General features: G+C 66.8%; 53 protein-coding genes (1 of these 53 cut by a window edge). 22 read left to right on the top strand and 31 right to left on the bottom strand.

All coding sequences use genetic code 11. The features are described 5' to 3' along the window. The 3 genes from tilS to glmM all read left to right on the top strand — a co-directional run. Positions 1-986: the 3' portion of a tRNA lysidine(34) synthetase TilS gene (gene tilS / locus AB4Z10_RS23845; RefSeq protein ID WP_441472891.1), read on the top strand. Its footprint begins 73 nt before the window's first position; the window shows 986 of its 1,059 coding nt (coding positions 74-1,059); its start codon lies off the left edge, out of view; it ends in the stop codon at positions 984-986. 109 nt (positions 987-1,095) lie between these two features. Next, positions 1,096-3,021: an ATP-dependent zinc metalloprotease FtsH gene (ftsH, locus tag AB4Z10_RS23840; RefSeq protein ID WP_441472890.1), complete on the top strand. Its 1,926-nt coding sequence runs from the start codon at positions 1,096-1,098 to the stop codon at positions 3,019-3,021. 162 nt (positions 3,022-3,183) lie between these two features. After that, on the top strand, positions 3,184-4,527 hold the full coding sequence (gene glmM / locus AB4Z10_RS23835; RefSeq protein WP_441472889.1) for a phosphoglucosamine mutase: 1,344 nt from the start codon (positions 3,184-3,186) through the stop codon (positions 4,525-4,527). Between the two features lie 234 nt (positions 4,528-4,761). On the opposite strand, the gene AB4Z10_RS23830 is transcribed toward glmM, so the two are convergent. Continuing rightward, positions 4,762-5,529 carry an SDR family NAD(P)-dependent oxidoreductase gene (locus AB4Z10_RS23830; protein WP_441472888.1) on the bottom strand — a complete coding sequence of 256 codons (768 nt, stop codon included), beginning with the start codon at positions 5,527-5,529 and terminating at the stop codon, positions 4,762-4,764. Between the two features lie 262 nt (positions 5,530-5,791). Here AB4Z10_RS23830 and AB4Z10_RS23825 point away from each other — a divergent pair, with 262 nt between their 5' ends. Next, positions 5,792-6,829 carry an L-idonate 5-dehydrogenase gene (locus tag AB4Z10_RS23825; protein ID WP_441472887.1) on the top strand — a complete coding sequence of 346 codons (1,038 nt, stop codon included), beginning with the start codon at positions 5,792-5,794 and terminating at the stop codon, positions 6,827-6,829. Between the two features lie 122 nt (positions 6,830-6,951). Here the strand turns inward: AB4Z10_RS23825 and AB4Z10_RS23820 are convergent, their stop codons facing one another. The 4 genes from AB4Z10_RS23820 to AB4Z10_RS23805 all read right to left on the bottom strand — a co-directional run bounded on the left by AB4Z10_RS23820 (position 6,952) and on the right by AB4Z10_RS23805 (position 11,285). After that, positions 6,952-7,911 (bottom strand): alpha-D-ribose 1-methylphosphonate 5-triphosphate diphosphatase, encoded by a 960-nt coding sequence (locus tag AB4Z10_RS23820; protein WP_441472886.1) that lies wholly within the window; start codon positions 7,909-7,911, stop codon positions 6,952-6,954. Between the two features lie 85 nt (positions 7,912-7,996). Beyond that, positions 7,997-9,670 carry a formate--tetrahydrofolate ligase gene (locus AB4Z10_RS23815; RefSeq protein ID WP_441472885.1) on the bottom strand — a complete coding sequence of 558 codons (1,674 nt, stop codon included), beginning with the start codon at positions 9,668-9,670 and terminating at the stop codon, positions 7,997-7,999. A gap of 160 nt (positions 9,671-9,830) precedes the next feature. Continuing rightward, positions 9,831-10,517: a glutathione S-transferase family protein gene (locus AB4Z10_RS23810; RefSeq protein ID WP_441472884.1), complete on the bottom strand. Its 687-nt coding sequence runs from the start codon at positions 10,515-10,517 to the stop codon at positions 9,831-9,833. A gap of 18 nt (positions 10,518-10,535) precedes the next feature. Next, entirely contained in the window at positions 10,536-11,285 is a 750-nt protein-coding gene (locus AB4Z10_RS23805) for a haloacid dehalogenase type II (protein WP_441472883.1), read from the bottom strand. A gap of 115 nt (positions 11,286-11,400) precedes the next feature. On the opposite strand from AB4Z10_RS23805, the gene gpmI reads away from it, so the two are divergent. Then, positions 11,401-12,915, top strand: coding sequence for a 2,3-bisphosphoglycerate-independent phosphoglycerate mutase (gene gpmI, locus AB4Z10_RS23800; RefSeq protein WP_441472882.1), 1,515 nt, complete (start codon positions 11,401-11,403; stop codon positions 12,913-12,915). A gap of 75 nt (positions 12,916-12,990) precedes the next feature. Here the strand turns inward: gpmI and AB4Z10_RS23795 are convergent, their stop codons facing one another. The 8 genes from AB4Z10_RS23795 to AB4Z10_RS23760 form a co-directional block, all read right to left on the bottom strand. Beyond that, positions 12,991-13,845: an outer membrane protein gene (locus tag AB4Z10_RS23795; protein WP_441472881.1), complete on the bottom strand. Its 855-nt coding sequence runs from the start codon at positions 13,843-13,845 to the stop codon at positions 12,991-12,993. A 208-nt stretch (positions 13,846-14,053) separates the two neighbouring features. Next, the gene (locus tag AB4Z10_RS23790; protein ID WP_441472880.1) at positions 14,054-14,290 is read right to left on the bottom strand and encodes a hypothetical protein; all 237 of its coding nucleotides are present in this window, start codon (positions 14,288-14,290) and stop codon (positions 14,054-14,056) included. A gap of 329 nt (positions 14,291-14,619) precedes the next feature. Beyond that, the gene (gene fghA, locus AB4Z10_RS23785) at positions 14,620-15,456 is read right to left on the bottom strand and encodes an S-formylglutathione hydrolase (protein WP_441472879.1); all 837 of its coding nucleotides are present in this window, start codon (positions 15,454-15,456) and stop codon (positions 14,620-14,622) included. Positions 15,457-15,654: 198 nt separating this feature from the next. Continuing rightward, positions 15,655-16,767 carry an S-(hydroxymethyl)glutathione dehydrogenase/class III alcohol dehydrogenase gene (locus AB4Z10_RS23780; RefSeq protein ID WP_441472878.1) on the bottom strand — a complete coding sequence of 371 codons (1,113 nt, stop codon included), beginning with the start codon at positions 16,765-16,767 and terminating at the stop codon, positions 15,655-15,657. Positions 16,768-16,792: 25 nt separating this feature from the next. Continuing rightward, positions 16,793-17,077 carry a metal-sensing transcriptional repressor gene (locus AB4Z10_RS23775; RefSeq protein ID WP_441472877.1) on the bottom strand — a complete coding sequence of 95 codons (285 nt, stop codon included), beginning with the start codon at positions 17,075-17,077 and terminating at the stop codon, positions 16,793-16,795. Positions 17,078-17,215: 138 nt separating this feature from the next. Continuing rightward, positions 17,216-18,115 carry a hypothetical protein gene (locus AB4Z10_RS23770; protein ID WP_441472876.1) on the bottom strand — a complete coding sequence of 300 codons (900 nt, stop codon included), beginning with the start codon at positions 18,113-18,115 and terminating at the stop codon, positions 17,216-17,218. Between the two features lie 158 nt (positions 18,116-18,273). Next, the gene (locus AB4Z10_RS23765; protein ID WP_441472875.1) at positions 18,274-18,834 is read right to left on the bottom strand and encodes an NUDIX hydrolase; all 561 of its coding nucleotides are present in this window, start codon (positions 18,832-18,834) and stop codon (positions 18,274-18,276) included. A 5-nt stretch (positions 18,835-18,839) separates the two neighbouring features. Further along, positions 18,840-19,886, bottom strand: a complete 1,047-nt coding sequence (locus AB4Z10_RS23760) for a DUF3616 domain-containing protein (protein ID WP_441472874.1) — start codon at positions 19,884-19,886, stop codon at positions 18,840-18,842. A 175-nt stretch (positions 19,887-20,061) separates the two neighbouring features. On the opposite strand from AB4Z10_RS23760, the gene AB4Z10_RS23755 reads away from it, so the two are divergent. From AB4Z10_RS23755 to AB4Z10_RS23745, 3 genes are read left to right on the top strand one after another with little or no spacing between them, the layout of a single operon-like run. Beyond that, a complete protein-coding gene (locus AB4Z10_RS23755; protein ID WP_441472873.1) occupies positions 20,062-20,271 on the top strand; it encodes a hypothetical protein in 210 nt (69 codons plus the stop codon). An 8-nt stretch (positions 20,272-20,279) separates the two neighbouring features. Then, positions 20,280-21,224, top strand: coding sequence for a dihydrodipicolinate synthase family protein (locus AB4Z10_RS23750; RefSeq protein WP_441472872.1), 945 nt, complete (start codon positions 20,280-20,282; stop codon positions 21,222-21,224). 48 nt (positions 21,225-21,272) lie between these two features. Further along, on the top strand, positions 21,273-21,434 hold the full coding sequence (locus AB4Z10_RS23745; protein WP_441472871.1) for a hypothetical protein: 162 nt from the start codon (positions 21,273-21,275) through the stop codon (positions 21,432-21,434). A gap of 62 nt (positions 21,435-21,496) precedes the next feature. On the opposite strand, the gene aceB is transcribed toward AB4Z10_RS23745, so the two are convergent. Then, on the bottom strand, positions 21,497-23,104 hold the full coding sequence (aceB, locus tag AB4Z10_RS23740; RefSeq protein ID WP_441472870.1) for a malate synthase A: 1,608 nt from the start codon (positions 23,102-23,104) through the stop codon (positions 21,497-21,499). Positions 23,105-23,358: 254 nt separating this feature from the next. Between aceB and AB4Z10_RS23735 the strand changes: the two genes are divergently transcribed. Further along, complete coding sequence (locus AB4Z10_RS23735; RefSeq protein ID WP_441472869.1) at positions 23,359-24,726, top strand: pilus assembly protein TadG-related protein; 1,368 nt, start codon at positions 23,359-23,361, stop codon at positions 24,724-24,726. On the opposite strand, the gene AB4Z10_RS23730 is transcribed toward AB4Z10_RS23735, so the two are convergent. Genes AB4Z10_RS23730 through ygfZ form a run of 3 tightly spaced genes read right to left on the bottom strand, consistent with a single transcriptional unit; the run spans position 24,701 to position 26,849 of the window. Next, positions 24,701-25,327 (bottom strand): YfbR-like 5'-deoxynucleotidase, encoded by a 627-nt coding sequence (locus tag AB4Z10_RS23730; RefSeq protein WP_441472868.1) that lies wholly within the window; start codon positions 25,325-25,327, stop codon positions 24,701-24,703. The genes AB4Z10_RS23735 and AB4Z10_RS23730 overlap by 26 nt on opposite strands. After that, a complete protein-coding gene (locus tag AB4Z10_RS23725) occupies positions 25,327-25,953 on the bottom strand; it encodes a DNA-3-methyladenine glycosylase I (protein WP_441472867.1) in 627 nt (208 codons plus the stop codon). Before AB4Z10_RS23725 ends, AB4Z10_RS23730 begins: the two co-directional genes overlap by 1 nt. Further along, the gene (gene ygfZ, locus AB4Z10_RS23720) at positions 25,950-26,849 is read right to left on the bottom strand and encodes a CAF17-like 4Fe-4S cluster assembly/insertion protein YgfZ (protein ID WP_441472866.1); all 900 of its coding nucleotides are present in this window, start codon (positions 26,847-26,849) and stop codon (positions 25,950-25,952) included. The genes AB4Z10_RS23725 and ygfZ overlap by 4 nt, the downstream gene beginning before the upstream one ends. 150 nt (positions 26,850-26,999) lie before the next feature. Between ygfZ and AB4Z10_RS23715 the strand changes: the two genes are divergently transcribed. The 4 genes from AB4Z10_RS23715 to AB4Z10_RS23700 all read left to right on the top strand — a co-directional run bounded on the left by AB4Z10_RS23715 (position 27,000) and on the right by AB4Z10_RS23700 (position 30,793). After that, entirely contained in the window at positions 27,000-28,340 is a 1,341-nt protein-coding gene (locus AB4Z10_RS23715; RefSeq protein ID WP_441472865.1) for a dihydroorotase, read from the top strand. Between the two features lie 182 nt (positions 28,341-28,522). Beyond that, positions 28,523-28,945 carry a YciI family protein gene (locus AB4Z10_RS23710; RefSeq protein ID WP_441472864.1) on the top strand — a complete coding sequence of 141 codons (423 nt, stop codon included), beginning with the start codon at positions 28,523-28,525 and terminating at the stop codon, positions 28,943-28,945. Between the two features lie 73 nt (positions 28,946-29,018). Then, positions 29,019-29,444 (top strand): YciI family protein, encoded by a 426-nt coding sequence (locus AB4Z10_RS23705; protein ID WP_441472863.1) that lies wholly within the window; start codon positions 29,019-29,021, stop codon positions 29,442-29,444. Positions 29,445-29,506: 62 nt separating this feature from the next. Continuing rightward, complete coding sequence (locus tag AB4Z10_RS23700; protein WP_441472862.1) at positions 29,507-30,793, top strand: RNA polymerase sigma factor; 1,287 nt, start codon at positions 29,507-29,509, stop codon at positions 30,791-30,793. A gap of 134 nt (positions 30,794-30,927) precedes the next feature. Here AB4Z10_RS23700 and AB4Z10_RS23695 read toward each other — a convergent pair whose 3' ends face one another. From AB4Z10_RS23695 to pdxH, 5 genes are all read right to left on the bottom strand, one after another. Then, positions 30,928-31,197, bottom strand: coding sequence for a hypothetical protein (locus tag AB4Z10_RS23695; protein ID WP_441472861.1), 270 nt, complete (start codon positions 31,195-31,197; stop codon positions 30,928-30,930). A gap of 183 nt (positions 31,198-31,380) precedes the next feature. Then, positions 31,381-31,824 carry a TIGR02301 family protein gene (locus tag AB4Z10_RS23690; protein WP_441472860.1) on the bottom strand — a complete coding sequence of 148 codons (444 nt, stop codon included), beginning with the start codon at positions 31,822-31,824 and terminating at the stop codon, positions 31,381-31,383. Continuing rightward, complete coding sequence (locus AB4Z10_RS23685) at positions 31,821-32,336, bottom strand: NUDIX hydrolase (RefSeq protein ID WP_441472859.1); 516 nt, start codon at positions 32,334-32,336, stop codon at positions 31,821-31,823. The genes AB4Z10_RS23690 and AB4Z10_RS23685 overlap by 4 nt, the downstream gene beginning before the upstream one ends. After that, on the bottom strand, positions 32,317-33,093 hold the full coding sequence (locus tag AB4Z10_RS23680) for an SDR family NAD(P)-dependent oxidoreductase (RefSeq protein ID WP_441472858.1): 777 nt from the start codon (positions 33,091-33,093) through the stop codon (positions 32,317-32,319). The genes AB4Z10_RS23685 and AB4Z10_RS23680 overlap by 20 nt, the downstream gene beginning before the upstream one ends. A 13-nt stretch (positions 33,094-33,106) precedes the next feature. Then, on the bottom strand, positions 33,107-33,721 hold the full coding sequence (gene pdxH / locus AB4Z10_RS23675) for a pyridoxamine 5'-phosphate oxidase (RefSeq protein WP_441472857.1): 615 nt from the start codon (positions 33,719-33,721) through the stop codon (positions 33,107-33,109). Between the two features lie 124 nt (positions 33,722-33,845). Here pdxH and AB4Z10_RS23670 point away from each other — a divergent pair, with 124 nt between their 5' ends. From AB4Z10_RS23670 to fabI, 3 genes are all read left to right on the top strand, one after another. Next, positions 33,846-34,301 (top strand): RT0821/Lpp0805 family surface protein, encoded by a 456-nt coding sequence (locus AB4Z10_RS23670; RefSeq protein WP_441472856.1) that lies wholly within the window; start codon positions 33,846-33,848, stop codon positions 34,299-34,301. 156 nt (positions 34,302-34,457) lie between these two features. Beyond that, positions 34,458-35,402 carry a DnaJ C-terminal domain-containing protein gene (locus AB4Z10_RS23665; protein ID WP_441472855.1) on the top strand — a complete coding sequence of 315 codons (945 nt, stop codon included), beginning with the start codon at positions 34,458-34,460 and terminating at the stop codon, positions 35,400-35,402. Positions 35,403-35,568: 166 nt separating this feature from the next. After that, positions 35,569-36,408 carry an enoyl-ACP reductase FabI gene (gene fabI / locus AB4Z10_RS23660; protein WP_441472854.1) on the top strand — a complete coding sequence of 280 codons (840 nt, stop codon included), beginning with the start codon at positions 35,569-35,571 and terminating at the stop codon, positions 36,406-36,408. A gap of 64 nt (positions 36,409-36,472) precedes the next feature. On the opposite strand, the gene folK is transcribed toward fabI, so the two are convergent. Genes folK through folP form a run of 3 tightly spaced genes read right to left on the bottom strand, consistent with a single transcriptional unit; the run spans position 36,473 to position 38,191 of the window. Then, on the bottom strand, positions 36,473-36,988 hold the full coding sequence (gene folK / locus AB4Z10_RS23655) for a 2-amino-4-hydroxy-6-hydroxymethyldihydropteridine diphosphokinase (protein ID WP_441472853.1): 516 nt from the start codon (positions 36,986-36,988) through the stop codon (positions 36,473-36,475). Further along, positions 36,978-37,352, bottom strand: a complete 375-nt coding sequence (gene folB, locus AB4Z10_RS23650; protein ID WP_441472852.1) for a dihydroneopterin aldolase — start codon at positions 37,350-37,352, stop codon at positions 36,978-36,980. The genes folK and folB overlap by 11 nt, the downstream gene beginning before the upstream one ends. Then, positions 37,349-38,191: a dihydropteroate synthase gene (gene folP / locus AB4Z10_RS23645; protein ID WP_441472851.1), complete on the bottom strand. Its 843-nt coding sequence runs from the start codon at positions 38,189-38,191 to the stop codon at positions 37,349-37,351. Before folP ends, folB begins: the two co-directional genes overlap by 4 nt. A 151-nt stretch (positions 38,192-38,342) precedes the next feature. On the opposite strand from folP, the gene AB4Z10_RS23640 reads away from it, so the two are divergent. Next, entirely contained in the window at positions 38,343-38,939 is a 597-nt protein-coding gene (locus AB4Z10_RS23640) for a histidine phosphatase family protein (protein WP_441472850.1), read from the top strand. Between the two features lie 255 nt (positions 38,940-39,194). Continuing rightward, complete coding sequence (locus tag AB4Z10_RS23635) at positions 39,195-43,205, top strand: Pls/PosA family non-ribosomal peptide synthetase (RefSeq protein ID WP_441472849.1); 4,011 nt, start codon at positions 39,195-39,197, stop codon at positions 43,203-43,205. A gap of 12 nt (positions 43,206-43,217) precedes the next feature. On the opposite strand, the gene AB4Z10_RS23630 is transcribed toward AB4Z10_RS23635, so the two are convergent. Further along, positions 43,218-44,009, bottom strand: coding sequence for a pseudouridine synthase (locus AB4Z10_RS23630; RefSeq protein WP_441472848.1), 792 nt, complete (start codon positions 44,007-44,009; stop codon positions 43,218-43,220). A 400-nt stretch (positions 44,010-44,409) separates the two neighbouring features. Between AB4Z10_RS23630 and aroC the strand changes: the two genes are divergently transcribed. Next, positions 44,410-45,528, top strand: coding sequence for a chorismate synthase (gene aroC, locus AB4Z10_RS23625; protein WP_441472847.1), 1,119 nt, complete (start codon positions 44,410-44,412; stop codon positions 45,526-45,528). A gap of 199 nt (positions 45,529-45,727) precedes the next feature. After that, positions 45,728-47,005, top strand: coding sequence for a 3,4-dihydroxy-2-butanone-4-phosphate synthase (gene ribB, locus AB4Z10_RS23620; protein ID WP_441472846.1), 1,278 nt, complete (start codon positions 45,728-45,730; stop codon positions 47,003-47,005). Between the two features lie 7 nt (positions 47,006-47,012). On the opposite strand, the gene AB4Z10_RS23615 is transcribed toward ribB, so the two are convergent. Then, entirely contained in the window at positions 47,013-47,942 is a 930-nt protein-coding gene (locus tag AB4Z10_RS23615; protein ID WP_441472845.1) for a histone deacetylase family protein, read from the bottom strand. 222 nt (positions 47,943-48,164) lie between these two features. Between AB4Z10_RS23615 and AB4Z10_RS23610 the strand changes: the two genes are divergently transcribed. Then, positions 48,165-48,761: a L,D-transpeptidase gene (locus tag AB4Z10_RS23610; RefSeq protein WP_441472844.1), complete on the top strand. Its 597-nt coding sequence runs from the start codon at positions 48,165-48,167 to the stop codon at positions 48,759-48,761. A gap of 133 nt (positions 48,762-48,894) precedes the next feature. Here the strand turns inward: AB4Z10_RS23610 and AB4Z10_RS23605 are convergent, their stop codons facing one another. The 4 genes from AB4Z10_RS23605 to AB4Z10_RS23590 form a co-directional block, all read right to left on the bottom strand. Then, positions 48,895-49,104: a hypothetical protein gene (locus tag AB4Z10_RS23605; protein ID WP_441472843.1), complete on the bottom strand. Its 210-nt coding sequence runs from the start codon at positions 49,102-49,104 to the stop codon at positions 48,895-48,897. 208 nt (positions 49,105-49,312) lie between these two features. Next, positions 49,313-50,689, bottom strand: a complete 1,377-nt coding sequence (locus AB4Z10_RS23600) for an aspartate aminotransferase family protein (protein ID WP_441472842.1) — start codon at positions 50,687-50,689, stop codon at positions 49,313-49,315. Positions 50,690-50,990: 301 nt separating this feature from the next. Continuing rightward, positions 50,991-52,454, bottom strand: a complete 1,464-nt coding sequence (locus AB4Z10_RS23595; protein WP_441472841.1) for an amidase — start codon at positions 52,452-52,454, stop codon at positions 50,991-50,993. A 7-nt stretch (positions 52,455-52,461) separates the two neighbouring features. After that, positions 52,462-52,926, bottom strand: a complete 465-nt coding sequence (locus tag AB4Z10_RS23590; RefSeq protein ID WP_441472840.1) for a MarR family winged helix-turn-helix transcriptional regulator — start codon at positions 52,924-52,926, stop codon at positions 52,462-52,464. Between the two features lie 135 nt (positions 52,927-53,061). Between AB4Z10_RS23590 and AB4Z10_RS23585 the strand changes: the two genes are divergently transcribed. Then, positions 53,062-54,690: a long-chain-fatty-acid--CoA ligase gene (locus AB4Z10_RS23585; protein WP_441472839.1), complete on the top strand. Its 1,629-nt coding sequence runs from the start codon at positions 53,062-53,064 to the stop codon at positions 54,688-54,690. Positions 54,691-54,898: the final 208 nt, after the last annotated feature.

Here is a 54,898-nt window from a genome sequence, read left to right as displayed (position 1 = left end):
GGCTGACGCAGGAAAGCGTTCTGCTCGTCGCGGTTTCAGGCGGGCCGGACTCGGTCGCATTGCTGGGGCTGCTGGCCGATTGGGCGCGCTCGCCGGGCCGGCCACGGCTCCATGCCGCGACCGTCGACCATGGCTTGAGGCCGGAAGCCTCGGCGGAGGCTGCCGCTGTCGCTGCGCTCTGCGCGCGGCTCGGCGTCGCGCATGCGATCCTGCGCTGGGAAGGCGAGAAGCCTTCAAGGGGCATCCAGGCAGCGGCCCGGCACGCCCGTTACGCGCTGCTGGCGGGAGAGGCGAAGCGGCTCGGCGGTGCCGTTCTGGTGACCGCCCACACGCTCGACGATCAGGCCGAGACGATGCTGATGCGGCTCGCCCATGGCTCCGGCCCATCCGGTCTCGTCGGGATGCGCGCGCGAACCGTGAAGGATGGTGTCGTACTTGTCCGCCCGCTCCTCGGCATTGCGAAGGCACGGCTCGTTGCGACAGCCCGGGCGCGCAGCCTTCCCTTTGTGAGTGATCCGAGCAATGCCGACCTGCGCTTCGAGCGCGTTCGCTGGCGTGAGATCATGCCGGTTCTCGCGGAGGAGGGGCTGACGGCCGAGCGCTTCGGACGGATGGCGGAAAGGATGGCGCGGCTGGAGGCTGCGGCGAGCCAGCGCGCGCAGGCCGTGTTTGCAGCGGTCGGCTTGCCGCGAGAGGCGGGCGAGGACCGGGTGAGGCTCGACTTTTCGGCGCTGATGGCCGAGCCGGACGAGATCGTTCTGCGCGTGGTCGGGCAGGCGCTTGAGGCCGTCATGGCCAGCGGCGACCGCTATGGTCGGCTCGAACGGCTGGAGGATTGCGTGGAGGCGCTGCGTGCTGGGGCGAAGACAGGTTCTGCCATCAGACGGACATTGTCCGGCTGCATGGTGGTGCTTGGCGTGGACGGCGTGCTGGCCCTCGAACGGGAGCCGCCACGTCGACGCGGCGTTCACCCTGCGACATCTTAGTGCCCTTACGTCTTCTGTTTCCCTTGGCAAGGGCGTACGCCGCTCCTAGATTAGCTCGGGAAACCCTTGGCCTTATCCGGTTGGTCCGGCAGGCCCGATCGGACTGGTGATGAATCCGAATTTTCGTAATTTCGCCCTCTGGGTGGTGATTTTTCTTCTGGTCCTGGCGCTGGTGACTCTGTTCCAGAGCCCAAGCCAGCGCGCGAGCACCAACGAAATCCCCTACAGCCAGCTCATCAACGAGGCTGAAGCGGGCCGCGTCGCCAATGTCGTGGTCGCCGGGCAGGAGATCTCCGGCAGCTTCTCCGACGGGCGCAATTTCGTGACCTATGCGCCCTATGGCGACCCCAATCTGCTGAAGACCATGGCGCAGAAGGGTGTGCAGGTGTCGGCCCGCGCGCCGTCCGAGGGCACGCCCTGGTTCATGGCGCTGCTGGTCAACTCGCTGCCCTTCGTCATCTTCATCGGCCTGTGGATCTTCATGTCCCGCCAGATGCAGAATGGCGCCGGCCGGGCGATGGGCTTCGGCAAGTCGAAGGCCAAGCTGCTCACCGAGGCGCATGGCCGCGTCACATTCGAGGATGTCGCGGGCATCGACGAGGCCAAGGAAGACCTGCAGGAGATCGTCGAATTCCTGCGTGATCCGCAGAAGTTCCAGCGGCTGGGCGGGCGCATCCCGCGCGGCGTGCTGCTCGTCGGCCCTCCCGGCACCGGCAAGACGCTGACGGCGCGCGCCGTCGCCGGTGAGGCCAATGTCCCGTTCTTCACCATCTCGGGCTCCGACTTCGTGGAGATGTTCGTCGGCGTCGGCGCGAGCCGCGTCCGCGACATGTTCGAGCAGGCCAAGAAGAACGCGCCCTGCATCATCTTCATCGACGAGATCGACGCTGTCGGCCGTCATCGCGGCGCCGGTCTCGGCGGTGGCAATGACGAGCGCGAGCAGACCCTGAACCAGCTCCTCGTCGAGATGGACGGCTTCGAGCCGAACGAGGGCGTCATCATCATCGCTGCGACCAACCGTCCGGACGTGCTCGACCCGGCGCTGCTGCGCCCCGGCCGTTTCGACCGGCAGATCGTCGTGCCGAACCCGGATGTCGCCGGCCGCGAGAAGATCCTCAAGGTTCACGTCCGCAAGGTGCCGATGGCGCCGGATGTCGACCTCAAGATCCTCGCCCGCGGCACGCCCGGCTTCTCCGGCGCCGACCTGATGAACCTCGTCAACGAAGCCGCGCTGCTGGCGGCCCGCCGCGGCAAGCGCATGGTCACCCATGCCGAGTTCGAGGATGCCAAGGACAAGGTCATGATGGGCGCCGAGCGCAAGTCGATGGCCATGTCCGAGGAAGAGAAGAAGCTGACCGCCTATCACGAGGCCGGCCATGCCATCGTCGGCCTCTATGTCCCGGCCGGTATCCCCGTGCACAAGGCGACAATCATCCCGCGCGGTCGCGCGCTCGGCATGGTCAAGTTCCTGCCGGAGGGCGACCGCTATTCGATGAAGTTCAAGGAGTTCACCTCGCAGCTTGCGGTCGCCATGGGCGGGCGCGTGGCGGAGGAGATGACCTTCGGCCGCGAGAACGTGACCTCGGGCGCCACGGGCGACATCCAGCAGGCGACCAAGATGGCCAAGGCCATGGTCACGCAGATGGGCTATTCGGACGAGCTCGGCATGGTCGCCTATGGCGACAATCAGGAGGAGGTCTTCCTGGGCATGTCGATGGGCCGAAGCCAGTCCGTCTCCGAGTCGACCGCCCAGAAGATCGATGCGGAGGTGAAGCGCCTCGTTGACGAGGGCTATGCCGACGCCAAGAAGATTCTGACCGATCACCATGAGGAGTTCGTCGCGGTGGCCGAGGCGCTGCTCGAGTTCGAGACGCTGACCGGCGAGGAAATCCGCGACCTGATCGCCGGCAAGCGCCCTTCGCGCGATCTCGACGACACGCCGCATGCCCCGCGCGGCTCGGCCGTGCCGAGCGCGGGCAAGGGCCGCAAGCGCGGCGAGCCGGACGCCGGCATGGAGCCGCAGCCGCAGGTCTGATACCGCGAGTATAGTCGAAGGGAAGGGCGGCCCCCGTGGCCGCCCTTTCTGTTTGGGCAGCCACGATGTCATGTTCCGTCATAATTTGTGAGAAGGCGGAAAGGTTTTTTGGCTATAGAACACGTACAATCGGGCGTTGCAGCCCCTCGGAATCGAAACGCAATGACGCGCAAATATTTCGGAACTGACGGCATTCGCGGGCGGGCGAACGGCGTCATTACGCCCGACCTTGCCATGAAGGTCGGCCAGGCCACCGGCCTCGCCTTCCGCCGCGGCGAATATCGCCATCGGGTCGTGATCGGCAAGGATACCCGCCTCTCCGGCTACATGATCGAATACGCCATGGTCGCGGGTTTCACCGCGGTCGGCATGGACGTGATGCTGCTCGGCCCGATGCCGACGCCGGCCGTCGCCATGCTGACGCGCTCGATGCGCGCCGATCTCGGTGTGATGATCTCGGCCTCGCACAACGCCTATGAGGACAACGGCATCAAGCTGTTCGGGCCCGATGGCTACAAGCTCAACGACGATGTCGAGCGGGAGATCGAGGCGCTGATCGACGCCGATCTCGGCCCGCGCCTGGCGACTTCGCCGATGCTCGGCCGGGCCAAGCGTATCGACAGCGCCGATGCGCGCTATGTCGAGTTCGCCAAGCGGACGCTGCCGCGCAACCTGAGCCTTGAAGGCCTGCGCATCGTGCTCGATTGCGCCAATGGTGCCGCCTACAAGGTCGCGCCGCAGGCGCTCTGGGAGCTGGGCGCCGAGGTCATTACCATCGGCGTCGAGCCCGACGGCTTCAACATCAACCGCGAGATCGGTTCGACCCATCCTTCGACGCTGATCGAGAAGGTCAAGGAGCTGCGCGCCGATGTCGGCATTGCGCTCGACGGCGACGCCGACCGCGTGCTCGTCGTCGACGAACACGGCCATATCGTCGATGGGGACCAGCTCATGGCCGTGATCGCGCGCAGCTGGATGGAAGATGGCCGCCTCTCGGCACCCGGCATCGTCGCAACCGTGATGTCCAATCTCGGGCTGGAGCGCTATCTGGCGGGGCTTGGTCTGTCGCTGGCGCGCACGGCGGTCGGCGATCGCTATGTGCTGGAGCATATGCGCAACCACGGCTTCAACCTCGGCGGTGAGCAGTCCGGCCACATCATCCTCTCGGATTTCGGCACGACCGGCGACGGGCTGGTCGCGGCGCTGCAACTGCTCGCGGTGGTGAAGCGGATGGACCGGCCGGTCTCGGAAGTCTGCCACTGCTTCGAGCCGCTGCCGCAGATCCTCAAGAACGTGCGCTACAAGGCCGGCAAGCCGCTGGAGCAGCAGCCCGTCATCAGCGCGATCGAGGCCGCGAAGCAGTTGCTGGGCGACAGCGGGCGCCTGGTGATCCGCCCCTCGGGCACCGAGCCGGTGATCCGCGTGATGGCTGAAGGCGACGACCGCGATCTGGTCGAGCGCGCGGTGGACGATGTCGTCGAGGCGGTGACGAAGGCCGCGGCCTGAAGGGCACCGTCATGCTCGGGCTCGACCCGAGCATCTCCGGCCGGAGGAGGCTCCGGTCGTCATTGCGAGGAGCGAAGCGACGAAGCAATCCAGGAAGACTGGGTTGGATGTCTCACCCGGTCCTCCTGGATTGCTTCGCTGTGCTCGCAATGACGGTGGAGGTTCGGTGCGACCCCGTCATGAGATTCTCGGGTCTGCGCTACGCTTCGCCCGAGAATGACGGCTGTGCCAGCCTCACACCACCGCAGTCAGGCCACCGTCGACCATCAGCAGATGGCCGTTGACGTAGTCGGATGCCGCCGCGGACAGGAAGATGGCGGCGCCGACGAGCTCCTTCGTCTCCCCCCAGCGCCCGGCCGGCGTGCGGGTGGCAACCCAGTTCGAGAAGGCCTCGTCCGCAATCAGCGCGGCATTGATCTCGGTGGCGAAATAGCCGGGGCCGATGGCGTTGGCCTGGATGTTGTGCTTGCCGAGCTCGGCGGCGAGACCGCGCGTCATCATCTTCACCGCGCCCTTGGAGGCCGTGTAGGGGATGATGGTGGCGCGGCCGAGCTCGCTCATCACCGAGCCGATATTGATGATCTTGCCACGCTTGCGCGGCACCATTCGCTTCGTCACCGCCTGGGTGACGTAGAACACTGAATGCAGGTTGGTGTTCATCACCTCGTGCCAGCCCTCGACCGGGAATTCGGTGATCGGCGCGCGCTTCTGCATGCCAGCATTGTTGATGAGGATGTCGATCGGCCCGATCTCGGCCTCGATCGCGGCGATGCCGGCCTCGACCGCCTTCTGGTCGGTGACGTCGAAGGGAGCGATGGAGGCCTTGCGGCCGGCGGCGGCGAGCGCCTGCCGGGCACGTTCGAGCTTGGCCTTGTCGCGGCCGTTCAGCACGACATGGGCGCCGGCCTCGGACAGGCCCTCTGCGAGCGCCAGACCGATGCCCTGGCCGGAGCCGGTGACCAGTGCGATCTTGCCTTCGAGACTGAACAGCGACAGCGACATGGCGTATCCTCGCAGTGTTCTGGTGTGAGCAAATTCGGTTTGCGCAAAGCCTGCATCCTTGGGTAAGCAGGTTTCAATCGATTAGACAACCACGGAAGGGCGCCTTCGCTTTCTCAGCCCTCATCCTGAGGAACAAGGCGAATGCCTTGCGTCTCGAAGGGTGTTCCAGCGCGCTCCAAACCATCCTTCGAGACGCCGCGTTCCGCGGCTCCTCAGGATGAGGGCAGAGGAAAACAAGCTGTCCGGATCAGGGAGAACCACCATGCGTGCCGTCGTCATTCATGCCGAGAAGGACCTGCGGGTCGAGCCGACGACCGCGCCGGAGCTCGGGCCGCGCGACGTGCGCGTGCGGATCGAGGCCGGCGGCATCTGCGGCTCGGATCTGCACTATTACCTTCATGGCGGTTTCGGCACGATCCGCGTGCGCGAACCGATGATCCTGGGCCATGAGATCGCCGGCCGCGTCGAGGCGATCGGCGGCGAGGTTTCGCGGGTGCAGCCGGGCGACCGGGTCGCGGTCAATCCGAGCCGGGCCTGCGGCCATTGCCGCTACTGCCAGATGGGGCTGCAGCAGCACTGCACGGACATGCTGTTCTACGGTTCGGCGATGCGTTTCCCGCATGTTCAGGGTGGCTTCCGCGACGTGCTCGTCGTCGAGGAGCGGCAGGCGGTCAAAGTCGCGCCGCATGTCGGCGCCGCCGAGGCTGCCTTCGCCGAGCCGCTTTCGGTCTGCCTCCACGCCGCCAAGCGCGCCGGCCCGCTGCTCGGCAAGCGCGTGCTGGTGACGGGGGCCGGGCCGATCGGCGCTCTCACCATCGTGGCGGCGAAGGCGGCGGGCGCTTCAGAGATCGTGGCGACCGATGTGGTCGACGGGCCGCTGCCGGTCGCGCGCAGGATGGGAGCGACCGCGACCGTGAACGTTGCCGCCGAGCCCGAGCGGCTGAAAGCGGAATACGGGGCCGAGAAGGGCGCCTTCGACGTGATGTTCGAGGCCTCCGGCAATCAGCATGCGCTGACCGGCGCCTTCGATGTGGTCCGGCCGGGCGGCATCATCGTGCAGATCGGCGTGGGCGGCCAGTTCACGCTGCCGATGAACGTCGTGGTCGCCAAGGAGTTCGACCTGCGCGGCTCCTTCCGCTTCCATGAGGAGTTCGACTGGGCGGTGGCGATGATCGGCTCCGGTACTATCGATCTCTCGCCGCTGCTGACGGCGACGATCCCGGTCGATCGCGCGGTCGAGGCCTTCGACCTGGCGGCAGACAAGTCGAAGGCGATCAAGGTGCAGCTCGATTTCGCATGAGCCGAAGCGGAGCGTCATTCTCGGGCCGCGTTAGCGGACCCGAGAATCTCGGGAGGGGATAGCGCGGGAGCCTCCTTCGGCATGAGATGCTCGGGTCAAGCCCGAGCATGACGCAGTGTGTTCTACCAGCCTAGCAGCGACGGGTCGGCGAGATGGACGAGCCGCCCGCCGGCGATGGTCGCCACCACGCGCGGTGTGGGGGCCGGCCGGACGATGACGAGATCGGCCCTCAAGCCCGGCGTGATCCGGCCGCGATCGGTGAGCCCGAGCACTGCTGCAGGGTTCTCCGAAACAAGCGTCCAGGCAGTGGCGAAGGAGGCCGCGCCGCTCTCGGCGAGCAGGAAGGGCGCCAGCGCTAGCGCCGGGTAGTAGTAGTCGGAGGCCAGGATGGTGCAGAGCCCCTGGCGCACCATCTCCTCGGCCGCCGGGCAGCCCGTATGCGAGCCGCCGCGTAGCACATTCGGCGCGCCGAAGACGATCGCTTCCCCGGCCGAGGCCGCCTCGCGCGCCGTCGCCTCATTGATCGGAAACTCGGCGATGGCGATGCCGAGCGCACGATGCTGCCGCCGCATCCCAGGGCTCATGTCGTCATGGGACATGGTCGGCACGCCCGCCTTGCGCGCCGCCTCGGCCAGCCATGAGGCGATCTCTTCCTCAGCGTCGAGGTTGAAGGTCTCATGACGCATGTGGAAACGGGTATCGGCGCCGAGCTCCGGCTTGAGGGTGGCGATGCGCTCGACCAGCCGGCGCGCATTCTCCGCACTGCGCAGGCCCGGCTCCCAGGACCAGGTCACGCCATGGAAGGCGGTGGTGATGCCGCTCGCCAGCAAAGCGCGGTCGGCGTCGCGCAGCGCGAGATCGATATCGAAGGCGACGCCCGGGCGCGGCATGATGTGACGCTCGAAGGCATCGCCATGGCAGTCGACGATACCCGGCAGCAGGAGGCAGCCTTCGGCGTGAAGCACGAGATCCGCCGTGTGCGAGGCCTCGCCCAATGAGGCGATCAGACCTCCTTCGAGCGAGACGTCCGTCGCGGCGAGTTCATCGAGGAGCGCCCGCACGCCCGTGATTTTCGTGCTCATCTTCGCTGCCCCGCTGTCGATGCCGAGGCGGGGGGCTTCGATGAGTCATTTGACGAAGGCGTGACGCTGCCGGTTGGCGGAGCCGTCAGAACAAGCCTTCGATCCGCCCCTGCGCATCGATATGGATGCGCTCGGCGGCCGGCTGGCGCGGCAGGCCGGGCATCGTCATGATGTCCCCGCAGATCGCGACGACGAAACCCGCGCCGGCCGAAAGCCTGAGCTCGCGCAGCGGCACGATATGGCCGGAGGGCGCGCCGCGCAGCGCAGGGTCGGCCGAGAAGGAATATTGGGTCTTGGCGACGCAGACCGGCAGGTTGCCGAAGCCGGCTGCCTCCAGCTCCGCGAAGCGGTCGCGCAGCCTGCCGTCGACGCCGACCCCGGCCGCGCCGTAGATCTCACGCGCGATCGTCTCCAGCTTATCGCGCAGCGGCATCTCGTCCGGGTAGAGCGGCGCGAAATCGGCCTCGTCCTCGTCGGTGAGCGCGGCGACCTTGCGGGCGAGCTCCTCGGCGCCGGCGCCGCCCTTGGCCCAGTGCCGGCAGATGACCGCCTCGGCACCGAGATGGTTGCGGCAGTAATGGCGGATCAGATCGTGCTCGGCCGCCGTGTCGGTGGTGAAGTGGTTGATCGCGACGATCGGCGGCACGCCGAATTTGCGGATGTTCTCGACATGGCGCGCGAGGTTGGCCATGCCGGCTTCCAGCGCCTTGAGGTTTTCCTGGCCGAGTTCATCCTTGGCGACGCCGCCATGCATCTTGAGGGCGCGCACGGTGGCGACGACGACGGCCGCGGCGGGCTTGAGCCCGGCCTTGCGGCACTTGATGTCGAAGAACTTCTCGGCGCCGAGATCCGCGCCGAAGCCGGCCTCGGTGACGACATAGTCCGCGAGCTTCAGCGCCGCGCGCGTCGCGATCACCGAATTGCAGCCATGGGCGATGTTGGCGAAGGGGCCGCCATGGACGAAGGCCGGCGTGCCCTCCAGCGTCTGCACCAGGTTCGGCATTAGCGCGTCCTTGAGCAGGACGCTCATCGCGCCGGTCGCCTTGAGGTCGGCCGCGGTGATCAGGCGCTTGTCGCGCGTGCGGCCGACGACGATCCGGCCGAGGCGCTCCTCGATATCGATCGCGTCACGCGCCAGGCAGAAGATCGCCATCACCTCGGAGGCGACGGTGATGTCGAAGCCGTCCTCCCGCGGAAAGCCGTTGCCGGGGCCGCCGAGCGACGAGACCGTCGAGCGCAGCGCCCGGTCGTTCATGTCGAGCACGCGGCGCCAGGCAATGTGACGGGTGTCGAACTCCAGCCCGTTGCCCCAGTAGACATGATTGTCGATCATGGCCGCGAGCAGGTTGTGGGCGCTGGTGATGGCGTGGAAGTCGCCGGTGAAGTGCAGATTGATCTGCTCCATCGGCACGACCTGGGAATAGCCACCGCCGGCCGCGCCGCCCTTGACGCCGAAGCAGGGGCCGAGAGAGGGCTCGCGCAGCGCGATCATCGCGCGCTTGCCGATGCGCGAAAGCCCGTCGCCGAGGCCGACCGTCGTCGTCGTCTTGCCTTCGCCAGCCGGTGTCGGGCTGATCGCGGTGACGAGGATCAGCTTGCCGTCCGGCCGCGTTTCGAAGTCGGGGATCGCCTGCGTGTCGATCTTGGCGATATGCTTGCCGTAGGGGTTGAGCGCCTCCGAGGGAATGCCCACGCGCTCGGCGATGGCGGCAACAGGTTGAAGCGTCGCGGCGCGCGCGATCTCGATATCGGTCGGCATCCGTCCTCTCGGAGACTGTACTTGCTCCGCGCCTCCCCGGGGGCAGAGCCGCGGCGACACTGGCGCGAAACGCCTGTGGCCGCCAGCGCTTTTGCCGCGGAGGCAGCCATGATGCACAGGCGGTGCGGCGCGCTGCGATGAGCGCACCGCACGGGCGGCCTCAGGCTTTGAGATGGGCGTTCTGCGGGAACAGGTACCTGAACGCCTCGGCGTCGAAATCGGCCTTGAAGTCGAACCGGTCCTTGAGAGCGACCGCGCGCCGCGCTGCGGGGCGAGCCGAGATCTCGTCGAGATGGCGCTTCACATGCGGGAACATCTCGGGCCAGGTCTCGCCCACCGCAAAGGAAAGGCGCGTCGCCCAGCCCCAGACCGACATGTCGACCAGCGTGTAGACGTCGCCGAGCACGTAGCGGCGCCGGGCGAGGAGATCGTTGATGATGCCCCAGTGCCGCTCGGCCTCGCGGGAATAGCGGTTGATGGCGTAGGGAATCTTCTCCGGTGCGAAGCGGCTGAAATGCACGGCCTGGCCGCAATAGGGGCCGATGCCGGTGGCGACGAACATCAACCAGGACAGCATCTCGCCGCGCGCCTTCGGCGTGTCCTGCGGCAGGAACTGCCCGGTTTTCTCGGCGAGATAGAGAAGGATCGCGTTCGAGTCGAAAACCGTGACGTCGCCGTCGGTGAGAGCCGGGGTCTTGGCGTTGGGGTTGATGGCGAGGAATTCCGGCTTGAACTGGTCGCCCTTGCGGGTGTCGACCGGCACCATCTCGTAGGGCAGGCCGGCTTCCTCGAGAAAGAGCGCGATCTTCGCCGGATTGGGCGAGGGGTGGTAGTAGAGCTTGATCATGGGGCTCCTCGGCGGCGCTCAGGCCTGTCTCAGTGCGGCGACATAGGAGACGAGATCGGTCAGCGCTGCAATGGTCGCGTCGGCCTGAAATCCGAGTTGTTCAGGCTGCATCCTGAGCGCCTTGAACATCAGGGCCGGGTCGAGCGTTGCTGCCGTTTCCAGCTCGCAGCGCAGCCTGTCCGCTGGCACGCGCTCGATGCGGGCGACGTGGAAACCATGCGACTTGGCGCCGGCGATGTCGAAGCCATTCGAGGAGACGAAGAGGATCTCCTCGCGCGCCAGCCCGAGCCGCTTCTCGACATGGGCATAGCCGCGCGGGTCAGGCTTGTAGACGCCGATCTCGTCGACGCTGATCACGGTTTCCAGCAGTTCGCCGATGCCGGCATGGGCGACGAGCCGCTTCAGCATCGCCGGGCTGCCGTTCGAGAAGATGGCGAGGCGGTGCGAGGCGAGCCCTTCCAGCGCTGCCCGCGCCTCCGGGTAGAGAGCGAGCGCGTCATAGGCCTCGGCAATCTGCCAAACGAGATTCGGCGGCGCCGAGAGGCCGAGCGTCCGCAAGGTGAAGTCGAGCGAGTCGCGCGTGACGGTCCAGAAATCCTCGTAGCGGTCCATCAGGGCGCGCAGCCAGGTGTATTCGAGCTGCTTCAGCCGCCAGATCTGCGTGATCGCCGCGCCGTGCCCCGGAAAAGCCCGGTCGGTGACGCCTGCGACGGACTGCACGTCGAACAGCGTGCCATAGGCATCGAAAACCAGCGCCTTGATCGTCATCGCTGCCTCCCATCGGGGCTTCGCCGCGGTTCCGCCGCTTTCTTAGCACTCGCATAGGCGAGGTGGTGCGTGATATCCGCACAACCATCCTTCACCGATGCCGACAGGTAAGCCGATGCCGCCTCGCCCCGTGATGCTGATGATCCTCGACGGTTGGGGCTGGCGCGACGACAGCAAAGACAACGCCGTGCGGCTGGCGAAGACCCCGAATTTCGATCGTTTCTGGGCGAGTTGCCCGCATGCCTTCCTGCGCACCTCCGGGCTCGATGTCGGCCTGCCCGAAGGCCAGATGGGCAATTCCGAGGTAGGCCATCTCAATCTCGGCGCCGGCCGGGTGGTGATGCAGGACCTGCCGCGGATCAACCAGGCGATCGCCGACGGTTCGATCGAGGCCGCGCTCGCTGCCTCCGGTCTCGTCGCTGAACTCAAGGCGAGCGGTGGTGCCTGCCATCTGCTTGGTCTCGTCTCGCCGGGCGGCGTCCATGCCCATCAGGACCATGCCGTCGCGCTTGCCCATATCCTGACGAAGCAGGGCATCCCGGTTCGGGTCCATGTCTTCACCGACGGACGTGATACGCCGCCGCAATCGGCCGCCGACTACGTCAAGGCCTTTGCCGCCGCACTGCCGCCAGAGGCGGTGATCGCCAGCGTCTCGGGCCGCTACTATGCGATGGACCGCGACAATCGCTGGGAGAGGGTCGAGAAGGCCTGGCGAGCGATGGTGCTGGGAGAGGGCGAGGCCTTCGACACGGCCGATGCGGCGATCGCGGTCGCCTATGCCGGCAAGGTCACCGATGAATTCATCCTGCCGGCGGCGATCGGCGGCTATGCCGGCATGAAGGATGGCGACGGGCTGCTCAGCTTCAACTTCCGCTCGGACCGCATCCGCGAGATCCTGAATGCGGTCCTGGAGCCAGCTTTCGACGGCTTCGCGCGTCCGCGCGTGCCGAAGCTCGTCAAGGCGGTCAGCATGACCTCCTACAGCGCCGAGCTCGACAAGATCATGCCGGCGCTCTTCCCGGCGCAGACACTCGCCAACGGGCTGGGCGAGACGGTCGCCGGGGCGGGCCGGACGCAGGTCCGCATGGCGGAGACGGAGAAGTATCCGCACGTCACCTATTTCTTCAACGGCGGCGAGGAGACACCCTATGCCGGCGAGGAGCGGGTGATGGTGCCGTCGCCCAAGGTCGCGACCTATGATCTGCAGCCCGAAATGTCGGCTCCGGAGCTGACCGCCAAGGCAGTCGAGGCGATCGAGACCGGCCGCTACGATCTCGTCGTGCTCAACTTCGCCAATCCCGACATGGTCGGCCATACCGGCGTGCTGGCGGCGGCGATCAAGGCGGTCGAGACGGTCGATGCAGGCTTGGGTGCGATCGCCGAAGCGGTGCAGCGGCAGGGCGGGGCGCTGCTCGTCACGGCCGATCACGGCAATGCCGAGCTGATGGTCGATCCGCAGACCGGCAAGCCGCATACCGCGCACACGACGAACCCGGTGCCGGTGATGCTGATCGGCGGACAGGCCAAGGCGCTGGCGGATGGGCGCCTTGCCGACATCTCGCCGACCTTGCTCGCGTTGATGGAGCTGGAGCAGCCGGCGGAGATGACCGGGCGGTCGCTGCTGCGCTGAGGCGGGGCGACCGGCAAAAGCAAAACGGCGCGGAGATGATCCGCGCCGTTTCGTTTTTTGGTCGTTGGGTCAGTCTCAGTACTTGCGCACCACCGGCGGCGGCGCATAGGCGACCGGCTCCGGAGTGCCGCAGCAGTTCGGGTCTCCGAAGTTCCAGCGCATGCCGATGCGGAAGTCGTGGCTGTCGAGGTCCTTGGCCTTGAGCGGGCCATAGCTCTCGGGGAGGAAGGCGTTCTGGATGCGGCCCGACTGGCCGTCGCCGAGGTTGAGGTAGCGATAGCCGAGTTCGAGGGTGAGGTTCTTGTTCACCTCGTAGCCGAGGCCGGCCATGAGCGCCCAGGCGACGTTGGTCTTGGTGCCGTTGTTCGCATAGCCCAGCGTCGGGAAGCCGGCGACCGAGCCCTGGTCGGTCAGGCCGCTGATGCGGTTCTGCGTAAAGCCGATGCCGGCGCCGATATACGGCGTCAGGCAGTTCCAGGTGCCGAGGTCGATGTAGCCGTTGAACAGCGTGACCAGCGAGGACAGGTTGCCCTTGTAGGTGTTGGTCTGGTTGTCGTTGATGAAGGGGTTGAAGACGATGTCGTTCACCCCGATCGAGGTGGAGCCGCGATACTCGCCGGTGACGTCGAAGCGGAGCCAGTTGTTGAAGCGATAGCCGATGCCGAGGCCGGCGAAGAAGGCCGAGTTGTCGGTCTTGCCGAAGAATCTGCCACCGAACTGGGCGACATCTTCCTGGAAGTATTTCCCGACGCTCTGGACACCGACGCCGATATCGCCGCGCAGGTAGAAGCCGCCGGAGATCGTGCCCTTGAGGCCGAGGGGCTCAGGCGGGGGAGGCGGCGGTGCGTAGGCCAGATCGGCTGCGTGCGCCGCGACGGAGGCACCGAGGGCCAGGGCGCCCGCCAGCGCGAGAGTTTTCAGGCTGCCCATGGCAGTGTCCTTCGCGTTTGCGCGGCGCAAGAACGCAGCCCGCGCGAGTTACCAACGGGAAGAACCTGTCAGACATTTCTTAAATGACCCTTAACCCTAACGGCTAACCTTACTTTTGCCTGAACAGCGCCCGAATGCTTAACGAAATCTTTCTGATTTCGGCGTGGCCGAGATCCGAGGCGAGGGCGATGGCAGGGAGACTGCCTGGTCACTGGCAGGGCAGAGTCGCATTCAGCTTGCTGCGGATGATCGGCAGCGACAGGCTCCTGAAGAAGCTGTGAAAGCGCTGGGGCGCCCGAAAAGCGAGGCGGTTGCCATCCTGCCAGACGGGGACAACCGTGCCGTTGAGGCGCGCGGTCATCGCTGCAAGCCGCATCCTGTCGATCGCGGCCTCCTGCGCCACGCGGGTCTGCGCGCCGAAGGAACTTTCGACCGGAACGATCACAAAAAAATTCCCGCGCTCATTCAGGTGAGCGATCTGCACATCCATCATTGATAGGCCGCACCCGTGGCCCCCCGAGGATACTTGGCCTTAAATGACGTTAACCGGCATCCTTCATTTGGATGAATTGCGCGCATGGCCGGTTCGACCGGGAGGACGTTCTCCGTCCCGTGCCTTTCCCGATCGGGGCTGAGAGCGGCCAGCTCAGCCCCTTGCCGCGACCGCATCTGCGGCGGTTGGGCCTGAGCCGACAGCCGCCTTCCGGTTGGCAGTCTGGCGGCCCTTTGCCGCCATATCCTCGAATTCGCGGCGGACCTCTTCGATCCGATGCTCTAGGCGAACAGCCGCTCGGCGTGCCAGGCGATATGCTGCGCCATGAAGGTCGAGACGAAATTGTAGGAGTGGTCGTAGCCGTCCCGCATCGTCAGCTGCAGCGGGATGCCGGCCGTGGCGCAGGCGATTTCGAGCAATTGCGGGCGCAGGCCCTCGTCGAGGAAGCCGTCGGCGGTGCCCTGGTCCACGAGGAGATCCGGGATGCGATGCCCGTCCGCGATCAGCAGGGTTGAATCATAGGCGCGCCAGGTCGTTTCGTCGGGGCCGAGATATTTCTCGAATGCAGGCCGGGACCAGCCCGCGGTCGAGGGCTGGGTGATCGGCGCGAAAGCCGAGACCGAGGCGTAGCGCCCGGGATTCTTGAGCGCGAGCGTGATCGCCCCATGCCCACCCATGGAGTGGCCGAAGATGCCCTGCCGGCTCATGTCGAGCGGAAAGTTCTTGGTGACCAGCGCGGGCAGCTCGTCGCGGATGTAGCTCTCCATCCGGTAGTTGCGGGCGTAGGGCTCCTGGGTGGCATCGAGATAGAAGCCGGCGCCCGAGCCGAACTGCCAGTTGTCGGGCTCATCCGGCACGGCTTCGCCGCGCGGGCTGGTGTCCGGGCAGATGATGGCGATGCCGTTGGCGGCAGCCGCGGCGCGGTACTCACCCTTGTCCATGGCGTTCTGATGGGTGCAGGTCAGGCCCGAAAGGTACCACAGCACCGGAACCGGCCCATCCTCGATCTGATGCGGCAGATAGACCGCGAAGGTCATCGGGCAGGCGCAGGCCGCGCTCTCGTGACGGTAGACACGCTGGGAGCCGCCGAAGGCCTTCGAGGAGGAGAGGAGTTCCATGATGAGTTCCTTTCGGTCGAGCGCCTGCGACAATGCAGCTTAACCTGCGCCGTCATCCCGGGCGCAGCGAAGCGGAGATCAGGGATCCATCGTGAGGAACTTTGCTCTACGATGGAGCCCGGATCGACGCGGCTTCACCGCTTGTCCGGGATGACGATGGCTCCGTGCCCTATCGATAAGGCCAGAAAGCGGCGTGCCTCAGTAGACCACGACGCTGCGGATAGACTTGCCCTCATGCATCAGGTCGAAGCCGTGATTGATCTCCTCCAGCGTGAGCTTGTGAGTGATCAGGTCGTCGATGTTGATCTTTCCTTCCATATACCAGTCGACGATCTTCGGCACGTCGGTGCGCCCGCGCGCGCCGCCGAAGGCGGTGCCCTTCCAGACGCGGCCGGTGACGAGCTGGAACGGGCGGGTGGCGATCTCCTTGCCGGCCTCGGCGACGCCGATGATGATCGACTCGCCCCAGCCGCGATGGCAGCATTCCAGCGCCTGGCGCATCACATTGGTGTTGCCGGTGGCGTCGAAGGAGAAATCGGCGCCGCCGCCGGTCAGGTCGACGATCGCCTGCACGACCTTGTCGTTGCCGACCTCGGCCGGGTTGATGAAGTCGGTCATGCCGAACTTGCGCGCCATCTCCTGCTTGGCCGGATTGATGTCGACGCCGATGATCTTGTCGGCGCCGACCATGCGCGCGCCCTGGATGACGTTGAGGCCGATGCCGCCGAGGCCGAAGACCACGACATTGGCGCCCGGCCAGACCTTGGCGGTGTAGATCACGGCGCCGATGCCGGTGGTGACGCCGCAGCCGATGTAGCAGATCTTGTCGAAGGGTGCGTCCTCGCGGACCTTGGCGAGCGCGATCTCGGGCAGGACCGTGAAATTCGCGAAGGTCGAGCAGCCCATGTAGTGGAAGACCTCGCCGCCGTCGCAGGAGAAGCGCGAGGTGCCGTCCGGCATCACACCCTGGCCCTGGGTCGCGCGGATCGAGGTGCAGAGATTGGTCCGGCGCGACAGGCAGGACTTACAGCTGCGGCATTCCGGCGTGTAGAGCGGGATGACATGGTCGCCGGGCTTCAGCGTCGTCACTCCGGCGCCGACCTCCCGCACGATGCCCGCGCCCTCATGGCCGAGGATCGCCGGGAACTTGCCCTCGGAATCGAGACCCGAGAGCGTGTAGGCGTCGGTGTGGCAGATACCGGTCGCCATGACCTCGACGAGGACCTCGCCGGCCTTGGGGCCACCGATCTCGATGGTTTCGATGGTAAGCGGCTTGCCGGCTTCCCAGGCGACGGCGGCGCGGGTTTTCATGGGGTGTTTCCTTCCTTGCGAACGGTCATTTCAGATAGGGGCGGATGACCCGCATGATCGCGGCGACCTCGTCGGCGTCATCGGGGGATGTCTTTGCCGGGCCGGCGGTGCCGTGCATGGTTTCGCGCAGGTGGCTCTCCAGCACCTCCGCCATCAGCCCGGTCGCGGCGCCGCGCAGCGCGGCGAGCTGCTGGAGCAGGGCGCCGCATTCCTCGCCGCGTTCCACGGCGGCGATCAGGGCGTCGGCCTGCCCCCTGATCCGGCGCAGCCGCGTGACGGCGCGCTTCTTCTCTTCCGGCGTATGAGGCATGGCGACATGTCGAGCTTCGATCTGCCAGTTACGCTATGGTACTCGGGGGGAGTATGTCAACGCGGGCGACTTGCCGACATGAAAAAGGGCGGCAGCGTTGCCGCTGCCGCCCTTGCGCAGGCGCGATGTTCAGAAGGCTCAGAAGCTGTAGCCGAGCTTCACCTTGACGAGATGCTGGCCGAAATTGGTCAGGTCGAGATTGCCGGGCTCGCCCTTGGCCTTGCCGGCGACCTGGATGTTGTAGGCGGCCGAGAGTGCGAGCTGCTTCGTCGCCTGCCAGAAGATGCCGGGGCCGGCGAAGGTGGCGTAGCCCGCCTCATTACCGAAGCCGAGCTCGTTATGGGCGCGCATGTGGCGGACTTCGCCGCTGAGATAGAGTCCGTCCGAGACCTGCCAGGAGAGCGAACCAGCGACCGTGAGGGTCGAGGAGCGCTGATAGGGCGAGGGGCCGGTCCAGGTCAGATCCTGCGAGAGGTTGAGCGCCGCATAGAGCGTTCCGGGGATCAGCGTCTTGTCGGCGAAGAGGCGGATGCCGGTGTTGTAGGTGGTGAAGCGGCCGGCGCCGTCCGGATCGGCGCGGTTGAAGCTGGGGTCGATCACGAGGGTCAAGCCGAGCCCGTGCATGTCGCGGCCGAGCAGCTTGTACTTCATCTCGACGCCGGCGCCGATGGCGCGCGCGTCGGCGCCGATGCCGTTGGCCGAAGCATTGGTGAAGGAGCCCAGCACATAGGGGCCGATCTCGAAGCAGGGGAAGAGCCCGTAGGATCCCTGCAGGGTGAGGCCGTGGCCGTTCGAGGAGCCGACGCGCGTGCCGAACGCGCCGTTATAGGTGAGGCTGGGGCCGAAGGCGCCCTTCTCCGCGACATCCGAGCCGGTGGTGAAGCCGAATGCGTCAGTCGGAATGCCTTCGCTCTCGGTACAGGCCGAGACGACTGGCGCCGGTGCGGGAGCGGTCTTGCGGGACGGCAGATCAGCGGCAAAGGCAGAGGCTGACGCAGCAGTAGCGATCAGGGCGAGAGCGAGGGCTTTCGAAGGCATAGCGGGCTCCGGGGAGGTCACGGATCAATACGCTATTGCAAATCGTTTGCAATATCTAATTCATCCTTGAATGAACCATGCCGTGGGTCCGGACCCGGCGCGATAAAAGAGCCATAGGCGTTTCCGCAATCCGGCCCGATGTTGTTGCGCTGCAACAGTCAGCGCTTTGGCAGGCGCGAGAGCCGTTCCAGGGCGCGTGGCGCGATCTCGGCCAAGGCCGCGACGGGCTTCCAGGCGGCGGCGTGAACCTCCTCGACCTGCGCGACGAGCGGCCGGGTGGGGTCGGCGAGGAAGAGATATTGCAGGTCGTGATGGATATGGTCGGGCTCGCCGCGCGCGGGCTTGCCCGGCACGTCGTGGCTGTCGATGGTGAAGGGCACGTCGCCGCCCGCGTGCCAGGGATGCAGCGTCAGGCCCTGGACGCCGGTCTCCTCCTCGGCTTCGCGCGCAGCCGACAGATGGAAATGCTCGGCCTCCTCCCAATGACCGCCGGGCTGGAGCCAGCGGCCGATCACGACATGGTCGATCAGCAGGACCTGCGCATGGTCGGGGGAGAGCACGAAGGCGCTGGTGGTGAGATGGCCGGGAAAGGTGTCGCGGCGGTCGAGGGTGTGACCCTCCGCCATCTGCCAGCGCAGCAGCGAGAGATGCTCGCGCGGGCCGGCGACCTCGGCACGGTAGCGCGCGACGGCGCGGGCAAGGCGGGAGTGAAAATCCATGGCGATCAACGGGTCTGGCCAGGCAGAGGCAGGCGGTAGGATTCGAAATGGCCGTTCTTGCGGCCGTCATAGCCGATCAGCACGGTGAGCGCGCCGCGGCTTTCCGCCAGGATCGTCAGGGATTCCGCCTTGCCTTCGCCACGGGCCGGCAGCTCGCCGAGGGGTGCGGCTGCCTCCGGCCGGGACGTATCGACCAGCATCAGGGAATAGGGCAGCGATTGGTCCTGCGCCGGGCCGAGCAGCGCGAGCAGCCGTCCATCGGGCAGGGGGGCCAGGTCGCGGATGCCGCGATCGCGCCCGGCAGGCAGTGCCACCACAGTCGGAGCGGTTGTCGCGGCAGCATGCCCCGGTGCGAAGAGCGCTGCGAGCGAAGCGCCGACGAGGAAGCTGCGATTGCCGAGCGAAGGCGCGCGCAGGCCGGCCCAGAGCGTATCGCCGATGACGGCGATGCCTTCGACATTGAGCCCGTTGTCGTCCATCAGGCTGCGGCCGAAGAAAGCGCCCGCCTCGCTAGCCTGGCGCAGCATGTCGCTCAAGCGATAGGTCAGCTCGACGCGTCCGGTCGGGGCGCCTTCGGCGTCGACCTTGATCCGCGCCAGATGGAAGGCGGAGAGGCGGAACTCGCCCTTGTTACGCGAGCAGCCATGGGAACCGGCCAGATAGAAAGCGCCATCCGCATAGGCGACGGCCTCGCCATCGAGTTCGGCGAAGCGGCCGGGCGCCCGGCAGATGCCCTGCGGCGGCTGGCCGAGCGTGTCGGGCGAGGCGTCCGTGCCGACGACCGGCAGGGTCGCGCCGGGCGTGATGCGGTTCTCGGCGATCCGGGCGAACTGGGCGAAGGAGCCCTCGTCATTGATCAGCAGGCAGCGCTGGGCTCCGTTCGCGACCGGCATGCAGGCGAGGCCGCTGACATCGTGCGCCACCCTGCCCGGCCTTTTGCCCGAGAAGTCCCCCAGCGTCCTGAACCGCTGTTCGGGTGCGAGCGTCGCGGCATGGGCGAAGGAAGCGCCGAGGAGGGCGGCGGCGAGGAGGGAGAGTAGGCGGGGGCGCATGCGGCGAATCCAGGAGAGACGGGCGGATTGAGCGCGAGCGGCCCGCGGAAGTCAAAAGCGGCGTCGCAGTTTTTATGCATCGTTGATGTTGTCGCGCTTCGCTACGTCTCGAATGCCTATGGCGGCAAAAATACCTTGTCCGTGCGGTCTGGAAGACCGTTCGGGAAACAGGATGATGTTCAGTATCCCTCGCAAATCCTTCGGCGGTCCGCTCCAGTTTCTGGTCGGGCGAGACATCGAAGGGCACTGGCTGGCCGTCGAGACCCATGGTCGCGGCGGCGGCATCTTCGCCGACCGCGGCACCGCGCTGCGCTATGCCGTCTTCGAGACCGGCCACCGGCCGCGCGCGGTCCGCATGACGGCGAAGACGCTGAGGCTGCTCTGAGGCGCGCCATGAACCACTGGCTACACGGCATGTTCACCGCGCTGGTCACGCCCTTCGATGAGGACGCGATCGACTACGGCGCTCTGGAACGCCTCATTCACTGGCAGATCGCGCAGGGCGCCGACGGTATCGTGATCGGCACCGCCACGGGCGAAAGCCCGACCCTGAACGAGGCGGAGCGCAGGGAACTCTGTGCTGCCGCCCGCCTCATCGCCGGCAGGCATTTCCCGGTGATCGCGGCCGTCGGCAGCTATGCCACGGCCGAGACGATCGCCGAGATCGCCGCTGCCGAGAAGGCCGGCGCCTCGGCCCTGCTGCTGCGCATGCCCTATTACAACCGGCCGACGCAGGCGGGCCTCGCGGCCCATGCGCTCGCGGCGGCGCAGGCGACGGGTCTCGAGATCATTCTCGACAACGATCCGGACCGCTGCGGCGTCGAGGTCGCGCCGGAGACGCTGGAGCGCCTGGAAGGCGCCGCGAATATCGTCGGCATCCTGGAGCGGCACGGCGATCTCGTTCGCTGTGACCGGATCGCCCGGCTGCGCGACCGCCGGTTCATGCGGCTGACCGGCGCGGCCGAGACGATCCCCGCCTATCTGCTCGCGGGCGGCTGCGGAGCCGTCACCAGCGTCGGCAATCTCGCGCCGCATTGGCTGGCGCGGCTGGAGAGCGCCGCGCGCTCCGAACTCTACGGGCAGGCGCAGATCCTGCAGCGGCGTCTCGTCCCGCTGCTCGACCTGCTGGCCCGGGAGCCCGATCCGGTGCTCGTCAAGCTCGCCCTGTCGATGCTTCACCCGGAGATCGGCGCTGCCTGTCGCGCGCCGCTCACGCCGGCGCGGCCGGAGCTCACAGCCCTCATGCGCGACGCGATCGAGGATCTGCCGCGCCCGCTCGCCGGCACGGCGATGGCGGCGACGCGGAGCGGTGCGGCGGGGGCGCCCTGCCGCGCCTGAACCCGGCGTGGGCGCCGAAGCGCCTGCAATGATCGGATGGAGACTTCAATGACCACGATCGGCACCTATCGCCGTCGCCGGGAGGCGATCTACCAGCATGTCCGCGGTTCATCGAGCGGCAGCTGGAAGGCCGACCTGCTGCATCTCTTCGGGTCGGTCGCCCTGCTCGCCGTCGTCATTGGCGGGCGGGTCTGGTGGCACCTGCACTGACCGCGCAAACGAAAGGGCGCCGCTTCGCAGCGGCGCCCTGGATCGACTGACCGGACCCGGATTCAGCCCAGCTTGGCGTAGGCCGGGACGGTGAGAAAGTCCTCGAAGTTCGGCGCGAGCGACAGTGTCTCGAACAGCGCGATCGCTTCCGGGAACCGGCCCTTGGCATAGACGTCTGCCCCCAGCTCGCCCTTCACCCGCTCCATTTCCTCGGGCAGGCAGCGCTTGAACAGCGCCGCATCTGCCTTCACGCCGCCTTCGAGCTCGACGCCATACTGGACGAATTGCCAGATCTGGGCGCGGCTGATCTCGGCGGTCGCGGCGTCTTCCATCATGTTGTAGATCGGCACCGCGCCGCGGCCGCGCAGCCATGCCTCGATATACTGCACGCCGACGCGGATGTTCTCGCGGAAGCCTTCCTCGGTGCGCGTGCCCTGATGGACTTCCAGCAGGTCCCTGGTGCCGATGTTCACGTCGTCGCGCTTCTTGCCGAGCTGGTTCGCCTGGGGCATCAGCCGGTCGAAGACCTCCATCGCCACGGGAACGAGGTCGGGGTGGGCGACCCAGGTGCCGTCATGGCCGTCGCCAGCCTCGCGCTCCTTGTCCGCCTTGACCTTGGCGAAGGCTGCGGCGTTCGCTTCGGGATTGTTCTTGACCGGAATCTGCGCGGCCATGCCGCCCATCGCGAAGGCGCCTCGCCTGTGGCAGGTCTTGATCAGCAGCAGCGAATAGGCGCGCAGGAAGGCCTTGGACATCACGACTTGCGAGCGGTCCGGCAGGACATAGGCCTTGTTGCGGGCGAGCTTCTTGATGAAGGAGAAGATGTAGTCCCAGCGGCCGCAGTTGAGGCCCGCGATGTGCTCGCGCAGCTCGTAGAGGATCTCGTCCATCTCGAAGGCGGCCGGCAGGGTCTCGATCAGGACGGTCACCTTGATCGTGCCGTTCTTCAGGCCGAGCGCCGATTGCGCCGCGACGAAGACGTCGTTCCAGAGTCGGGCCTCGAGGTGGCTCTCGAGCTTTGGCAGGTAGAAATAGGGGCCCGAACCGGCCGCCAGCGCCGCCTTGGCATTGTGGAAGACATAGAGCCCGAAATCGACCAGCGAGCCGGAGGCTTCCTCGCCGTCGATCTCGATGTGGCGCTCCGGCAGATGCCAGCCGCGCGGGCGGATGATCAGCACGGCCGGCTTGGCGCCGAGCTTGTAGTCCTTGCCGCTCGTGGGATCGGTGAAGTCGATCTTGCCCGCCCAGCGATCCCTGAGGTTGATCTGGCCCTCGACCATATTGGTCCAGACCGGGGAGGAAGCGTCCTCGAAATCGGCCATGAAGACCTTCGCGCCGGAGTTCAGCGCGTTGATGATCATTTTGCGGTCGACCGGGCCGGTGATCTCGACGCGGCGATCCTGCAGATCGGCCGGGATCGGCGCGACGTTCCAGTCGCCTTCGCGGATGTGCCTGGTCTCGGCCAGGAAATCCGGCGTTTCGCCGGCGTCGAAGCGCTTCTGGCGCTCGGCCCGGAGGGCGAGCAGGCGCTTGCGCGTCTCGTTGAAGCGGCGATGCAGCTCAGCGACGAAGGCGAGCGCTTCCGTGGTGAGGATCTCGTCGAAGCGCGGCTGCACGGCGCCCTTGATGACGACGCCCGGCGGAAGGGAGAGAGTGGGGGTGTCCGACATGGCTGCTCCTTTGGTGATCTGAACGCACTGTTCCGCGAAATGATTGTTTTCGGAATGGAGAAAAATGATTTTCACTTATTCCATGTGAGAAATAATTATCGGCGTGTGGAAGGCGGGATGACGCAACGGCACTTCTTTTCCCAAAAAATGCGCAGATAGGGCCGAGTTCCATGAATCGATTTTAGCAATTCGTAAGCTCCGAGCCCCAACCCTCATCCGGCTCAATGCGGCAATCCGGCCCAGGATGAGATGTCATGGTCAAGCTCGCTTTCATTTCGGAATTAATGCGGCGGTTCCGCCGCGACCAGCGCGGCAACGTGCTCGTCATGACCGGCTTCCTGACGCTTCCGCTCATCGGCATCGTCGGCGTCACCGTCGACTACTCGCGCGCCAGCAACGCCCGCCAGGCGCTGAGCTCGGCGATCGATTCCGCCTCGCTGATGGCGGCGCGCGACGCCCAGAAGCTGACGGACGGGCAACTCAGGGATCGGATCGATTCCTGGATCCGCGACAATCTGCCGGCGAGCGCGAAGAGTGAATTCACCGGTGCGAACGTGGTGATCGACCGCACGGCGCGAACGATCAAGATCACGGCGAACGCCAATGTGGAGACGACGATCGGGCGCGTGCTTGGACCTCAGTACATTCCTGTCGCCAGTGACAGCCAATCGACCTGGGGAACGAACAAGATCGAGCTGGCCCTGGTGCTCGACAATACGGGCTCGATGTCGTCCTCGGGAAAGATGACGGCGCTGAAACAGGCGTCGAAGGATCTGATTCAGATTATGAAGGACGCTGCGATCGAAACGGATCAGATTCGGATCTCGATCGTGCCGTTCAACACGCAGGTTCGTATCGACCGCGCCTTGAAGGACGAGCCGTGGATTCGCTACGGCATGACCCGGTCGGTGACGATGACCTGCGACAAGAACGGCAACAACTGCAAGGCGCCTAGCGGTGCGGCTGCGTCCGACCCCACAATTTCGAATTGCAAGACCAGCAAGGGCGTGACGACCTGCACCGAGACCCTGACGAAGGCTAACTGGGTCAAGACTGAGGGCTGCATAGCCGACCGGGACCAGAGCTACGACGTCACCGATGGCGGGGCGTATTCCGCCAGCGCCCAGCAGTATCCGGCGACCTGGTGTGGCCAAACCTCGCTGGCGCAAACGATGGGGTTGAGTTCCGACTGGACGGCGCTGACGGCCAAGATCGATACGATGACACCAGTCGGCGCCACCAACGTCACCATCGGCGCAGTCTGGGGCTGGGCAACGCTGTCGACCGGCGCGCCCTACACGGAGGCCAAGCCAAATACGGAGCCGCGGCTGAAGAAGTACATGATCTTGCTGACCGACGGCGACAACACCCAGAACCGTTTCGAAGGCGACGGTAGCACCCCCAATCCAAATATCGATGCTCGAACGAAACTTGCCTGCGCAAACGTCAAGGCGGCCGGCGTCAGCGTCTATACGATCCGCGTCATGGATGGAAACGCGGCGATGCTGCGCAACTGTGCCACAGATTCGACCATGTACTATGAGGTGACGAGCGCCTCGCAGCTCAGCCCGATCTTCAAGTCGATCGCCAACGAGATCAGCGCAGTGCGTCTGACGCACTGAGGCCGCCGCCGAGTTCGGCGAAGCGCGCCAGGAAGCGCGCTTGCGCCGTCTCGGTGTCCAGCGGGTCGAGCCAGGCCAGGACTTCGGCCGGCAGCGCCTGCGGCCGGCCGAAGAATTTCAGCGCCTCCGGACGGTCGAAACCGGCGAGCTGCGTCGCCTCGAAGAAGGCGGCGATGGTGTCGGCCTCCTTCGTTTTGCGCTTCAGCATCGCCGGTGTGGTTGCAGGCAGGCCAAAGCGCAGGTGGATCGCCGTGAGCAGGCGCAGCTCCACGCTCTTGTAGGCATCGCCCATCACAACCTTGAACGGCGAGATCATGTCGCCGATGACGTATTCCGGCGCGTCGTGCAGCAGCGCCATCAGCCGCCACGCCTCGCTCCAGTCCGGATACAGGAAGCCCGCGATAGCCTCGACCAGCAGGCAATGCTGCGCCACCGAGAAGGAATGCGCGCCGCGCGTCTGCCCATTCCAGCGGGCGACGCGGGCGAGTCCATGGGCGATGTCCTCGATCTCGATGTCGAGCGGAGAGGGATCGAGCAAATCGAGCCGCCGGCCCGAAAGCATGCGCTGCCAGGCACGCGGCGGTTCAGGCGTGCGGGACATCAGGCGGCGGGACGGGAGTCGCGCGCCAATTCGGCGCATTCGGTGTAGCGGAAGCAGCCGGTGAGATGGTCGTTGACCAGCCCGCAGGCCTGCATGAAGGCATAGACGATGGTCGGGCCGCAGAAGGTGAAGCCGGCCTTCTTCAGTTCCTTGGCCATAGCCTCCGAAAACTTGGTCTGCGTCGGCACCTCCTCATGGGTACGGAAGGCGTTCTGCAGCACGCGGCCGTCGAGATGCTTCCAGAGGAAATCGGCGAAGGGCTCGCGCTCGCTGATCCTGAGATAGGCCTGCGCGCTCTTGATCGTGCCTTCGATCTTGCCGCGATGGCGGATGATGCCGGGGTCGGCCAGGAGGCGCTGGACATCGGCCTCGCCGAAGCGTGCGACGGCTTCCGGCTCGAAGCTGGCGAAGCCGGTGCGGAAGGCGTCGCGCTTGCGCAGGATCGTGATCCAGGAGAGGCCGGCCTGGAAACCGTCGAGGATCAGTTTCTCCCAGAGTGCACGGGAATCATATTCCGGCACGCCCCATTCGGTGTCGTGATAGGCGAGATAAAGCGGGTCCGTTCCCGGCCAGCGGCAGCGGAACTTGCCGTCCGGCCCTTCGATCGCGATGCGTTCTTCGCTCATAAGGCGACTCCTGCGGCGGCTCCGAAGCCCGGCTCGCCGGGGAAGGGGAAGCGGATGAAATCGGGCTTGTCAGCGAGATGGAAGGCGAGGCCGCCACCGAGCGGCGTCTCGCCTGCCACCAATGCATCGGCCAGCCGGTCGAGGCGGAGCATGGCGAGCGCCTTGCCGTTCGCCCCCGAGCCGATGCTGCCGAGCATCTTGCCGCCGGCGGTCGCTTCCACGCCGGTCTCGGCGACGATGCCGTCGTCGAAGGCGATCGGAACGACGCGGGTGCGGGCCGTGCCGCGATGCTGCATGCGGGAGACGACCTCCTGCCCGATATAGCAGCCCTTCTTGAAGGAGACGCCGCCGAGCTGGTCGAGCAGGGCTTCGTGCGGGAAGGTGTCGCCATAGGGGAAATCGCGACCGCCTGCGGGAATACCGAGCGCGATGCGGCGGGCGTGGTAGGCGTCGGGCTCGGCCGTGACGAGTTCATCGATGCCCTCGACATCGGCGATGGCCCGTTGGCCGAGCGCCGGCAGGCGCGGGTCGTCATAGACGAAGCCGGCCTCTCCCGGCAGCGGCGCTCCGTCCGCCGAGACGAGCACGGCGCTCTTCTCGGTGAGGTCTTCCAGAGCTACCTTGGCGCGCAGCTTGTAGAGTTTCAGGCGTTTCATCAGATCGGCGGTCTGGAGCAGGGGGGTGTCGAGCAGGAAGCCGCCCCCGTCTTCCGCCGGCAGCGCGACGACGAAGAAATCGCAGATGATCTTGCCCTGCGGTGTCAGCAGTGCGCCATAGCCGGCCCGTTCGGGTGTCACCTCGTCCATCTCGTTGGTGACGATGTTCTGCAGGAAGTCGCGGGCATCCTCGCCGCTGACGCGGATGACGCCGCGATCGATCAATCGGGTTGCGGACATAGGCAGCCGTTCCAGTTCTGATTCCATGCCGGGCTCGTGCGGCCGAAAGGGATGATCGCGCCACCCGAAAGCTGTTTCCGCTTTCGGGACGGCGAGACTGCCGATAGGTAGGCCGCATCGGCCCTTTGCTCAACCGCCCGGAGAACCGCCATGCCCCAGACCTATGACGTCATCCTCAAGGGCGGCACGGTGGTCAACCAGGATGGCCGCGTCGCGCGCGACATCGGCATCACCGGCGGCAAGATCATGGCGCTGGGCGATCTCTCCCAGGCCTCGGCCGGCGAGACGGTCGACTGCACCGGCCTGCACATCCTGCCGGGCGTGATCGACAGCCAGGTGCACTTCCGCGAGCCGGGGCTCGACCACAAGGAGGATCTGGAGACGGGCTCGCGCGCTGCCGCCCTCGGCGGCGTGACCTGCGTCTTCGAGATGCCGAACACCATCCCGCAGACGACGACGCCGGAGGCGCTGGCCGACAAGATCCGGCGCGGCCGGCACCGCATGCATTGCGACTTCGCCTTCTGGGTCGGCGGCACGCATGAGAACGCTGCCGACGTGCCGGAGCTCGAGCGGCTGCCGGGGGCGGCCGGCATCAAGGTGTTCATGGGCTCGTCCACCGGCGATCTTTTGGTCGAAGACGACAAGGGCGTCGCCGAGATCCTCAAGCGCACCCGCCGGCGCGCCGCCTTCCACTCCGAGGACGAGACGATGCTGCGCGAGCGCATGGGCCTGCGCGTCGAGGGCGATCCGGCAAGCCATCCGGTCTGGCGCTCGCCCGAGGTCGCGCTGACCTGCACGACGCGGCTGGTGCGCATCGCGCGCGAGACCGGTGCGCGCGTCCATATCCTGCATATCTCGACGGGCGAGGAGATGGTCTTCCTGAAAGACCACAAGGATGTCGCGACGGTGGAGGTTCTGCCGAACCACCTGACGCTGGTTGCGCCGGATTGCTACGAGCGGCTCGGCACCTACGCCCAGATGAACCCGCCGATCCGCGACGACAGCCATCGCCAGCGCATCTGGTGGGGCGTGGAACAGGGCATCGTCGACGTGCTCGGTTCCGATCATGCGCCGCATACTCATGAGGAGAAGCACCATGCCTATCCGGCAAGCCATTCCGGCATGCCGGGCGTGCAGACGCTGGTGCCGATCATGCTCGACCATGTGAATGCCGGCAGGCTGACGCTGGAGCGCTTCGTCGACCTGACCAGCCATGGGCCGCAGCGCATCTTCGGACTGGAAGGCAAGGGCCGGATCGCGGTCGGCTACGATGCCGATTTCACGATCGTCGACCTCAAGCGCCGGGAGACGATCACCAATGACTGGATCGCCTCGAAATGCGGCTGGACGCCCTATGACGGCGTGACCGTCACCGGCTGGCCGGTCGGCACCTTCGTTCGTGGCCTCAAGGTGATGTGGGAGGGTGAATTGACGACCCCGTCGCAGGGTGAGCCGGCCCGCTTCCTGGAGGCGTTGCCGCGCAGCGCCTGAAACGGATCGGCGCCGCCCGCGTTCAGCTCCGGATGAGCGCGCGGGCGGCTCCGCAAAAAAATCGAAAAAAGATTTCCGGCGCTGTCGATTCCAGCCGCGCCCGTTCGACGTGCAGTCAGAGAACGGGTTTCGGCGGTTCGCGCCGAAGCCGCCCGGTTCTCCCAAACCCAAGGAGAACACCGATGCGTGTGATGGTTCTGGTCAAGGCGAGCAAGGACAGCGAAGCCGGCGTGATGCCGGATCCGGACGTCTTCGCGAAGATGGGCGTCTACAATGAGGAACTGATCAAGGCCGGCATCCTGCTCGCCGCGGAAGGCCTGCACCCGACATCGAAGGGGCTGCGCATGCGCTTCTCGGGTAGCGAGCGGGCGATCACCGACGGCCCCTTCGCCGAGACCAAGGAACTGCTGGCCGGCTTCTGGCTCTGGCAGGTGAAGTCCTTCGACGAAGCGGTCGAATGGCTCAAGCGCGCGCCCTTCGACGGCGGCACCGAGATCGAGCTCAGGCCCGTCTTCGAGATGGAGGATCTCGGCGAGATGGTGACGCCGGAGCGGCGCGAACGGAAGGAAAACCTGCGCGCCGAATTCGAGAAACGTCCCGGCTGAGCCGGCCCGATACCCCAAACCCAGCTCAACGGACGGTGCAGGCTACGCCCCCGTCTCTCGAAGGAGAAAACCGATGCGTTTCATGGTGATGGTCAAGGCGACGAAGGACAGCGAAGCCGGCGCTCCGCCGAGCCAGGAGCTGCTCGAGGCGATGATGGCCTATAACGAAGAGCTGGTGAAAGCCGGCATCATGAAGGGCGGCGACGGCTTGCAGCCCAGCTCGAAGGGCGCGCGCGTCCAATTCGACGGCGCCAAGCGCTCCGTCGTCGACGGGCCCTTCGCCGAGACCAAGGAGCTCGTCGCAGGCTATTGGCTCTGGGAGTGCCAATCGCTCGACGAGGCGATCGCCTGGGTCAAGCGCTGCCCCAATCCGATGCCGGGTCCGTCCGAGATCGAAATCCGGCCGCTGTTCGAACTGGCCGATTTCGGCGAGATCGTCACGCCGGAGACGGCGGCGCAGTGGGACCGGCTCAAGGCCGAGTCCGAGGGGCAGGGCTGAGCGATCGACGCCTTGCCTGGGCCACTTGCCAGCCGATGCGCTGATGGTGTGTATCGCTTCCCATGTCGGGCAGCGATGCACACCGCACCATCGAGACGGTCTGGCGCATGGAGTCGCCCCGGCTGATCGCGGGCCTTGCGCGCCTGACCCGCGATGTCGGCCGGGCCGAGGAGCTGGCGCAGGAAGCGCTCGTCGCGGCGCTGAAGCAGTGGCCGCAGGAGGGCGTGCCCCGGAATCCCGCCGCCTGGTTGATGCAGGTCGCGAAGCATCGCGCGCTCGATGCCGCCCGCCACGAGATGATGGCCCGGCGCAAGCAGGAAGAGCTCGGCCGCGACCTCGAAAATGACGGCCCGGCCATGCCCGATCTCGATGCCGCCCTCGACGATGAGGTCGGCGACGACCTGCTCCGGCTGATCTTCACCGCCTGCCACCCGGTCCTCCCCAAGGAGGCGCGCCTGGCGCTGACGCTCAGGCTGCTCGGCGGGCTGACGACCGAGGAGATCGCACGTGCCTTCCTGGTGCCCGAACCGACGATGGCGCAGCGCATCGTGCGGGCGAAGAAGACGCTGAGCGAAGCGAAGGTCCCCTATGAGGTGCCCGGCGGCGCCGAACTCGGGGAGCGGCTCGCCTCGGTGCTGGAGGTGATCTATCTGATCTTCAACGAGGGCTATGCCGCGACAGCCGGGCAGGACTGGGTGCGGCCGGCGCTGTGCGAGGAAGCGCTGAGGCTCGGGCGCATCCTGGCGGCGCGGGCTCCGGAGGAACCGGAGGTGCTCGGTCTTGTCGCGCTGATGGAGCTGCAGGCTTCACGACTCCGGGCGCGCGTCGGCCCCGATGGCGAGCCGATCCTGCTGCTCAACCAGAACCGCGCGCGCTGGGACAGGCTTCTGATCGGACGAGGGCTCGCGGCGCTGGAACGGGCGGAGCGGCTCGCCGGCACTTTGCCGGGTCCCTATCTGCTGCAGGCGGCACTGGCCGCCTGCCATGCCCGTGCGCGCACGGCGGAAGAGACCGACTGGCAGCGAATCGCGGCGCTCTACGCGGTGCTCGGCCGGGTGATGCCGTCGCCGATCGTCGAGCTCAATCGGGCCGTGGCGGTCGGCATGGCTGAAGGGCCGGCAGCAGGGCTGGAACTGGTCGAAGCGCTGGCGACCGAGCCGTCGCTCAAGCGCTACCATCTCCTGCCGAGCGTGCGCGGCGACCTGCTGTCCAAGCTCGGCCGGCTTGCCGAGGCGGCTGCGGCCTTCGAGCAGGCTGTAGCACTGACGCGCAACGTCAAGGAGCGAGCGTTGATGGAAGAACGAGCAGCAGCGGCACGGGCTGGTGCCTGCAGGGCCGCATCGAGCTGAGAATGTCTCACCAGGCCTTAAGCCGTCATGCCCGGGCTTGACCCGGGCATCTCATGCCAACCGAGGCTTCCGCACTTGTCCGTCCCGGGATTCCCGGGTCTGCGCTTCGCTTCGCCCGAGAATGACGCCTGGATTCAGTGCCGCGTGCCGGTGGTGAAGGCGCCGCAGCGAACTTTCTCGGGCAGGGCCTCGGTGAAGACGGCGGTGGCTTCCTCGCCATAGGTCTCGACCAGGGTGCGGAGCGCAGCAAAGAGCGCGGCATGGGCGAGTGCATCCGAATCGAGCCCGTCCTGCTGGGCTTCGGTGAAGGCGTCCTCGACGTAGCCGTAGGCGACGCGGCGCGCATCGCCATGGTCTTCGGCGAGATTCGGGTCGAGCATCGTGTCTTCGGGCTGGATTGGCATCGAAATGGGACTCTGCGGCCTTCTATCTGATGCGAATCGCGCCGGTTGTGACCCGGTTCGCGACGGTTGGGCGACACTCAAGTCATAGGCCGTGCCAGAGCGGCACGCTACCGCGGTGTTTAAGAAAGGTTAACGCGACCGGAAGAATTCCACCGAAGATCGCATTCGGGCAACAGCTGTTGCCTATCCGCCATAGCGGCTGGCCAGCGCCCGCGACAGGGCCTCGCCTTCAGCCGCGAGACGCGCGGAGGCTTCCTGGCTGGCATCGGTACAGGAACGGTGGGTCAGCGAATAGGCCTTGAAACCGCGGTTGAAAGCGGCGGTCAGGCGGTCGCGCCGTTGTGGGGTGCGCCCTTCGGCCTCGATCAGGGCGGCCATGCGGGCGCGCCAATCCTGAGCCTCCTTGCCGCCGCAGAGCGTGCGCAGATAGGCGAGCGAGCCCATGATCTCGGCGAGCTGGAGCAGTTGCGGCTCATAGGGCGGGCCGTCCGGCTCCTGGACGGGCGGTTCGGCAGGCTTGGCTGCGGGCGGTTTCGCCGGCTGCGGCGTTCGCTGCTGCGCCTGCGAAACCAGCGGCGCGAGCACGGCAAGGGCCAGAACGGCCGAAGCGCGAGCGCCGCGCCTCATGCCGACCCGCTGGCCGCGAAGAGGCTGTGAGCCCGGCGCAGCACGTCGCCGAGTTCGCGCGTGGTGGCGAGCCCGCCGATCTTCAGGGGATCGGCCCACATCACGGCGCCTGCCTCCGGGCCCGGTTGCGGTTCGCCGGAAAGCCATTCGCCGACGAAGGAGGCGACGACGAAGTGATGCGTCACGGCGCCCTTGGCATCGCGGCCGAAGATCTCGACATGGCGGTTGAAGCCGAGGATGCGGGCGGTCACGCCGACCTCCTCGTCGAGTTCGCGCAGCGCCGCCTGCTCGAGCGTCTCGCCGGCCTCGACCTTGCCGCCGGGCAGCGACCAGAGCTGGTCGGCCGGCGGCTTGGTGCGGGTCGCCAGCAGCACCTTGCCTTCGCGGAAGACGGCGACCGACGCTGCGAGCACGGGCCGAGCCGCCGCGCGGCCGGGCATGGGGAAGCGGATGACCTGGCCGCCATCCTTGCTCATGGCGCGCTGACCGGCGTCAAACGTGCTGTCCGCCATTGATGTGCAGCTCCGAGCCGGTGACGTAGCTCGAGGCGTCCGTGCAGAGGAAATAGATCGCCTTGGCGACCTCGTCGGTCTTGCCGAGCCGCTTCATCGGCAGGGTGGCGACGATCTTCTCGGTGCCCGGCGAGAGGATGGCGGTATCGATCTCGCCCGGCGAGATCGAGTTCACGCGGATGCCGAACGCCCCGAAATCGGCGGCCATCTCGCGGGTGAGGCTGGCGAGAGCCGCCTTGGAGGTGGCATAGGCGGCACCGGCGAAGGGGTGGACGCGTGAGCCGGCGATCGAGGTGACGTTGACGATCGCGCCCTTCGCGGCGGTGAGTTCGTCGAGCAGTCCGCGCGCCAGCATGATCGGCGCGAAGAAATTGACCTGGAAGACCTTGTGCCAGTCGTTGAAGGAGGTGGTGGCGGCGCCGAGCCGCTCGCCGTTGCGCCCCTTCGGCGAGATGCCGGCATTGTTGACCAGCGCATTCAGCTTGCCGCCCTCGACGGCCAGCCGCTTCTTGATCTCGGCGATGCCGCGCATCGTGTCCTCGGGATCGCCGAGGTCGATCTGGACATGGTCGTCGGCACCAGAGGGCCAGGGGCACTTCTCGGAGAAGCCCTGGCGCGAGCAGGACAGGATACGCCAGCCCGCCATGGCGAACTGCATCACCGTGGCATGGCCGATTCCGCGGCTCGCTCCGGTCAGCAGCATGACCGGGCGCTTGCCCGGCTCGGTCTTCGGAAAATCGAACTTCGGCATCGCCATGGGGCTGGAGTCCTCAGGGGTAGAAGCGTGTCTTGGACCAGGGCTCACCGGCCGAGCCGCGGCGGAAGATGATGCGGTCGTGCAGGCGGAAGGCGCCGTCGCGCCAGAACTCGATATAGACAGGGGTGATGCGAAAGCCGCGCCAATAGGGCGGGCGCGGGATCTCGCCGATGCCGAACTTCAGCGTATAGGCCGCGACCGCTTTCTCCAGCGCGAAGCGGCTTTCCAGCGGGCGCGACTGCTGCGAGGCCCAGGCGCCGATGCGGCTGTCGCGCGGGCGCGACTGGAAATAGGCCTCCGATTCGGCGTCGGTGACGGGGGCGACGGGGCCGCGGATGCGGATTTGCCGGCGCAGGCTCTTCCAGTGGAACAGTGCCGCGGCCTTGGGCTGGCCGAGCAGCTCCTCGCCCTTCTGGCTTTCGGTGTTGGTGTAGAAGACGAATCCGTCCGGCCCGTGGCCCTTCAGCAGCACCATGCGGCTGTTGGGCAGGCCGTCGGCATCGACGGTCGAAAGCGCCATGCCGTTCGGGTCGTTGGGCTCGGATTTCGTCGCTTCGTCCAACCACTTCTGGAACAAGGCGAAAGGCTCGTTTTCCTCGGTGAAGTCACCGCTCGTTAACGGTTGCACGTTCTAATCCTCGGTCAGTGGAAGTTGGGCGTCGGGCGAGCGCAAAGTGATCCGGTTACGGGCGACTGGTTTATATAGGGCAGGGGCCGGAGCGTTCCAAAGCCTTCCTGATCGCGCAGCCCCCATGCGCCCGCTGATGGCTGTGGCCGTGCTGGCGCTGTTCGCCGCCGGCTGCTCGGTCTCCTTTCCGATTCTCGGCCTGTCGAGCAAGAGCGAGGACGAGGTCGCGACGACCTCCGCGATTCTGCCGGCACGCGGCGGCGACCGGCCGGCGGCCCTCGCCAGCCTTGCGGCCGAGCTCGGCCCCGAAGACATGCGCCGCGCCGATGGCGCGATGAGCGTCGCTCTCGACCCGCAGGGCAACGGTGCCGCGGTATCCTGGGACAACCCCCAGAGCGGCATCAAGGGTTCCTTCATTCCGGTAGGTGGCCCGTTCCTGCGGTCGGACGAGATCTGCCGGGCCTTCATCGCCAGCGTCCAGACGCAAGCCCGGCCGGCCAAGCTGCAAGGCACCGCCTGCCGCCCCTCCGGCGGCGAGTGGGCGGTCAAGGATGTCGCGCCCTGGAAGGGCGTGAGCTGAGCGCCCAGCTATCGGCTTGCCTTGCGTTTGCGGCGGGTGCAGAAGGGCCCCCGGAGGGTGTTGCGTCGGCGCCACACCATCCCCAGATAAGGCGGAGCGGACGGATGCCGGCTTTCGATGCCGGCCGTCCGACTTTGCGTGAAAACGAGGTTTTGGATGCGCGATCCCTATCAGGTTCTGGGCGTCGCCCGCGGCGCGAGCGATGCGGAGATCAAGAAGGCCTTCCGCCGCCGTGCCAAGGAGCTGCACCCGGACCGCAACCAGGAAGATCCGAAGGCGCAGGACCGCTTCTCCGAGCTGAACACCGCCTATGAGATCCTGGGCGACGAGACCAAGCGCAAGCAGTTCGACCGCGGCGAGATCGATGCCGAGGGCAAGCCGAAGTTCCAGGGCTTCGAGGGCATGGGCGCCGGCCGCGGCGGCCGCAGCGGCGGCTTCGAATTCAATTTCGGCCAGGGCGGCAACCCCTTCGGCGGGCGCGCCGGCGCGCAACCCGGCGGCGGGCAGCCCGGTGGCGACGCCGGCTTCGACGCCTCCGACATCTTCTCCTCGCTCTTCGGCGAGGCGAGCCGGCGCTCGCGCGGGCGGCCCGAGCCGCAGAAGCCGGCGGAGCAGAGCTTCACGCTCGAGGTCACGCTGGCTCAGGCCGTGACCGGCGGCGCGCGCCGGGTCAAGCTGCCGACCGGGCGCGAGGTCGAGATCACCATCCCCGAAGGCGTCACCGACGGCAAGGTGATGCGCCTGCGCGGTCTCGGCCAGACCGATCCGTTCTCCGGCGAGACCGGCGACGTGATGATGACGATCAAGATCAAGCCGGACCCGCGCTTCACAGTCGACGGCAAGGATCTGCGCACCCGCGTCGCGGTGCCGCTCACCAAGGCGGTCCTTGGCGGGCCGCTGCACGTCCCGACGCTGACCGGCGCCGTCGAGATGACGATCCCGCCGATGACCGGCACGACCAAGCAGTTCCGCCTGCGCGGCAAAGGGCTCAAGGGCGAGAAGGGCGCGGTTGGCGACCTCTTCGTCGCGATCGATATCGAGATGCCGGCAAGCGACGCCGAGTTGACCGCCCTGATGAAGGCGCGCAGCGAGGCCGGCTAACCTTCCAGCATTATGCGATGGGCCTTTGCCGGCCCGATCGGAGGGAAAATACCCCCGATTGGGGCCGGATGCGTGATTCAACCGTGGAGGCCGGCGTCAAAAGCGGTTCCCGTTTCCCTGCGACTGTTCTAAGAGACCTGCTCCTCGTTCACCCTGCGGGTTCCCCATGCCTGATTCCAACGCCATTTCGCCGACCGCCAATCTCCTCAAGGGCAAGCGCGGACTCGTGATGGGCGTCGCGAACAACCGCTCCATCGCCTGGGGCATCGCCAAGGCGGCGGCCGACGCGGGCGCGGAACTCGCCTTCACCTATCAGGGCGATGCGCTGAAGAAGCGGGTGGAGCCGCTCGCCAAGGAACTCGGCGGCCATGTGGTCGGCCATTGCGACGTCACCGACGGCGCCACGATCGACGCGGTCTTCGCCGAGGTCGAGAAGCTCTGGGGCAAGCTCGACTTCGTCGTCCACTGCATCGCCTTCTCCGACAAGGACGAGCTGACCGGCCGCTATGTCGAGACCACCGAGGCGAACTTCTCCAAATCGCTGCTGATCTCCTGTTATTCCTTCACCGCGATCACCCAGCGCGCCGAGAAGCTGATGCCCGATGGCGGCTCGCTGCTGACGCTGACCTATTACGGCGCCGAGAAGTGGATGCCGCATTACAATGTCATGGGCATTGCCAAGGCGGCGTTGGAATCGAGCGTGCAGTATCTCGCCGCCGATCTCGGCCCCTCGAAGATCCGCGTCAACGCGATCTCGGCCGGCCCGATCAAGACGCTGGCCGCCTCCGGCATCGGCGATTTCCGCTACATCCTGCGCTGGAACGAGTACAACTCGCCGCTGCGCCGCACGGTGACCATCGAGGAGGTCGGCGAGACCGCCGTGTTCCTCGTCTCCGACATGTCGCGCGGCATCACCGGCGAGATCATGCATGTCGATGCCGGCTACCATGTCGTCGGCATGAAGGTGCCGACCGCGCCGGACATCTCCCTCGACAAGGGCGAGTGAGCGCAAGCATCGAACCGGAAAGTGACATCCACTTTCCGGATCGTTTCAATGCGGAAATAGAGAACTAGCCCGCCAGCAAGGTTTTCAAGCGATCCGTCGCGCCGTCGTCGCGGCGGATCGTTTCGTCTGCGGCGGCTGCAAGCAGATCGGCCACCGTCCGTCCGCCGATCAGGCGTTGTGGCAGGATCTCCGCCAGCGGCGTCAGCACGAAGGCGCGCTCGGGAATGCGCGGGTGCGGAATCTGCAGCCGCGCCTGGTCGATGACCGCATCGCCATAGGTCAGGATGTCGATGTCGAGCGTGCGCGGTCCCCAGCGCTCGCGCCGTTCGCGGCCGCCGGCACGCTCCAGTTCAAGGCAGAACGCGAGCAGGTCCTGCGGGGCGAGCGATGTCTCGACCAGAGCTGCCATGTTGAGGAATTCCGGCTGGTCGGTCTTGCCCCAGGGCGGTGTGCGATAGATCGAGGACAGCCGGCCAAGAGTGATGGCCGGGTGGTCGCGCAACCCATGCAAGGCCGCGGCGAAGGCGGCGACGGGATCGCCGAGATTGCCGCCGAAGGCGAGCGCGGCTTCAACCTTCACGCTGGAATCTCAACTGGATGCCGACCGAGCCGAGCGTCGCCGGGATCGGAGGCGCCGGCTTGCGCAACGTGACTTCCACAGCATCGACCGAGGGAAAAGCGTCGAGGATCGCCAAAGCCACGGCACGGGCTGCGCCTTCAAGCAGGTGATAACGGCAGGCCGTGAAAGCGTCGTTCACGATGGCGACGGCACGCCCGTAATCGACCGTATCGGCCAGGCGGTCGCTGGCGGCGGCGGCACGCAGGTCGACGTCGAGCACGAGGTCGAGAACAAAGCGCTGGCCGAGCCGCTCCTCCTCCGAGAAAAAGCCGTGATAGGCGTAGATATCGAGCTTCTCGATCAGGATGCGGCCGGTTTCGCTCACAGGTCTGCCTTCGTGCTGTCCTCGATCGCGGCCCAGGTCTTCAGCGCATCGATATGGGGCGCGACGTCATGGGCGCGGATGATGGCGGCGCCGCGGCTGGCGCCGTAGAGATGGGCGGCGATGCTGGCGGCGAGCCGTTCGGCCGGGATCGTGCGGCCGGTGATATGCCCGAGCGTCGATTTGCGCGAGGCGCCGAGCAGGATCGGGCAGCCGAGCTCGCCGAGCCGGTCGAGATGGTGGATCAGGTCGAGATTCTGGCTGATGGTCTTGCCGAAGCCGATGCCGGGATCGACGACGATCTGGTCACGTGGGACGCCGGCCTGCGTCGCGATCGCGATCGAGCGCTCGAGGAAGCGCAGCACCTCGTCGAAGATGTCGAGCGCGCCGTCGGCCTTCTCGCGGTTGTGCATCAGGATGATCGGGGCGCCGGCCCGTGCTGCGACCGCGGCGATGCGCGGATCGCGCTGGGCGCCCCAGACGTCGTTGACGATCGATGCGCCGGCGGCGAGCGCCGCTTCCGCGATCTCGGCCTTGTAGCTGTCGATGGAGATCGGCGTCTCGACCCGCGCCTTCAGCCCGGCGATCACCGGCAGCACGCGCGCCTTCTCGGTCTCGGCATCGACGGTGGCATGGCCCGGCCGGGTCGACTCGCCACCGACATCGACGATGGCCGCCCCCTCGGCGACAAGGCGTTCGCCATGCGACACCGCGGCCTCGGTACCGGCGTGCAGGCCGCCATCCGAAAAGGAATCGGGCGTGACGTTGACGATGCCCATGACCAGCGGCTGCGCATCGAGCGCAAGGCTGCGGCCATCGGGCAAGGCGAGGGAGAAGGGCATGCGGTTCCGCCGATGATTGGGCAAGGGCGCTATACACATCCCGTGTGAGATGGGCCACAGAAAGCGGCCGATTGTCGCTATGGGGCGGATGCATGGGCTCCGGCCGCCTTTGGCTTTTGACGCGGGCGGCGTCAGCGTGCAGAAGCCCCGCATGCTTCCGCTTTCGCTTTCGCATCGGCTCATCCTCGTCCGCCACGGCGAAACCGACTGGAATCGCGAGGGGCGGCTGCAAGGCGGACAGGATATCCCGCTCAACGATCTCGGCCGTGAACAGGCGGCTGAGGCCGCCGGCCGTCTGAAGACGCTGGAGCCGGCCTATGCCGAGCTCGACTACATCTCATCGCCGATGCGGCGGGCGCGCGAGACGATGGACATCCTGAGCCGCGAACTCGCTCTGCCGGAAGGCGGCTATGCCGTCGATGACCGGCTGCGGGAGCTGACCTTCGGCGAATGGGAAGGCTTTACCTGGCGCGATGTCCGCAAGGCCGAGCGCGAGCAGGCGCATCTGCGCGAGCGCGACAAATGGGGCTTCGTGCCGCCGGGCGGCGAGAGCTATCGCATGCTGGCCGAACGGGTGCGTCCGGTGCTCGAAGGCTTGCGGCGCGAGACGGTGATCGTCAGCCATGGCGGGGTTGCGCGCGCCGTGCTCGCGCTGGTTGGTGCGGTTGCGCCACGCGACGCCGCCAGGGTGGAGATCTGGCAGGGCAAGCTGCTCGTCGTCACCGGGAGCAAGGCCGACTGGCTCTGAGAGGCTCGGGCAGTGCCGGCGGCATCCCGGCATTCATCACCGGTTCACGCGTGATTCGGCAGGAAGAATATGCTAGCAGAGCGTCGTGATGCGGCGGCCTGCCCGGCCGGGGGGCTCACGCGGATGTCGCGGCGCAGTGGCGACGGATTCCGGTTTTCTTCATAGGGTGCGTGGCAAGGTGCCGCCCGACCGAAGGCATGAGCCGCCTCGGTCATAGCGACGGGCCTTTGAGCGCAGCGGGGCGCGATGAACGATATGACGAAGCTGTCGGCGGCGTCTGATCCGGCCGGCGCAAACCTCCTTGCCATGCTGGCCGGCGAGAAGCGCCCGGACCTGATCCGTGACGAGGTGCTGGCCGAGATCTTTGCGGCGACCGCAGCCGCTCGCCCTGACCATCCCGCTCTTGTCGATCGCGAACGTCGCCTCAGCTATGCCGAGGTCTGGGCCCAGGCCGGGCGGCAGGCGCGGGGCTTGCAGCTTGCCGGCGTCGGGCCGGGCGACATGGTCGGCCTGTGGATGCCGCGCGGCATCGATCTGCTCGTCGCGCAGATCGCGATCACGCGCGCGGGCGCGGCCTGGGTGCCCTTCGACGCGGATGCGCCGGTCGAGCGCATCGCGACCTGCCTCAATGACGCCGAGGCCAAGGGCATCGTCACCTGCGCCGGCTGGGCCGCCCGGGCCGAGGAGACGGACCGCAAGGTCTGGACGCCCGAAATCCTCGCCGCCGCGGCGGACGGGCATGAGCCGCCGGCGCGGCCGGCCGGGCTGACCAAGGAACACCCGGCCTATCTGATCTACACCTCCGGCTCGACGGGCACGCCGAAGGCGATCGTCATCAGCCACCGCAACATCTGCCATTTCCTGCGCTCCGGGAACGCGCTCTACGGCATCGGACCCGACGACGTCGTCTTCCAGGGCGCCTCGGTCGCCTTCGACCTGTCGATGGAGGAGATCTGGACGCCTTATCTCGTCGGGGCGACGCTTTTCGTCGCCTCGCCGGAGATGATGGGCGATGCCGAGAAGCTGCCTGCCATCCTCGACGAGGCCGGCGTCACCGTCATCGACACCGTGCCGACCCTGCTCGGCATCCTGCCGGCCGACGTGCCTTCCCTGAAGCTGATCCTGCTCGGCGGCGAGGCGCTGCCGCCGGCGATCGTGCAGAAATGGTCGAAGCCGGGCCGGCGCATCCTCAACACCTACGGCCCGACCGAGGCGACGGTCGTGGCGACCGCTGCCGAGGTCGTTCCCGGTGAGACCGTCACCATCGGCAAGGCGATCGCGAACTACACCGCCTATGTCGTCGGCGAAGATTTGCGCCTGGTCCATCCGGGCGAGCAGGGCGAGCTTCTGATCGGCGGGCCGGGCGTCGCCAAGGGCTATCACGGGCGCCCCGAACTGACGGCCGAGAAGTTCATCGCCAACCCGTTTTCCGGGCTGGCCGGCGAGGGCGACCCGGTGCTCTACCGCTCCGGCGATGCCGTCAGCCTCGATGAGAACGGCAACATTGTCTTCCACGGCCGCATCGACGACCAGATCAAGATCCGTGGCTTCCGCGTCGAGCTCGGCGAGATCGAATCGAAGCTCGCGGACGAGCCGGGCGTGGCGCAGGCGGCCGTCGTGCTGCGCACGGATGACGGCATCGAGCGGCTCGTCGCCTTCGTCGTGGCGGAGCCGGGCGTGGCGGTGGACGGTGCTGCGCTCAGAGCGGCACTGCGCGAGAAGCTGCCGCCCTACATGGTTCCCGCGCATTTCGAGGCGGTCGGCTCGCTGCCGCGCATGGTTTCCGGCAAGGTCGACCGCAAGATGCTGAAGGCGGCGCCGCTGACGGCGCCGAGCGCCGAGGGCGAACAGGAGCCCCCGCGCAACGAGACGGAAGCCGCCCTGCTCGATGCCGCCAGGCGCGTGCTCGGCGCAGCCAGCCTGCCGCTGGAAGCCGATTTCTTCGTCGATCTGGGTGGGCATTCGCTGCTCGCGGCGCGCTTCATCTCGATCGTGCGGGAGACGCCGGCCTATGCCGGCATCACGCTGCAGGATGTCTATGGTGCCCGTACGCTGCGTGCGATGGCCGCGCTGCTCGACGAGCGGGGCGCGGCAACGGCGGAGGACCTCTCCTTCACGCCTCCGCCGTTCCTGCGGCGCTTCCTGTGCGGGTTGGCGCAGGCTGCTGTGCTGCCGGTCATCATCGGCCTGTCGACGGCGCAGTGGCTCGGCGTCTTCGTCACCTACATGATCCTCTCGGGCGAGGATCTGCCGCTGCTCGGCCAGATCGCTGCCCTGCTCGGCGTCTACATCATGATCATCGTCGCGACCGGGCTCATTGCCGTCGCGCTGAAGTGGATCGTGCTCGGCCGGACCAAGCCCGGCGTCTATCCGCTCTGGGGCGTCTACTATTTCCGCTGGTGGTTTGCGGCGCGTGTCGCCGGCCTCGTCCATATCAAATGGCTCCAGGGCACCCCGGTGATGCGGTTCTACTGGCGCCTGCTCGGTGCCAAGGTCGGGCGCGACGTCGTCATCTCCGATTACGAGGCGGGCGCGATCGATCTGATCGAGATCGGCGACTTCACGAGCTTCGGCTCCAAGACCACCTTCGCCAATGGCGAGGCGATCGGCGACAAGCTGATCATCGGCCGCATCAAGATCGGGAAGGATGTCTCGGCGGGAGCTTCGGTCGTGCTCGGCCATGGCGCGGTCATCGGCGCTCATGCCGAGATCGGCGACCTCACCGCCATTCAGCCCGGCGTCCATGTCGGAGAGGCCGAGATCTGGGACGGCACGCCCGGCCGCAAGATCGGCACGGTCGACCTCGCCGCCCTGCCGCCGCAGGCCGAAGCCTCACCGGCGCGGCGCGCGCTGATGACCGTCTTCTACCTCCTGATGCTGATCGTGCTGCCGCCGGTCAGCCTACTGCCGATCTTCCCGGCCTTCTGGCTGTTCGACAAGATCGACGACTTCATCGCCGGCTGGACCGAGATCAGCTATCTCTGGTTCCTGCCGATCCTGACCTGGCCGACCGCGATCGGCCTCATCGCCTTCACCGTGCTGCTGATGGCGGGGTTGCGCTGGGCGATCCTGCCGCGCGTCACCTCCGGCTCCTACTCGATCCATTCCGGCTTCTACGCCCGCAAATGGACGGTGGCGCTGGCGACCGAGGTGACGCTGGAGACGCTCTCCTCGCTCTTTGCCACGATCTATATGCGGGCCTGGTACCGGCTGATGGGCGCGCACATCGGCAAGGGCGCGGAGATCTCGACCAATCTCTCCGGCCGCTACGACCTCACCGGCATCGGCGCGGGCAACTTCATCGCCGACGAGGTCGTCTTCGGCGACGAGGACATGCGCCGCGGCTATATGCGGCTCGACGCGACGCGCACGGGCGAGCAGGTCTTCGTCGGCAACGACGCGGTGGTGCCGCCCGGCGCGGTCATCCCAGACCGGGTGTTGATCGGCATCAAGTCGAAGCCGCCGGCCAATGACCGGATGCAGCCCGGCGACACCTGGTTCGGCTCCCCGCCGATCAAGCTGCCGACCCGTCAGAAGGTCGATCTCGGCGCGGACTGGACCTACAAGCCCTCCTTCGCCAAGCAGTTCGGGCGCGGCGTCTTCGAGGCGTTGCACACTTCCTTCCCGTCGATGCTGTTCATCACCTTCGGCACCATCGCCGTCGACATGGTGCTGCAGCAGAAGATCAACGAGGGCGACTGGCTCGGCCTTGCCCTGTCCTTCATGGCGGTCTCGGTGCTGATCGCCGTGGCCCAGGCCCTGATCTGCGCTGCCGTCAAATGGCTGATGATGGGCACCTACAAGCCGGTGATGAAGCCGATGTGGTCGTGGTGGGCGATGCGCACCGAGGCCGTCGCGGTGATGTATTGGGGCCTCGGCGGCAAGGTGCTGTTCGACTATCTGCGCGGCACGCCGTTTCTGCCCTGGTTCCTGATGCTGTTCGGCGCGAAGTACGGGAAGGGCGTCTGGCTCGACTCTACCGATATCACCGAGTTCGACTGCATCAAGGTCGGCGATTTCTGCACGGTCAACGCCCACTCGGCGCTGCAGACGCACCTCTACGAGGATCGCGTGATGAAGGTCGGCCGTGTCAGGCTGGGCAAGGGCGTCTGCGTCGGTGCCGGCGCGACCGTGCTCTACGACACCCATGTCGGCGACTACGCTCAGGTCGGGTTGCTGACCGTGATCATGAAGGGCGAAAACCTGCCGGCGCATACGCGCTGGGAGGGTGCGCCGGCGGTGCCGGCGAAGGCCTCGGCGCACTGAAGCTGGAGCGGTTCAGCGCGCCGAACCCCAGATCTTTCCTGCGGGAACGGCGCGGCCGGCCAGCGGCAGTGCCCTTTCCGCGTCGCCGAGTTCGCGGACATCGCCCTTGGGCAGGTCTCCGAGTTCGAGTTCGCCGATCCTGACCCGGACGAGGCGCAGGACTTCGGCCCCGGCCGCTTCCACGATCCGCCTGATCTGCCGGTTGCGGCCCTCGTCGATCACCATCTCGACCCAGGCATTGCGCGCGCCGTGGCGCAGCAGCGTGGCCGCGCGTGTCGTCAGGGTCTCGCCATCGTGCGTGGCTCCTGCCCGCAAACGGGCCATGAAGGCGTCGTCGGGCACCCGGTCGATCTGGACGTGATAGGTCTTCTCGACGCCGGAAGCGGGGTCGAGAATGTGCTGCGCCCAGCGGGTGTCGTTGCTCATGAGCAGCAGCCCCTCGCTCGCCATGTCGAGGCGCCCGACCGGAGCCAGGAAGGGCAGGTCGAGGCCGTCCAGACAGGCATAGACGGTCTGGCGCCCCTCAGGGTCGCTGGTTGTCGTGACCACGCCGCGCGGCTTGTTGAGCATCAGATAGACACGGCTTGCGGCGGAAACGGGCTGGCCATCGACCTGCAGACGCGCCCGCTGCGGGTCGATGCGCAGCTCCGGATGGCGGGCGCGGCGGCCGTCGACTGCGACGCGCCCTTCCTGGATCAGCTTCTCCGCCTGGGTGCGCGAGCAGTAGCCGAGCTTGGACAGGGCGCGGGCCAGGCCGACGCCTGCCGCGGTTCCGGGCGCGGGGCGCCTGCGGAAAGGTTTCATGATGAGCCTGGGCGCCGATGGCGCGGCCTGCCCGACGGATCGGAAAAGCTCCCGCCTGCTGCGGTGCGGCCGGTTCGGCCAGCAGGCGGCGGAGCCCGTCCCGACGATCGAGCGATGGTGACAGGGAGTGATCTGGTGTCTGTGGCTCGGTGCCGCGATTGCGCTGGCAGGGGCGAGCCGGCTCAACCCCGAAACCGCCGGCGGGCGGTTCGGGGCTAAAGTCCCGCGATGATGGGGCTCCCGGGGCGCCAGGAGCGCGAGGGGCAGGGCGCCAAGCAACTCATGCGGTCAGCTTGAAGCCGGCGCGGCGCGGTCTTGTCAATGGAGCGCGTGCAGCGGGGCGGGGTTTCGCCGCGGCCCGATCCGGCTTAAGAGCCGATACGCAACGCATCGGGCTCCCATGTCGCACAACAGCTTCGGTCATCTCTTCCGCGTCACCACCTTCGGCGAGAGCCATGGCCCCGCCATTGGCTGCGTCGTCGACGGCTGCCCGCCGCTGATCCCGCTGACGGAAGCCGATATCCAGGGCGATCTCGACCGGCGCCGGCCCGGCCAGTCGCGCTTCACCACGCAGCGCCAGGAGCCGGACCAGGTCCGCATCGTCTCCGGCGTCTTCGCGCGCGAGAGCGACGGCGTGCAGGTGACGACGGGCACCTCGATCGGGCTCCTGATCGACAATGTCGACCAGCGCTCGAAGGACTATTCGGACATCAAGGACAAGTACCGGCCGGGCCATGCCGATTTCACCTATGATGTGAAATACGGCATCCGCGACTATCGCGGCGGCGGGCGTTCCTCGGCGCGCGAGACGGCGATGCGCGTCGCCGCCGGCGCCATCGCCCGCAAGGTCGTGCCGGGCATGGTGGTGCGTGGCGCACTCGTCCAGATGGGGCCGCACAAGATCGACCGCGCCAACTGGGATTGGGAGGAGGTCGCCCGCAACCCCTTCTTCTGCCCGGATGCGAAGGCCGCGGCCTTCTTCGCCGATTATCTCGACGGTATCCGGAAGTCCGGTTCCTCGATCGGCGCCGTGCTGGAGATCGTCGCGGAAGGCGTGCCGGCGGGCCTTGGCGCTCCGATCTACGGCAAGCTCGATGCCGAGATCGCTGCGGCGCTGATGAGCATCAATGCGGTGAAGGGCGTCGAGATCGGCGAGGGCTTCGGCGCGGCCGAGCTTTCAGGCGAGGAGAACGCCGACGAGATGCGCGCCGGCAATGACGGGCGCCCGCTCTTCCTCTCCAACCATGCCGGCGGCATTCTTGGCGGCATCTCGACGGGGCAGGCCATCGTGGCCCGTTTCGCGGTGAAGCCGACCTCCTCGATCCTGGCGACGCGCGCGACCGTGACGCGAACGGGTGGCGAAGCCGAGATGTTCACCAAGGGGCGCCATGATCCCTGCGTCGGCATCCGGGCCGTGCCGGTCGGCGAGGCGATGGTCGCCTGCGTGCTGGCGGATCACTATCTGCGCCATCGCGGGCAGGTCGGCGTTGTGGAGCCGCGCTGGCCGTTTCAGGAGTGACGCTGCCGTCGTTCTCGGGCGAAGCGTAGCGGAGACCCGGGAATCTCTGGTCGGAAGAGGCGCTCATAGGCGAGTCTCCCGCGTCACGAGATGCTCGGGTCAAGCCCGGGCACGACGCGTAGCGGCTTGCATTTCAGCAATACTGAAAATGCGTCAATCATTCATTGCGGATGAAGTCTCGTCGTATTAGCTTGCTCGCATGAAGCTCGACGTCTGGCTCCGGCAGAACAAGATCGCGCGCAGCGCCTTCGCCAAGCAGGTTGGCCTGTCGCCGGCCAGCGTGACGGCGCTCTGCAACGACCCTGCCGCCTGGATCTCCCGCGAAAGCGCCGAGCGCATCACCGCCGCTACAGGCGGCGCCGTCACTCCCAATGATTTCCTCGGCCTGTCAGGGCCGCGCGAGGCTGCCATGTCCAACAACGTCGCCGAGACCATCGAAGCCTTCGCCCGCGGCGAGATCGTCATCGTCACCGATGACGACGATCGCGAGAACGAGGGCGATCTCATCGTCGCCGCCTCTCTCTGCACGCCGGAGAAGATGGCCTTCATCATCCGCAACACCTGCGGCATCGTCTGCGCGCCACTGACCGCGAGCGAGGCCCGGCGCCTGCGCCTCGATCCGATGGTCTCGTCCAACGACGCGCCGCTCGGCACGGCCTTCACCATCACCGTCGACGTCAAGCACGGGCTGACCACCGGCATTTCGGCCGAGCAGCGCACCAACACGGTGCGCGCGCTCGCCAACGGCAATATGGGCGCCGCCGATTTCGTCCGCCCCGGCCATGTCTTCCCGCTCATCGCCAAGGATGGCGGCGTGCTGATGCGCTCCGGCCATACGGAAGCCGCCGTCGACCTGTGCAAGCTCGCCGAATTGCCGCCGGTCGGCGTCATCTGCGAGCTCGCCAATGACGACGGCACGGTGATGAAGGGCGCGCAGATCACCGCCTTCGCCGAGAAGCACGGGCTGAAGCAGATCACGGTTGCCGACCTGATCGCCTATCGCCAGTTGCGCGAGAAGCTGGTCGAGCGGGTGCATTCCTTCCCGGTCAAGACCGCGTTCGGCGAGATGACGGGCCATGTCTACATCACGCCCTTCGACAACACCCAGCACTTTGCCTTCGTGATGGGCAAGCTGGGCGATGGCGAGAAGGTGCCCGCCAGGCTGCACAGGGCCGATGTGGTGGCCGATGTGCTCGGCGGCGCCAGCTCGATCCAATGCGTTCTGCGGCGCTTCCAGCAGGAAGGGAAGGGCGTCCTCGTCTATCTGCGCGACGGCAGCGCCGGCGTGCCGATCAAGAGCGTCGAGGAAGGCTCGGACGAGCTGCGCATCCAGCAATGGCGCGAGGTCGGCCTCGGCGCGCAGATCCTGCGCGATCTCGGAGTCAGCTCGATCGTGAACCTCGCCTCCTCGCCGCGCTCCTTCGTGGGCCTCAGCGGCTTCGGCATCGAGATCGCGGAGACCGCGCCACTGGAGTGAGGCCCGCTCAGCTGCCCATCAGCGCCCCGACATGGGCGGCCGCCGATCGCGCCAGCGCGTCGAGATCGTAGCCGCCCTCGAGCACGGAGACGACGCGGCCGCCGGCGTGCTTGTCGGCGATGTCGATCAGCTTCTGCGTCGCCCAGGCGAAATCGGCTTCGCGGAGATTGAGACTGGCGAGCGGATCGCGCCAATGCGCGTCGAACCCGGCCGAGATCACAACGAGATCGGGGCGGAAGGCATCGAGGCGAGGCAGGATCGCGATCTCGAAGGCCTCGCGGAATTCGTCCGATCCCTCCCCGGGGTGCAAGGGCACATTCACGATCGTGCCGTGGGCGCCGCGCTCCGACGCCGCGCCGGTGCCCGGATAGAGCGGCATCTCGTGGGTGGAGGCGTAAAGGACGCTCGCATCCTCCCAGAAGATGTCCTGCGTGCCGTTGCCGTGATGGACGTCCCAATCGACGATGGCGACGCGCGCGGCACCGTGGGCGTTCTGCGCATGACGGGCGGCAATCGCAGCGTGGTTGAAGAAGCAGAAGCCCATGGCGCGGTTGCGCTCGGCATGGTGCCCCGGCGGGCGCATGGCGACAAAGGCATTGCGGGCCTTGCCGCTCATGACCTCGTCCACGGCAGCGGTTGCGCCGCCGACGGCGCGCAGGACGGCCTCAATCGTGCCGGGAGACATGAACGTGTCGCCGTCGACCTGAACGAAGCCGGAAGCCGGGCTCGAATCGATCAGCGCCTGAGCGTAGGTGGCGGGGTGGCAGAGCGTCACCTGTTCGAGCGTTCCGAGCGGCGCCTCCACCCGAATCAGCGCCGCGAAACGCTCTGCTTCCAGAGCCTGATCGATCGCCTTCAGCCGTTCGGCGCATTCGGGGTGGCCGGGCGGCATGGCGTGGCCGAAGCCTGCGGGATGGGTGATCAGAAGCGTGGTCAAGCGGGTCAATCCAGACGATTGCTGTCAAAGCGACGGAAAGCGTGGCCCGTTTGCCACGCCTGCGCGCGATCAGGGCGCCCTAAGGGGAACTTGATTGCGCCTTGCCGGTTTGGAGCCTAGTGCTTCGCCAGACCGTCGCGCCTCGGGTATGACTTGGGCGATACGAAGCGTTAACTCTTGATTCATCATAAAGGGTGCCTTCGGGTCGCTCTGGTGGAGACTATGAAGAAGACCGTTTTCGTTGCCCTGGCGCTGTCGGCGCTGCTCGGTGCCTGCCAGTATAAGAGCGTGGCCGCTCCGGAGCTGTCAGCCCGCGACGCGGAATATATCGCGCTCGTCCCCAAGTTCGATACCTACCTTCCCTATCTCCCTTACGAGATCGCCGATCCGACCGGGCAACCGCCCGGCACGGTCTATGTCGATACGAAGGAGAAGTTCCTTTACCTCGTCCTGCCGAACAAGAAGGCGATCCGCTACGGCGTCGCCACCGGTGACGAGGCTTATGGCTGGACCGGCGAGGCCGTGGTGCAGCGCAAGGCCGAATGGCCGCGCTGGACGCCGCCGGCCGAGATGGTCAAGCGCTGGCCGCATCTGAAGCCGGTTGCGGGCGGAATGAACGGCGGGCCGGAAAACCCGCTCGGCGCGCGCGCGCTCTATCTCTATCAGAACGGCCACGACACGCTCTATCGCATCCACGGCACCAACGAACCCGAGACGATCGGCCGTTCGGCGTCGTCCGGCTGCATCCGGATGCGCAATATCGACGCCATCGACCTGTTCAATCGCGTGCCGGTAGGCGCGAAGGTCATCGTCGTCTGACTTTCGACGGCAACTTCAGGAATTCGAGCGGGCGGCCTTCGGGTCGCCCGTTTTCGTTACAGGCGGCCGTCACGAAAAAGGCCGGCGGGAGTAGAGCTCCGCGCCGGCCAGTTTAGGGTCTCGAAGGGAGGTTTCAGTCGTCGAAACCGTGGCGGAGCACACCGGGGAGTTCGGTCCTGCGTGCCTCGCCGTGCTTCTTCAACGCGCCTGACAGCTGCCTGGTTCCCGCAGCGACCGCCTGAATCGCGATCGGGCGGAACTGCGACGTGTAGTTTTCGCGTGCCGCGGCATCGTGGAAACTCTTGCGCACCTGCATCTGGGGACGGACGTCGTTTTGAAACATGGCTCCTGACTCTCTGATGACCTGACGCCGGAGGCTCTCGCCCGCCGACCTCGTCACCCTGCCGGCCGATCAGGACGGGGCCGGGGCGCGTCTGTGATTTGTTCGTGGCGATCTCGGGCCGTGAGCGGTTTCGGCCACATTGATGAACGAAAACAAAAAAGGCCGGGCGATCGCCGCCCGGCCTTCAAAATCGCACATGCCGTGGCCGTCAGGCGAACAGGCCTTCCGCCTTGGCCCAGTCCAGCGTCTTGTCGAGGGCGCGCTCGCAGCGGTTGAACATCTCCTCGGTCTCGGCCTCGCTGATGACCAGCGGCGGGCAGAAGGCGAGACGGTCGCCCATGGCGCGGGTGATGAGACCCTCCTGCAGCGCGAAGGCGACAGCCTTGGCGCCGACGCCCTTCTTGGTCTCGAAGGCAGCCTTGGTCTGCTTGTCCTTGACCAGTTCGGCGCCGCCGATCAGGCCGACGCCGCGGGCTTCGCCGACGAGCGGATGCTCGGCAAGCTTCTCGAGGCGGCGGATGAAGGTCGGCGAGACCTTGTTGACGTGATCGACGATCTTGTCGCGCTGGTAGATCTCCAGCGTCTTCACCGCGACGGCGCAGCCGACCGGGTGGCCCGCATAGGTGTTGCCGTGGCCGAAGGTGCCGATCTTGCGGCTCTGGTCGACCAGAACCTCATAGACCTTCTCGTTCATCATCACGGCGCTGAGCGGGAAATAGGCCGAGGTGATCTGCTTGGCGAGCGAGATCGTGTCGGCGTTCATGCCGTAAGTCTCGGTGCCGAACATCTTGCCGGTGCGGGCGAAGCCGGTGATGACCTCATCCGAGATGAACAGGATGTCATATTTGGCGAGGACGGCGTTGACCTTCTCGAAATAGCCCTCCGGCGGGGTGATCGCGCCGCCGGCGCCCATCACCGGCTCGGCGATGAAGGCGGCGACGGTGTCGGGCCCCTCGCGCAGGATCATCTCCTCGAGCTCGGCGGCGAGGCGCGTCGAGTAGTCCTGCTCGCTCTCGCCCGGCTCGGCGAAGCGGTAATGGTGCGGGCAGGAGGTGTGCAGGATGCCCGGCAGCGGCAGGTCGAAGTCGATATGGTTGTTCGGCAGGCCGGTCAGCGATGCCGAGGCGACGGTGACGCCGTGATAGCCCTTCAGCCGCGAGATGATCTTCTTCTTCTGCGGCCGGCCGAGCGCATTGTTCATGTACCAGACGATCTTGACCTGGGTGTCGTTGGCATCGGAGCCGGAGGCCCCGTAGAACACCTTCGAGATCGGAACCGGGGCGATCTCCTTCAGCTTCTCGGCGAGCTCGATCGCCGGGTCGTGGCTGCGCCCACCGAAGATGTGGGTGAAGGGCAGCTTCTTCATCTGCTCATAGGCGGTCTCGATCAGCTCCTGGTTGGAGTAGCCGAGCGAGGTGCACCAGAGGCCCGCCATGCCCTCGATATATTCCTTGCCGGCGGAATCGTAGACGTAGACGCCTTTGCCGCTTTCCATCACCAGCGGCCCGTTCTGCCGGTGGGTGGCGAGGTTCGTATAGGGATGGACGAGGGTCTCGATGTCCCTGACGGCGACATTCGACAGCATGATGGGCTCCCGGTTCTGTTTAATATTCTTGCCACCATAAGCCGAGATGGCCGCAAATGTTGAGCGATTTTGGCGCAGGGGACGGTAGACTCTGCCGCAGGGCGGCTGCGGAGGCAAAGAGTTCCGCCAGGTGTTTTTGGAGCCTGCCGATTTCATGCGGAAACACGCCGCCATCCCGGGCTTGACCCGGGGCCTTGCCGGAGCGCTACCGATCAAGGTCCAGGCAGGGATCCCGGATCTCAGCTTCGCTGCGTCCGGGATGACCCCGCATCCGTGAAAATGCAGTGCGCCGTGACAGGCCTCAGCGCGCGATCGGCGGCGGGACGAAGCGGCTGCCGAGTTCTTCCAGCATCGCGCCGACGGCGATCGCCGTGCGGTCCTCGCCGAAGGGCGCGATGATCTGGACGCCGAGCGGCAGGCCCTCGCGCGACCGCATCACCGGCGCGCAGAGCGCCGGCAGGTCGGCGCCGGTGGCGGGCGCTGCCCACAGCAGGAAATCGAGATAGGGTCTCGGCTCGCCATTCACCATCAGCCGGCGGGCATGGATGTCCGGGCCGTGGTCGTGCGGGATCGCGGCGACCGGAGCCGGCGGACAAAGCACGACGTCGTAGCGCTCGAAGAAGCGCGCCCATTGCCGCTTCTGGGCGAGCCGGCGATGGGCAAGTTGCTGATAGAGACCGGGCGTCATGCGCGCGCCGCGCGCCTGCAGCGCCTGATGTGACAGATCGTTCGGGCTGAAGCGCGAGGCCTGCGCCTGGATGCGGGCGCGCACCTTCGGCGGCAGGCCATAGGCCACGACGGCGTGGTTCAGCAGCGCATAGACCTCGAAAGCATCGGCGAAGCTCACCGAGGGGCGGGCTGTCTCGTCGACGCTGGCGCCGGCTTCGGCGAGGCGACGGGCGGCTTCGCGCACGGCCTCGGACACCTCCTTGTCGACGGGAGCGAAGGAGTCCTCGGCCCACAGCGCGATGCGCAGGCCCTTGGCAGTCCGGGCGCGCGGCTCAGGCAGGGCGGGAGAGGGGAGCGCGGCATCGCGCGGGCCGGCGATCACCGGCAATATGAGGTCGAGATCCTCTGCCGCGCGGGTGATCGGACCGGCCACCATCAGGTCGACATTGCGGGCAGTCCGGCGCTCGGGCGGAGGTGGGATCGCGCCCCAGGTCGAGACCAGCCCCCAGCTCGTCTTGAGCCCGAAGACGCCGCAGGCATGGGCCGGCCAGCGGATTGAGCTGCCGAGATCGGAGCCGAGCTCGAAGGCGCTCATGCCCGTGGCGACAGCGACCGCTGCGCCGCCTGAAGAACCGCCGGGGGAGCGGGTTTCGTCCCAGGGGTTGTTGGTCACGCCATGGACGGGATTGTAGCTCTGGAAGTCCCCGGAGAAGACCGGGRCATTGGTCTTGCCGACGATGACCGCGCCGGCAGCGCGCAGCCTCGCGACCGCGGCCGCATCTTCGGCAGGCACGCGCTCGCGATAGGCCGGCAGACCGCCTGATGAGGGCAGGCCGGCGACGTCGAAGGCGTCCTTGATCGTGATCGGCAGGCCTTCGAGAGGCCGCGCCGTGCCATTCGCGAACCGTTCGTCACCGACGCGGGCCATGGCGCGGGCGGCCTCGCGATCCTGCGCGACGATGGCGTTGAGATGCGGGTTGATCGCATCGATGCGGGCGAAGCTGGCCTCGAGCAGGTCGGTGGCGCTGAAGCGGCGCGCAAGCAGGGCCGTACGCAGGGCGGTGGCCGAGGCGGTCAGGTCGATGTCGGCAGCCATCCCGGCATCACTCCGCATCGACGGCGCGGGCGTGATCGCGCCAGAGCAGGACGAGCCGATCGAGCTCTGCGAGATCGTCGGGCTTCAGCTTGCCAAGCGTGCTGGCGACGAAGTCGCGCTGGCTGGCGATGCCAGCCTCGGCCAGCCGGCGGCCTTCGGCAGTCAGGTGCATGGCATAGGAGCGCCGGTCCCCGGCGATCGCACGACGCTCGACGAGGCCGGCCTGCACGAGGCGGTCGACCAGTCCCGAGACATTGCCCTTGGTGACATAAAGCCGCTCGGCGAGCTCGCTCTGGCTGATGCCTTCCTGCTCCGTCAGGGTCGAGAGCAGATCGAATTGCGGGATCGAGAGGCCGAGCTTGCGGATGCGCCCGGTCATCTGCATCAGCATGCGCTGATGCAGCCGCATAAAGCGGAACCAGACCCGGTCAGGCTCCGTCACCGCGTGCGGCACGCTTTTCGGAGCGGTCATCGCGTTTCCCCCCTCTGGAACGATCAGACCTAAACTATCCGGAGCCGTCAGGCGAGCCTTCGATAGTGCGACTTTCCTTTCGCGGAAGCACGTCGCTATCCTCTCGAAAACGATAAGCCTTCGGGAGGAACGCGCATGCTCGGCCTGATGCAGGATTGGTCCCTTCTGCTCCACCGGATCATCGACCATGCGGCGATCCAGCACGGCACGCGCGAGGTCGTCAGCCGGGCGGTCGAGGACGGCACGCTGCGGCGACGAACATATGCCGAGATCAGGGGGCGGGCGCTTCGCGTGGCCAAGCGGCTGCAGCGTGAAGGCGTCAAGCTCGGGGACCGGGTGGCGACGCTGGCCTGGAACAGCGACCGCCATCTCGAGCTCTGGTACGGCATCAGCGGCATCGGCGCGATCACGCATACGGTCAACCCGCGCCTGTTCCCCGAGCAGATCGCCTGGATCATCAACCATGCCGAGGACCGGCTGCTCTTCCTCGACCTGACTTTCGTGCCGATGATCGAGCAGTTGCAGGAGAAGCTGCCGAGCATCGAGCGCTACATCGTCCTCAGCGATGCCGCGCATATGCAGAAGTGCGGTCTCAAGGGCGCGGTCTCCTATGAGGACTGGCTTGCCGAAGCGGACGAGGATTTCGCCTGGGGGGTCTTCGACGAGAACACGGCTGCTGGTCTCTGCTACACCTCCGGCACGACCGGCGGGCCGAAGGGCGTGCTCTACTCGCATCGTTCCAACGTTCTGCACGCGCTCGCCTGCGCGGCGCCGGACTATATGGGGCTGTCCTCGCGCGACACCGTGATGCCGGTCGTGCCGCTCTTCCATGCAAACAGCTGGTCGCTGGCCTATTCCGCGCCGATGACGGGCGCCAAGCTGGTGATGCCCGGCGCGAAGCTGGACGGCCCCTCCCTGCATGAATTGCTGGAAGGCGAGGGCGTCACCATGACCGCGGCGGTGCCCACGGTCTGGCTCGGATTGCTGCAGCATCTGGAGGCGACCGGCGGCAAGCTCTCGACCCTGAAGCGCGTCGTCATCGGCGGCTCGGCCTGCCCGCGCGCGATGACGGAGGCCTTCGAGCGCAAATACGGCGTCACGGTCGCCCATGCCTGGGGCATGACCGAGATGAGCCCGCTCGGCTCCTTCTGCTCGATGAAGCCGGTCTACCAGCAGCTCGAAGGCGAGGCGCTCTACGATCTCAAGGTCAAGCAGGGCCACCCACCCTTCACGGTGGAGTTCCGGCTCACCGACGACGCCGGCCGGGACCTGCCCTGGGATGGCAAGACCTTCGGTCGCCTCAAGGTGCGTGGGCCGGCGGTGGCTGGCGCCTATTACCGGCGCGAGGACGAGGACATTCTCGACGATCACGGCTTCTTCGATACCGGCGATGTCGCGACGATCGATCCCGCCGGCTACATGCAGGTCACCGACCGCTCGAAGGACGTGATCAAATCGGGGGGCGAATGGATCTCCTCGATCGACCTCGAAAACCTCGCCGTCGGCCACCCCGATGTGGCCGAGGCGGCGGTGATCGGTGTCGCGCATCCGAAATGGGACGAGCGGCCATTGCTGGTGATCGTGCCGAAGCCGGGCCGCAGGCCCGGTAAGGAGGAGATGCTTGCCTTCATGAGCGGCAAGATCGCGAAATGGTGGCTGCCGGACGATGTCGTGCTGGTCGAGGCTGTCCCGCACACCGCGACGGGGAAGATCCAGAAGACGGCGCTGCGCGAGATGTTCAAGGACTACCGGCTGCCGGGCTGAGCCGCTGCGTCCCTGAATCGAAAACGGCGCCCTTTCGGGGCGCCGGGTCGTGTCGTATTGGGCGGGCCTTCCCGCCTCAGAACTCTTCCCAGCCTGCGTCCTGGGCGCGGCCATTGGCGACCTTGCGCGGGGCGGGGGCGGCCTTGGACTGGGCGAAGGCGGCCTCGGCGAGCTTGCGCAGCCGCTCCGGCTCGGCCGCCGGAGCCCT

This window comes from Allobosea sp. RAF48, assembly GCF_052114025.1.
Classification (GTDB): domain Bacteria; phylum Pseudomonadota; class Alphaproteobacteria; order Rhizobiales; family Beijerinckiaceae; genus Allobosea.
This window is presented reverse-complemented; position numbering and strand designations above follow the sequence as displayed.

Coding starts and splice junctions, on each gene's coding strand:
- ftsH (WP_441472890.1), top strand. CDS start 1,096: ATGAATCCGAATTTTCGTAATTTCGCCCTCTGGGTGGTGATTTTTCTT.
- glmM (WP_441472889.1), top strand. CDS start 3,184: ATGACGCGCAAATATTTCGGAACTGACGGCATTCGCGGGCGGGCGAAC.
- AB4Z10_RS23830 (WP_441472888.1), bottom strand. CDS start 5,529: ATGTCGCTGTCGCTGTTCAGTCTCGAAGGCAAGATCGCACTGGTCACC.
- AB4Z10_RS23825 (WP_441472887.1), top strand. CDS start 5,792: ATGCGTGCCGTCGTCATTCATGCCGAGAAGGACCTGCGGGTCGAGCCG.
- AB4Z10_RS23820 (WP_441472886.1), bottom strand. CDS start 7,911: ATGAGCACGAAAATCACGGGCGTGCGGGCGCTCCTCGATGAACTCGCC.
- AB4Z10_RS23815 (WP_441472885.1), bottom strand. CDS start 9,670: ATGCCGACCGATATCGAGATCGCGCGCGCCGCGACGCTTCAACCTGTT.
- AB4Z10_RS23810 (WP_441472884.1), bottom strand. CDS start 10,517: ATGATCAAGCTCTACTACCACCCCTCGCCCAATCCGGCGAAGATCGCG.
- AB4Z10_RS23805 (WP_441472883.1), bottom strand. CDS start 11,285: ATGACGATCAAGGCGCTGGTTTTCGATGCCTATGGCACGCTGTTCGAC.
- gpmI (WP_441472882.1), top strand. CDS start 11,401: ATGCCGCCTCGCCCCGTGATGCTGATGATCCTCGACGGTTGGGGCTGG.
- AB4Z10_RS23795 (WP_441472881.1), bottom strand. CDS start 13,845: ATGGGCAGCCTGAAAACTCTCGCGCTGGCGGGCGCCCTGGCCCTCGGT.
- fghA (WP_441472879.1), bottom strand. CDS start 15,456: ATGGAACTCCTCTCCTCCTCGAAGGCCTTCGGCGGCTCCCAGCGTGTC.
- AB4Z10_RS23780 (WP_441472878.1), bottom strand. CDS start 16,767: ATGAAAACCCGCGCCGCCGTCGCCTGGGAAGCCGGCAAGCCGCTTACC.
- AB4Z10_RS23775 (WP_441472877.1), bottom strand. CDS start 17,077: ATGCCTCATACGCCGGAAGAGAAGAAGCGCGCCGTCACGCGGCTGCGC.
- AB4Z10_RS23770 (WP_441472876.1), bottom strand. CDS start 18,115: ATGCCTTCGAAAGCCCTCGCTCTCGCCCTGATCGCTACTGCTGCGTCA.
- AB4Z10_RS23765 (WP_441472875.1), bottom strand. CDS start 18,834: ATGGATTTTCACTCCCGCCTTGCCCGCGCCGTCGCGCGCTACCGTGCC.
- AB4Z10_RS23760 (WP_441472874.1), bottom strand. CDS start 19,886: ATGCGCCCCCGCCTACTCTCCCTCCTCGCCGCCGCCCTCCTCGGCGCT.
- AB4Z10_RS23755 (WP_441472873.1), top strand. CDS start 20,062: ATGTTCAGTATCCCTCGCAAATCCTTCGGCGGTCCGCTCCAGTTTCTG.
- AB4Z10_RS23750 (WP_441472872.1), top strand. CDS start 20,280: ATGAACCACTGGCTACACGGCATGTTCACCGCGCTGGTCACGCCCTTC.
- AB4Z10_RS23745 (WP_441472871.1), top strand. CDS start 21,273: ATGACCACGATCGGCACCTATCGCCGTCGCCGGGAGGCGATCTACCAG.
- aceB (WP_441472870.1), bottom strand. CDS start 23,104: ATGTCGGACACCCCCACTCTCTCCCTTCCGCCGGGCGTCGTCATCAAG.
- AB4Z10_RS23735 (WP_441472869.1), top strand. CDS start 23,359: ATGGTCAAGCTCGCTTTCATTTCGGAATTAATGCGGCGGTTCCGCCGC.
- AB4Z10_RS23730 (WP_441472868.1), bottom strand. CDS start 25,327: ATGTCCCGCACGCCTGAACCGCCGCGTGCCTGGCAGCGCATGCTTTCG.
- AB4Z10_RS23725 (WP_441472867.1), bottom strand. CDS start 25,953: ATGAGCGAAGAACGCATCGCGATCGAAGGGCCGGACGGCAAGTTCCGC.
- ygfZ (WP_441472866.1), bottom strand. CDS start 26,849: ATGTCCGCAACCCGATTGATCGATCGCGGCGTCATCCGCGTCAGCGGC.
- AB4Z10_RS23715 (WP_441472865.1), top strand. CDS start 27,000: ATGCCCCAGACCTATGACGTCATCCTCAAGGGCGGCACGGTGGTCAAC.
- AB4Z10_RS23710 (WP_441472864.1), top strand. CDS start 28,523: ATGCGTGTGATGGTTCTGGTCAAGGCGAGCAAGGACAGCGAAGCCGGC.
- AB4Z10_RS23705 (WP_441472863.1), top strand. CDS start 29,019: ATGCGTTTCATGGTGATGGTCAAGGCGACGAAGGACAGCGAAGCCGGC.
- AB4Z10_RS23700 (WP_441472862.1), top strand. CDS start 29,507: ATGTCGGGCAGCGATGCACACCGCACCATCGAGACGGTCTGGCGCATG.
- AB4Z10_RS23695 (WP_441472861.1), bottom strand. CDS start 31,197: ATGCCAATCCAGCCCGAAGACACGATGCTCGACCCGAATCTCGCCGAA.
- AB4Z10_RS23690 (WP_441472860.1), bottom strand. CDS start 31,824: ATGAGGCGCGGCGCTCGCGCTTCGGCCGTTCTGGCCCTTGCCGTGCTC.
- AB4Z10_RS23685 (WP_441472859.1), bottom strand. CDS start 32,336: ATGGCGGACAGCACGTTTGACGCCGGTCAGCGCGCCATGAGCAAGGAT.
- AB4Z10_RS23680 (WP_441472858.1), bottom strand. CDS start 33,093: ATGGCGATGCCGAAGTTCGATTTTCCGAAGACCGAGCCGGGCAAGCGC.
- AB4Z10_RS23670 (WP_441472856.1), top strand. CDS start 33,846: ATGCGCCCGCTGATGGCTGTGGCCGTGCTGGCGCTGTTCGCCGCCGGC.
- AB4Z10_RS23665 (WP_441472855.1), top strand. CDS start 34,458: ATGCGCGATCCCTATCAGGTTCTGGGCGTCGCCCGCGGCGCGAGCGAT.
- fabI (WP_441472854.1), top strand. CDS start 35,569: ATGCCTGATTCCAACGCCATTTCGCCGACCGCCAATCTCCTCAAGGGC.
- folP (WP_441472851.1), bottom strand. CDS start 38,191: ATGCCCTTCTCCCTCGCCTTGCCCGATGGCCGCAGCCTTGCGCTCGAT.
- AB4Z10_RS23640 (WP_441472850.1), top strand. CDS start 38,343: ATGCTTCCGCTTTCGCTTTCGCATCGGCTCATCCTCGTCCGCCACGGC.
- AB4Z10_RS23635 (WP_441472849.1), top strand. CDS start 39,195: ATGACGAAGCTGTCGGCGGCGTCTGATCCGGCCGGCGCAAACCTCCTT.
- AB4Z10_RS23630 (WP_441472848.1), bottom strand. CDS start 44,009: ATGAAACCTTTCCGCAGGCGCCCCGCGCCCGGAACCGCGGCAGGCGTC.
- aroC (WP_441472847.1), top strand. CDS start 44,410: ATGTCGCACAACAGCTTCGGTCATCTCTTCCGCGTCACCACCTTCGGC.
- ribB (WP_441472846.1), top strand. CDS start 45,728: ATGAAGCTCGACGTCTGGCTCCGGCAGAACAAGATCGCGCGCAGCGCC.
- AB4Z10_RS23610 (WP_441472844.1), top strand. CDS start 48,165: ATGAAGAAGACCGTTTTCGTTGCCCTGGCGCTGTCGGCGCTGCTCGGT.
- AB4Z10_RS23605 (WP_441472843.1), bottom strand. CDS start 49,104: ATGTTTCAAAACGACGTCCGTCCCCAGATGCAGGTGCGCAAGAGTTTC.
- AB4Z10_RS23600 (WP_441472842.1), bottom strand. CDS start 50,689: ATGCTGTCGAATGTCGCCGTCAGGGACATCGAGACCCTCGTCCATCCC.
- AB4Z10_RS23590 (WP_441472840.1), bottom strand. CDS start 52,926: ATGACCGCTCCGAAAAGCGTGCCGCACGCGGTGACGGAGCCTGACCGG.
- AB4Z10_RS23585 (WP_441472839.1), top strand. CDS start 53,062: ATGCTCGGCCTGATGCAGGATTGGTCCCTTCTGCTCCACCGGATCATC.